This window comes from Enterobacter hormaechei ATCC 49162, assembly GCF_001875655.1.
GTDB lineage: Bacteria > Pseudomonadota > Gammaproteobacteria > Enterobacterales > Enterobacteriaceae > Enterobacter > Enterobacter hormaechei.
Genome location: NZ_MKEQ01000001.1, coordinates 227,588 through 284,495 on the forward strand (window position 1 = coordinate 227,588; position 56,908 = coordinate 284,495).

A 56,908-nucleotide genomic window follows, 5' to 3' on the forward strand; every position below is an offset into this window, starting at 1 on the left:
TGGCCTGCCTGTATCCCAATATGTTTAATTCCCGGGTTGAAGAAGAAGAACGTCTTTTCCAGGACTGGGATGCTTTAGTCAGTAATCCACTCGCGGCTGCGAAGCTGCTTCAGGAACTCCAGCCGCCTGTGCAGCAAAATATTTCTCATTGCAGAGTAAATTATCGCCAACTGGTAGCGGCTGACCAGCCTGGACTGGTGCTGGATATTGCGCCGTTATCGGATTCCGATCTCGCCTTTTATTGCCTTGATGTTACCCGGGCGGGAGATAACGGCGTGTTGGCGGCCTTATTACTCCGTGCGCTCTTTAATGGGTTGCTTCAGGAACAATTATCCCATCAGGGGCAACGGCTTCCTGAGTTAGGCAGTTTACTCAAACAGGTGAACCAACTTTTTCGTCAGGCCAATTTGCCGGGGCAGTTCCCGCTTCTGGTTGGCTATTATCACAGCGGGTTGAATAACCTTATTCTGGTGTCGGCTGGATTAAATGCCACACTGAATACTGGCGAACACCATATTCAGGTGAGTAACGGCGTGCCGTTGGGAACGCTGGGAAACACTTACCTTAATCAAATTAGCCATCGCTGCACCTCCTGGCAGTGCCAAATTTGGGGGGCGGGAGGGCGGTTACGCTTAATGTTGTCCACGGAGTAAGCAGTCAGATTTTATTTTTCAGATTGCTTTACCTGTGTTTTTGCTGGCAGTGCTACTATCGCTGCAAGTTTCATGCGTATTTGTCTTAATTGATCGGCAACGCGTTCTTTTCAGACCCGTATTAGTGGCTGAGACTGTATACTCAACGCGTTATTTAATGCATAAAAGTTCAAAACTTGAACAGTTCAGGAGAATTTCAATGGCTGCCCTAAATTCGAAAGTCAGAAAGGCCGTTATCCCGGTGGCGGGATTGGGTACCAGGATGTTGCCAGCGACGAAGGCAATCCCAAAAGAGATGCTGCCTCTGGTTGATAAGCCATTAATCCAGTATGTCGTGAATGAATGTATTGCAGCAGGTATCACCGAAATTGTGCTGGTGACGCATTCATCTAAAAACTCTATCGAAAACCATTTCGATACCAGTTTCGAACTCGAAGCAATGCTGGAAAAACGCGTTAAGCGCCAGCTGCTGGAGGAAGTACAGTCTATTTGCCCTCCACACGTTACCATTATGCAGGTTCGTCAGGGCCTGGCGAAAGGCCTGGGGCACGCCGTATTGTGCGCGCATCCGGTAGTGGGTGATGAGCCGGTCGCGGTTATTCTGCCTGACGTTATTCTTGATGAATACGAGTCCGATCTTTCTCAGGAAAACCTGGCGGAAATGATTAAGCGCTTCGACGAAACCGGCAGCAGCCAGATTATGGTTGAGCCAGTTGACGACGTGACTGCCTATGGTGTGGTTGACTGCAAAGGCGTTAATCTGCAACCTGGCGAAAGCGTACCGATGGTTGGCGTTGTTGAAAAACCTAAAGCGGACGTCGCGCCGTCTAACCTTGCTGTCGTGGGCCGTTACGTACTGAGTGCCGAAATTTGGGCGCTGCTGGCGAAAACGCCTCCAGGTGCGGGCGATGAAATCCAGCTGACAGATGCTATCGATATGCTGATCGAGAAAGAGACCGTGGAAGCCTACCATATGAAAGGTAAGAGCCATGACTGCGGGAATAAGCTCGGTTATATGCAGGCATTCGTCGAGTATGGTATTCGCCATAACAGCCTGGGTGAAGAATTTAAAGCCTGGCTCAAAGGTAGCATGGGTATTAAGTAATAAGATTCACAGCCCAGTGAACAAGACCGGTGTGGCAATGCCCACCGGTTTTTTTATGTCTGTCGCACCGTAATTGGTGGGGGATTGTCAAGGACGTTAAATAGTGAACCTCACAATATGACAGAATGTAAGGAGATGTTCGGGCGAATAATACAGGCAAAAAAAATCCCGCATTAAGCGGGATTTTTCAGAATCTTTCCAGATTAATCCTTGATCAGGAAGTCATCCAGCTGTTTACCTTGTTCGTCCATTGCTTTCTTGATTACAGCAGGAGTACGACCCTGGCCGGTCCAGGTTTTCTCTTCGCCGTTCTCATCGATGTAGCTATATTTAGCAGGACGTGCCGCGCGTTTTGCTTTGGTACCGGTTTTAGCCGCAGCCATGCTGTTCAGCAATTCGTTTGGATCGATACCATCGGCAATCAGCATTTCACGATATTGTTGCAGTTTACGTGTACGTTCTTCGATTTCAGCCGCAGCTGCGCTTTCTTCTTCACGACGTTCGTTAACTACAACTTCTAATTTTTCGAGCATTTCTTCAAGCGTCTCAAGGGTACATTCTCTTGCCTGCGCACGAAGAGTACGGATGTTGTTCAGAATTTTAAGTGCTTCGCTCATTGTAGTAATCTCAAACTTATAATGGGGGTGGGTTTGTTGTCCTAATAATAGAGCCTTAATTTCACTTGTGCAATAGGTGGGAATGTAAGGAATTCAAAAAATACAAAATTAACGTCGCTATTATTAATTACGCTAACTTAAATTTCATTGTTTGTCGGGACTGTGAGATATCGTTTCAAACGGCAAAAGTGCATCATTTGCATGTTTGTTTTGTGACTTTTACCTCAGGAATTATAGTTGCGGTTGATAAATATCAGCCTTTTGTATTACCCCGGGGAAGCGTAGCGAAGACAAGAATAGTTAATAAATAGTGAATTTTAATGAACGAAGAAGCCACTATAAAAAGAAGTGTTATCTCCGGCCATGGGTTCAGCTTATTGTCAGTGCTAAATGCCTTTACTGCCTGTTTTAACGCATTATTTTGCACTATTCGCGAAGAGTTTACCGGTGTCTCACCGCCTGGCGTGTGCAGCCCACCGCTGATAACAGTACAAAATATGGTACAATGATCCATTGGGAATATTACACATTGATTAGGGTTCTTCGGCCAATGGCACAACTTTATTTCTACTATTCGGCAATGAATGCCGGGAAATCAACGGCGTTACTGCAATCCTCATACAATTATCAGGAGCGGGGGATGCGTAGCGTTGTTTATACCGCCGAAATCGACGATCGCTTTGGGGCAGGGAAGGTGAGTTCAAGAATAGGGCTCTCGTCGCCTGCAAGGCTGTTTAACCCTCAAACGAACCTGCTGGAAGACATTCGTGCCGAGCATGCCGCTAAGCCTGTCCATTGCGTGCTGGTTGATGAAAGCCAGTTCCTGACCCGAGAGCAGGTCCATGCGCTTTCAGAGGTTGTTGATGAGCTGGATATTCCCGTGCTTTGCTATGGCTTACGTACCGATTTTCGTGGGGAGCTATTTGCTGGCAGCCAGTATCTTCTTGCCTGGTCGGATAAGCTGGTTGAGCTGAAAACGATCTGCTTTTGTGGCCGTAAGGCAAGTATGGTTCTGCGCCTGGACCAGTCTGGCAAACCCTACGCTGATGGCGAGCAGGTGGTGATAGGAGGCAATGAACGTTATGTCTCGGTCTGCCGCAAGCATTATAAAGAGGCGCTGGCTGTAGGCTCGCTGACGGCGTTACAGGGCGACAATCGAAAATAATCAGAATGTTTTACTGATTCTCAGATATAAAAAAACCCGCCATCGGCGGGTTTTTTGTCAAACTGTCAATCAAGCATTTTTCTTCGCTTTCTTGTCAGCCTTTACCACTGCGGGGATATCAACTTTCACAGCAGCGGCATCGCTTTCAGTGAAGTTACGACCGTAATAGGTATCCAGCAGGATCTGTTTCAGTTCGGAAATCAGTGGGTAGCGCGGGTTAGCACCAGTACACTGGTCATCGAATGCATCTTCAGACAGCTTATCTACGTGAGCGAGGAAGTCAGCTTCCTGAACGCCCGCTTCGCGGATAGATTTTGGAATACCCAGTTCAGCCTTCAGGCTTTCCAGCCATGCCAGCAGTTTCTCGATCTTCGCGGCAGTACGGTCGCCCGGTGCGCTCAGACCCAGGTGATCGGCGATTTCAGCATAGCGACGGCGAGCCTGTGGACGGTCGTATTGGCTGAATGCAGTCTGCTTGGTTGGGTTGTCATTAGCGTTATAACGGATAACGTTGCTGATCAACAGGGCGTTCGCCAGACCGTGAGGAATGTGGAACTGTGAACCCAGCTTGTGCGCCATGGAGTGACAGACACCCAGGAAGGCGTTAGCAAACGCAATGCCCGCGATGGTTGCTGCACTGTGTACACGTTCACGCGCTACAGGGTTTTTCGAACCTTCGTTGTAAGACGCTGGCAGGTTTTCTTTCAGCAGTTTCAGCGCCTGCAAAGCCTGACCGTCAGAGAACTCAGAAGCCAGTACGGAAACGTAAGCTTCCAGAGCGTGAGTCACCGCATCCAGACCACCGAACGCACACAGTGATTTCGGCATTTCCATGACCAGGTTGGCGTCAACGATAGCCATGTCTGGCGTCAGTGCGTAGTCAGCCAGCGGATATTTCTGACCGGTTGCATCATCAGTCACAACGGCAAATGGCGTCACTTCTGAACCAGTACCGGAAGTGGTGGTGACGGCGATCATTTTCGCTTTCACGCCCATTTTCGGGAACTTGTAGATACGTTTACGGATATCCATAAAGCGCAGCGCCAGTTCTTCGAAGTGCGTTTCCGGATGCTCGTACATGACCCACATAATTTTCGCGGCATCCATTGGGGAACCGCCACCCAGTGCGATGATCACATCTGGTTTGAAGGAGTTCGCCAGTTCAGCACCTTTACGTACAACGCTCAGGGTTGGGTCAGCTTCAACTTCAAAGAAGACTTCAGTTTCGACGCCAGCCGCTTTCAGAACAGAGGTGATCTGGTCTGCATAGCCATTGTTGAACAGGAAACGGTCAGTCACGATGAGCGCACGTTTGTGGCCATCAGTAATCACTTCATCCAGCGCGATTGGCAGAGAGCCGCGGCGGAAGTAGATAGATTTCGGAAGTTTGTGCCACAACATGTTTTCAGCTCGCTTAGCAACGGTTTTCTTGTTGATCAGGTGTTTTGGACCAACGTTTTCAGAGATGGAGTTACCACCCCAGGAACCACAACCCAGAGTCAGGGAAGGTGCGAGTTTGAAGTTGTACAGGTCACCGATACCACCCTGAGAAGCAGGGGTGTTAATCAGGATACGTGCCGTTTTCATCTTCTGACCGAAGTAAGCAACGCGCTCAGGCTGGTTATCCTGGTCAGTGTACAGGCATGAGGTGTGACCGATACCGCCCATGGCAACCAGTTTCTCGGCTTTTTCTACCGCGTCATCGAAATCTTTCGCACGGTACATTGCCAGCGTCGGGGACAGTTTTTCGTGAGCAAATGGCTCACTTTCATCAACGACTTTAACTTCACCAATCAGAATTTTGGTGGTAGCAGGAACGCTAAAGCCCGCGAGTTCAGCAATTTTATACGCTGGCTGACCTACGATAGCCGCGTTCAGCGCACCATTTTTCAGAATCACGTCCTGAACGGCTTTCAGTTCTTTACCCTGCAACAGGTAGCCGCCATGGCTGGCGAAACGTTCACGCACGGCATCGTATACTGAATCAACCACGACAACAGACTGTTCAGATGCGCAGATAACGCCGTTATCGAAGGTTTTTGACATCAGCACAGAAGCAACAGCGCGCTTGATATCAGCCGTTTCGTCAATCACCACAGGGGTATTACCTGCACCTACGCCGATGGCAGGTTTACCGGAACTGTATGCGGCTTTAACCATACCAGGACCACCGGTCGCCAGAATCAGGTTAATGTCCGGGTGATGCATCAGGGCGTTGGACAGTTCAACAGAAGGTTGGTCGATCCAGCCGATCAGATCTTTCGGTGCACCTGCTGCAATAGCAGCCTGAAGCACGATATCTGCTGCTTTGTTGGTGGCTTCCTTCGCACGTGGATGCGGGGAGAAAATGATTGCGTTACGTGTTTTCAGGCTGATAAGAGATTTGAAGATGGCGGTAGAGGTTGGGTTAGTGGTTGGAACGATACCGCAAATGATGCCGATCGGTTCTGCAATGGTGATGGTGCCGAAAGTATCGTCTTCTGACAGCACACCGCAGGTTTTCTCATCTTTATAGGCGTTGTAGATATACTCTGAAGCAAAGTGGTTTTTGATCACTTTATCTTCAACGATACCCATACCGGATTCGGCAACGGCCATTTTAGCGAGAGGGATTCGAGCATCAGCAGCAGCCAGAGCGGCCGCGCGGAAGATTTTATCAACCTGTTCTTGGGTGAAATTGGCATATTCACGCTGGGCTTTTTTCACGCGCTCGACGAGGGCGTTCAGTTCAGCGATATTAGTAACAGCCATAATGCTCTCCTGATAATGTTTAAACTCTTTTAGTAAACCAGCGCTCGATACGTCTGACAGTATAGTCAGAGCCGATCCCACTTGCGTAACACACAGTAAAACAAAGGATTACTCACTGCTTCCGCTCACTAATTTACTAAAAGAGCCTTACCTTAGCATCCTACCTTTTTGATAGGTGATCTCCCTGGTGGCGTAATCAAGATTACTAACTTCTGAGTACGGAAATCATGATCAGGATCAATTTTGTCCTAAGCTGATACCTTTCAGCAGGGTTATTTTGTGCTAATTATTCCACTGTTAAATAATTAAGTAACTATTGGAAGTGAAGCTATCATTGATTACACAAATGTTTAACATCATGAATTGATAATGTTTTAGAACAGATTTCTGGTGAAGTGTGCGGCTAAAAAGCGTATCTTCAGCGCGGATTTATCATGACACGCTGTCATTCCCTGGCCATGCTCAATTGCGGAGCTTAATGTGATTCAAACGCTCTTTGATTTCCCTACATATTTTAAGTTTTTTATCGGCTTGTTTGCCCTGGTCAACCCGGTAGGGATCATCCCTGTCTTCATTAGTATGACCAGCTATCAGACGGCCGCCGCACGAAATAAAACCAACCTGACAGCAAACCTGTCGGTGGCGATCATCTTGCTTACGTCTCTTTTTCTCGGGGACGCCATTCTACAGGTCTTCGGCATCTCGATTGATTCGTTCCGTATAGCGGGTGGGATCCTGGTGGTGACGATAGCGATGTCGATGATCAGCGGCAAGCTGGGGGAAGATAAACAGAACAAGCAGGAAAAATCAGAGACCGCGATCCGCGAGAGTATCGGCGTGGTGCCTCTGGCACTGCCGCTGATGGCAGGCCCGGGGGCAATCAGTTCCACCATTGTCTGGGGAACGCGCTACCACAGCCTGATGCACCTGATTGGCTTTTCAGTCGCCATTGCGCTGTTCGCGCTGTGTTGCTGGGGCGTTTTCCGTATGGCGCCATGGCTGGTTCGCTTGCTGGGACAAACGGGTATCAACGTGATTACCCGTATCATGGGCCTGTTGTTAATGGCGTTGGGCATCGAATTTATCGTTACCGGTATAAAAAGTATATTCCCCGGATTATTACACTGACTTTCATTTGAAAGAACGGAGCCAGCGGCTCCGTTTTTTTACGTGATTATCTGCAAATCATATAAATAAAGTTGAAATGGGCGTCAGCCATAATAAGTTCTACTAATAACTCTCTTTTGTTGTTTTTCAATAGGTTGTTTATTTTCATTTCCCCCTTCCGCGCATAAAACCTTCAAACACTCTGTTATTTTACTCACATGATACTCTGGGGCTTGCTGACAGATAACCGAAATGATATTAGTAATTTCGACGCAGACCCAGACGAATGTGCTAAATAATAATCAGTTGTTAAATTATCGTGAAAATTTATTCGGAAAGGCCATGTCGCTGCGTCTGAAGCAAGGTTTTTCTGTAACCATGTGAAAATTATCTATTTTTTCTGATTTTTGTATGGGTGAGGGTGGGTGTCATAGATGTGCCAACCATCGTAAAAGAGAAATGCTTAACAAATTTGCAAAATGTATTGGCGAGAGTTGGCACCATTTGGTACTTTCCGGCCTTATATTTCGCACCATTAAACAAGTTGATGAGAACTATTTTCATATAGCCCTCACCTGAGATATCCAACGCATCTCTCTGACAGGGGAGAGGTGTGAAGAATCGACGCAAGACCGCCGTACGAGCGGTCAGTAATAATGAAGTCGGTGATAGCAAGAAGTAAAAAAAGAACCTGACAGTAGCAAAAAAAACTCCTGCGCTGTACAGGCCCCAACAGGGGATTACACAACTGGCGAAGGCCAGTCATTATAATGAGTGGAGTATCAACACAATGTCCATCATCACAAAAAAAAGTCTGGTAGCGGCGGGGATTTTAACTGCGCTAATCGCGGGCAACGCTGCAATGGCTGCGGACGTTCCTGCTGGTGTTCAACTGGCTGAGAAGCAAACGCTGGTCCGTAATAACGGTGCGGAAGTGCAGTCACTTGATCCGCACAAAATTGAAGGTGTTCCAGAGTCTAACGTTAACCGCGATCTGTTTGAAGGTCTGCTGGTGACTGACGTCGACGGCCACCCGGCTCCGGGTGTGGCAGAAAAATGGGACAACAAAGATTTTAAAGTCTGGACCTTCCATCTGCGTAAAGATGCCAAATGGTCCGACGGTACACCGGTTACCGCCGAAGATTTCGTGTACAGCTGGCAGCGTCTGGCGGATCCGAATACCGCCTCCCCGTATGCGAGTTATCTCCAGTATGGCCATATTGCCAATATCGATGAGATCATCACGGGTAAAAAGCCCGTTACCGACCTGGGCGTAAAAGCCATTGATGCCAACACCTTTGAAGTGACGTTGAGCGAACCTGTTCCGTACTTCTATAAGTTGCTGGTTCACCCGTCCGTCTCCCCGGTACCAAAATCCGCAGTTGAAAAGTTTGGTGAAAAATGGACCCAGCCTGCGAATATCGTGACCAACGGTGCATATAAGTTGAAGGACTGGGTCGTTAACGAACGCATGGTGCTGGAGCGCAACCCGCAGTATTGGGATAATGCGAAGACCGTTATCAATCAGGTGACTTATCTGCCAATCTCTTCTGAAGTGACGGACGTAAACCGCTACCGCAGCGGTGAAATCGACATGACCTATAACAACATGCCGATTGAACTGTTCCAGAAGCTGAAAAAAGAGATCCCGAAAGAAGTTCACGTCGATCCGTATCTGTGCACCTACTATTACGAAATTAACAACCAGAAAGCACCGTTTACCGACGTACGTGTTCGTACCGCACTGAAGCTGGCTCTGGATCGCGACATTATCGTGAATAAAGTGAAGAATCAGGGCGACCTGCCGGCTTACAGCTATACGCCGCCTTACACCGACGGTATGAAACTGGTTGAACCTGAATGGTTTAAATGGTCCCAGGAAAAACGTAACGAAGAAGCGAAAAAACTGCTGGCTGAAGCTGGCTATACCGCCGACAAGCCGCTGACCTTTAGCCTGCTGTACAACACTTCCGATCTGCATAAAAAACTGGCTATCGCCGTCGCGTCAATCTGGAAGAAAAACCTCGGCGTGAACGTGAAGCTGGAAAACCAGGAATGGAAAACCTTCCTCGATACGCGTCATCAGGGTACCTTTGACGTGGCACGTGCAGGATGGTGCGCGGACTATAACGAACCGACCTCATTCCTGAACACCATGCTGAGCGACAGTTCGAACAATACCGCACACTATAAGAGCCCGGCGTTTGATAAGCTGATTGGCGACACCCTGAAGGTGGCAGATGACGCCCAGCGCGCCGATCTGTACGCCAAATCAGAACAACAGCTCGATAAAGACTCTGCGATCGTTCCGGTCTACTACTACGTTAACGCCCGCCTGGTGAAACCATGGGTAGGGGGTTATACCGGTAAAGACCCGTTGGATAATATTTCCGTTAAGAATCTTTATATTATCAAGCATTAATGGCAATACGTGGGGCGAGCGAGCTTGCCCCACTGTGTCTACTTTGTAACATTCATCAGGCACACGCCAGAAGGTACGGGCAATGTTGAAATTTATCCTGCGTCGCTGTCTTGAAGCGATTCCAACGTTATTTATTCTAATTACAATTTCCTTCTTCATGATGCGTCTTGCGCCGGGCAGTCCATTTACCGGTGAACGTACGCTTCCGCCAGAAGTTATGGCCAACATCGAAGCGAAATACCATTTAAACGATCCCATCACCACGCAGTACTTCAACTATCTGAAGCAGCTTGCACACGGTGATTTTGGGCCATCATTCAAATATAAAGATTATTCCGTTAACGACCTGGTGGCGTCCAGCTTCCCGGTATCGGCTAAATTAGGTGCTGCGGCATTTATCCTGGCCGTTGTTCTCGGCGTCACCGCAGGCGTCATCGCCGCGTTAAAACAAAATACCAAATGGGATTACGCCGTAATGGGGGTCGCAATGACCGGGGTGGTTATCCCCAGCTTCGTTGTCGCGCCGTTGCTGGTGATGATATTTGCCATAACCCTGAAATGGCTGCCCGGGGGCGGCTGGAACGGCGGGGCGCTGAAGTTCATGATATTGCCGATGGTGGCATTATCTCTGGCGTACATCGCCAGCATCGCCCGTATTACCCGTGGTTCAATGATTGAAGTCCTGCACTCGAACTTCATCCGTACTGCCCGTGCGAAAGGGCTGCCGATGCGCCGGATTATTTTCCGTCATGCGCTCAAGCCTGCACTGTTACCGGTGCTCTCCTATATGGGGCCAGCTTTCGTCGGCATTATTACGGGTTCCATGGTAATTGAAACCATTTATGGCCTGCCGGGTATTGGTCAGCTGTTTGTTAACGGGGCGCTTAACCGTGACTACTCTCTGGTCCTGAGCCTGACGATCCTCGTGGGCGCGCTGACCATTCTGTTTAATGCCGTTGTCGATGTGCTGTATGCCGTTATCGATCCGAAAATCCGTTACTAACTGGAGCACGCCATGATGTTGAGTAAGAAAAACAGCGAGGCGCTGGAAAACTTCAGTGAAAAGCTGGAGGTCGAAGGTCGTAGCCTTTGGCAGGACGCCCGCCGTCGTTTTATGCATAACCGTGCTGCCGTTGCCAGTCTGGTCGTGCTGGTGCTTATCGCGCTGTTCGTCACCCTGGCCCCGATGCTGTCTCAGTTCACCTATTTCGATACGGACTGGGGCATGATGTCCAGCGCGCCGGATATGGAATCCGGGCACTATTTCGGCACCGATTCCTCCGGCCGTGATTTGCTGGTGCGTGTGGCGATTGGTGGCCGTATCTCTCTGATGGTCGGCATCGCGGCGGCGCTGGTGGCGGTGATCGTCGGCACGCTTTACGGTTCGCTTTCCGGTTACCTCGGCGGCAAAGTGGACTCCGTGATGATGCGTCTGCTTGAAATCCTGAACTCGTTCCCGTTCATGTTCTTTGTCATTCTGCTGGTGACCTTCTTTGGTCAAAATATCCTGCTGATCTTCGTGGCGATCGGGATGGTGTCCTGGCTGGATATGGCGCGTATTGTGCGCGGCCAGACGCTGAGCCTCAAACGTAAGGAATTCATCGAAGCCGCACAGGTTGGTGGCGTCTCTACCGCCAATATTGTGGTGCGTCATATCGTTCCTAATGTGCTGGGCGTGGTGGTGGTATACGCCTCCCTGCTGGTGCCAAGTATGATCCTGTTCGAGTCTTTCCTGAGCTTCCTGGGATTAGGTACGCAAGAGCCGCTGAGTAGCTGGGGCGCTCTGTTAAGTGATGGCGCAAACTCCATGGAAGTATCACCGTGGTTACTGCTGTATCCGGCGGGCTTCCTGGTCGTCACCCTGTTCTGTTTCAACTTTATCGGCGATGGCCTGCGTGATGCCCTCGACCCGAAAGACCGTTAAGGAGCGCCGTCATGACCATTATTGAAACGGCAACCGCGCCACAGGCGCAACAGCGGACCAGCGCACTGCTGGACGTAAAAGACCTCCGAGTGACGTTTAAGACCCCCGACGGTGATGTGACTGCCGTTAACGATCTCAATTTCGACCTGCGTGCCGGTGAAACGCTGGGCATTGTGGGCGAATCGGGATCCGGAAAATCCCAGACCGCCTTCGCGCTGATGGGCCTGCTGGCCTCAAACGGCGTCATCGGTGGTTCAGCGACGTTTAACGGGAAAGAGATCCTGAATTTGCCGGAACATGAGCTGAACAAGCTGCGCGCCGAGCAGATCTCCATGATTTTCCAGGATCCGATGACGTCCCTGAACCCGTATATGCGGGTGGGCGAACAGCTGATGGAAGTGCTGATGCTCCACAAGGGGCTGGGTAAAGCCGAAGCGTTTGAAGAGTCTGTCAAAATGCTGGATGCGGTGAAAATGCCTGAAGCGCGCAAGCGCATGCGCATGTATCCGCACGAGTTCTCCGGCGGTATGCGCCAGCGCGTCATGATCGCGATGGCATTGCTTTGCCGACCAAAACTGCTCATCGCTGATGAACCGACCACTGCTCTGGACGTGACCGTTCAGGCGCAGATCATGACGCTGCTGAACGAGCTGAAGCGTGAGTTCAATACCGCCATCATTATGATCACCCACGATTTAGGCGTCGTTGCCGGGATCTGCGACAAAGTGTTAGTCATGTATGCAGGCCGCACGATGGAATACGGTAATGCCCGCGATGTGTTCTACCAGCCAGCCCATCCGTACTCTATCGGGCTGCTGAATGCCGTTCCGCGTCTTGATGCGGAAGGGGAGTCGCTGCTGACGATCCCGGGCAACCCGCCAAACCTGCTGCGTCTGCCGCAAGGCTGTCCGTTCCAGCCGCGCTGTCCGCATGCGATGGAGATCTGTAACAGCGCACCGCCGCTGGAAGCGTTTGCCCCAGGCCGCCTGCGCGCCTGCTTTAAGCCGCTGGAGGAACTGGTATGAACGCAATCGACGAAAAAAGAAATGTGCTGCTCGAAATCGCTGACCTGAAGGTCCATTTCGATATCAAAGACGGTAAACAGTGGTTCTGGCAGCCAGCCAAAACCCTGAAAGCGGTGGATGGCGTCACGCTGCGTCTGTACGAAGGGGAGACTCTGGGCGTGGTGGGCGAATCCGGCTGCGGCAAATCGACGTTTGCGCGAGCGATCATCGGCCTGGTGAAAGCCACCGACGGGAAAGTGGCCTGGCTTGGTAAAGATCTGCTGGGGATGAAGCCGGATGAATGGCGCGACGTGCGCAGTGATATCCAGATGATTTTCCAGGATCCGCTGGCGTCCCTGAACCCGCGTATGACCATTGGCGAAATCATTGCCGAGCCGCTGCGCACTTATCATCCGAAGATGCCGCGCCAGGAAGTTCGCGATCGGGTGAAAGCGATGATGCTGAAGGTGGGTCTGTTGCCTAACCTCATCAACCGCTACCCACATGAGTTTTCCGGCGGTCAGTGCCAGCGTATCGGTATCGCACGGGCGCTGATCCTTGAACCGAAACTGATTATCTGTGATGAGCCGGTTTCGGCGCTGGACGTTTCCATCCAGGCCCAGGTGGTTAACCTGCTACAGAAACTGCAACGGGAAATGGGGCTGTCGCTGATCTTCATCGCCCACGATCTGGCGGTGGTAAAACACATTTCAGACCGTGTGCTGGTCATGTACCTGGGCCACGCCGTGGAGCTGGGCACGTATGATGAGGTGTACCACAATCCGCTGCACCCTTATACCAAAGCCCTGATGTCTGCGGTGCCCGTTCCGGATCCCGATCTGGAAAAAAATAAAACCATCCAGCTTCTGGAAGGTGAACTGCCATCCCCAATCAACCCGCCTTCAGGCTGCGTATTCCGTACGCGATGCCCAATAGCCGGGCCGGAATGTGCTAAAACACGGCCGGTTCTGGAGGGCAGTTTCCGACATGCGGTTTCCTGCCTGAAAGTAGACCCGTTATAATCTTAAGGGCTGACATGATGTCAGCCCTTATTTTTCGAGGTTAATGTGTCGCGATTATTCACGTCGGCCCGTCAGCGGCTGTATCACCTTTTATTTGATCCTGAAACGGTTTCCGGTCGCCGCTTCGAAGGTCTGTGTGGTTTATTTGCACTGATTAGCGTCATTATTATCTTTATCGAATCCGGCGCCGGAACGCAGTACCACATGACGTATGAGGAGTGGCACGTTTTCGTCTGGCTGGAATTGGTTGTCACGCTGGTGTTTACCGCAGAATATGTACTGAGAGTCATTAGCTGGCCTAATCCGGCGAAATACGTTTTTAGCTTCTGGGGATTTATTGATTTAGCCACCATCCTGCCGCTGTATGTCATGTGGCTGTGGCCCGAGATTAGCCTGAATTATGTGTTTGCCTGGCGCGCAATGCGGGCGATTCGCGTGCTAAGAATTCTGAAACTGCTGCGCTTTATGCCGTCGCTACGGGTTTTTTGGGTCGCCATTGTCAGCGCCCGCCACCAGCTTATTCTCTTCTATTCGTTTATTGCTATCGTGATGATCGTTTTTGGCACGCTGATGTATTTAATCGAAGGGCCGAAATACGGTTTTGCCACGCTTAATGCGTCTGTCTACTGGGCTATCGTTACGGTGACGACCGTGGGCTATGGCGACATTACCCCGCATACGCCGCTGGGACGGATTGTGGCATCGGTACTGATCCTGATTGGCTATTCGGTGATAGCGATACCGACCGGGCTAATTACCACCCATATGAGCAGCGCTTTTCAGAACAGCAAACAGCAACGTAAATGCCCGAAGTGTCAGCAGGGGAATCATGAACCCGGCGCGCGGTTTTGTCACCGCTGTGGAAATGCTTTATCGGATTAAATAAAAAAGGCTGCAATCGCAGCCTTTTTTATTATTCGCGCCAGAGTATGTGGCACAACTTATGGTCTTTCTCGCGGCACAGCAGGACGCGGGCAAAGATATCGTTAATTTCTCCGCCGTCTTCATCTGCCAGACCAATGACCACCTCGGCGAAGAAGTCCGGGTTAAGGTCAAAATCGACGTGTTCGGCCCAGTCTTCAGACGGATCGAACAGCTCAGCACCGCCACGCTCTTCAAATTGCAGGTTGAAAAGAATGACGTCAGCAGGGTCGAGATTATCGACCGCCAGCTCGAGAAAAATATCGTAGGCCTGTTCGAGCGTTTCGTCTTCGGTCAGGCGATTGTTCAGATCCATTTCCATGATGACTACCTGTTAAACATCGTTGGGCACGTTTTACAGCAACGGACTAAAGAAGTAAAACAGTCGTTCGGCAATTCGCTGCCACAGCGGACGTTTCGCCCACAGTCTGGCGTCCAGCAGGCGTGAGCGGGAGATATAATCGTCCTGCACCGCCGCCAGATCGCCGCCGAACCCGGCGTCATCAATGACCAGCGTAATTTCAAAATTCAGCCATAAACTGCGCATATCAAGGTTGACGGTACCCACCAGGCTCAGCTCGCCGTCCACCAGCACGCTCTTGGTGTGTAACAACCCGCCTTCGAACTGATAGATTTTAACCCCTGCGGCCAGCAGTTCACTAAAGAACGCGCGGCTTGCCCAGCCGACCAGCAGCGAATCGTTCTTGCGCGGCATAATAATGCTCACATCAACCCCGCGCTGCGCCGCAGTACAGATGGCATGCAGAAGGTCGTCGCTGGGAACGAAATAGGGCGTGGTCATGATCAGATATTCCCGCGCGGAGTACGCGGCGGTCAGCAGTGCCTGATGGATCAGATCTTCCGGGAAGCCAGGACCAGAGGCGATGGTGTGGATGGTGTGCCCACTGGCTTCTTCAAACGGCATGATATTGCCGTCCGGCGGCGGGGGCAGAATACGTTTACCGGTTTCAATTTCCCAGTCGCAGGAATAGACGATGCCCATTGAGGTTGCGATCGGTCCTTCCATACGTGCCATCAGATCGATCCATTGCCCCACGCCGGAATCCTGCTTGAAGAAGCGAGGATCAACCATATTCATGCTGCCGGTGTAGGCGATATAGTTATCGATCAGGACCATTTTACGGTGCTGGCGGAGTTCCATGCGGCGCAGAAAGACGCGGAAAAGATTCACTTTCAGCGCCTCGACCACCTCAATACCGGCGTTGCGCATCATGCCTGCCCACGGGCTACGGAAAAAGGCCACGCTGCCCGCGGAATCCAGCATCAGGCGACAGTGGATACCGCGACGTGCAGCGGCCATCAGCGATTCGGCGACCTGGTCCGCCATGCCGCCCGGCTGCCAGATATAAAACACCATCTCAATATTATGCCGGGCGAGCTGAATGTCACGGATCAGCGCCTGCATCACATCATCGGAAGAGGTCATCAGTTGCAGCTGATTGCCTTTTACCCCAGCAATACCCTGGCGGCGTTCGCACAGCTTGAACAGGGAGGCGGCCACGCTGCTGTTCTCTTCGGCGAAGATATGCTTGCAGGCTTTGAGATCGGCAAGCCATTTCGCCGTAGAAGGCCACATGGCGCGGGCACGTTCGGCCCGGCGTTTACCCAGATGAAGTTCACCGAAAGAGAGATAGGCGATGATGCCCACCAGCGGCAGAATGTAGATAATCAGAAGCCAGGCCATGGCGGAAGGGACCGCTCTGCGTTTCATCAGAATGCGTAACGTCACCCCGGCAATTAACAGCCAGTACCCTAAAATGACCAGCCAACTCACCACGGTGTAGAAGGTTGTCATAAATAAAAAATCCTTTTGAAAGCGTATTGTTATGAGTTTACGCATCAGGATTCATCTGGCAAATAAAAACGGCAGATAAAAGCGCTGGTTTGCCGCCTGCTTAGGCATATAATGGCATCTCTGTTAGAGAAAGAGTTGTAGACATGAAGCGCAGTAGAACTGAAGTTGGGCGCTGGCGCATGTTGCGACAGGTGAGTCGTCGTAAGGCTCGTTGGCTGGAGGCACAATCCCGCCGCAATATGCGTATCCACGCCATCAGAAAATGTGGCCTGAACAGACACCGTAACGCGCTGTTGTTCGCGGTCCAGGACATCTGAAAAGCATGAGGGGCACCGTAAAGGTGCCCATTAAACATCCAGACTATCAATTTTTGCAGTCTCCTCCCATCTGCTTCCACGGTATACTAAGTCCCCCTAACGTCATGATATTAAAAGACGAATCCTTATCTCTGCATTTTTATCGTACCTATGGCGCTCGATGCGCTCAGGGAAGACTCAGGACTTTCGTCAGTTTCCTCATTGGCAAATTATGTTTTCGCATGGGGAAGACAATGGCTTTATTAAAGGAAAAAAGGATGAACGTAAAATTGATAGCAGCACTCTTCGGGATTGCGATATTAAGCGGTTGTGCCAGCAGCAAAACCTCACCTGAACGGCACGCATTTTATTTCGTGTCGCATCAGTCCAGCTTTACTGGCGGCAATTACACCTCCAGCGTGCAGAAAAATTATCAGCTGAACGTGGCGCAGTTCCGCGAGCTTTATGCCCGGGGGAAAGCTGACCGCGCGGAAGGGCGGACTCAGGCTGAAGCCAGTGAATATGCGCAAAGCATTCGCGATCAGCTGAAAGAAAATGCGAAGTCGCAGGAATTGTTTGCAGGCAATGCGAAGGATAAATGGTCTTCGGATATGGACAGTAAAGATGCCATATTATTTGGTAACGAACTGGCCGCGACTTATCTTGATGGCTATAACGGCGTACAATAGCGCAACTGATTTAGGGGATACCGTAATTACCGGTATCCCCGCTGTTTTTAAGCTAAAGGAGTAAGACGTGTTTGCGGAGTTTGGTGTACTGAATTTCTGGACCTATGTTGTCGGCGCATTCTTTATTGTGCTGGTTCCAGGACCGAACACCTTGTTTGTGCTGAAAACAGGGATTGGCCACGGCGTTAAAAAAGGCTATCTGGCAGCCACCGGTGTGTTTATTGGTGACGCCGTGCTGATGTTTCTGGCCTGGGCGGGCGTCGCTGCGTTGATTCAGACCACGCCGGTTTTATTTAATATTGTCCGCTACCTGGGCGCGTTTTATCTGCTGTGGCTCGGCGGAAAAATGCTCTGGTCCGTTATGACGCGTCAAAAAAATGCGCACGAAAGTAGCGCCGAACCGGCAAGCGCGATCCTTAAACGTTCGCTGGTGCTGAGCCTGACGAACCCGAAAGCGATTCTCTTTTACGTGTCGTTTTTCGTACAGTTCATTGATGTTAATGCGAAGAATACCGGCACATCGTTCCTGATCCTCGCCACAACGCTTGAGCTGATCAGCTTCATGTACATGAGCTTCCTGATTTTCTCTGGCGCGTTTGTTACGCGTTACCTGAAAACCAAAAAGAAACTGGCGAAGCTGGGGAACGGGCTGATAGGTCTGCTGTTTGTCGGATTTGCGGCGAGGCTGGCGTCGCTACACTGAATGAAGAAAAGGCTCCTGAGGGAGCCTTTTCGTTTCAGAACACTTTTTTATACGGGCGAACCGTGACTTTCTCGTACACGCCAGCTGCGACGTACGGGTCTGCTTCTGCCCAGGCCTGCGCGGCTTCCAGAGATTCAAACTCGGCAATTACCGTGGAGCCGGTAAAACCCGCCGCGCCCGGATCGTTGCTGTCAACGGCAGGCATCGGACCTGCGGTCAGCAACCGGCCTTCATCCTGTAGCAACTGTAGGCGCGCCAGATGGGCAGGGCGAACGGAAAGACGTTTTTCAAGAGAATCAGGTACATCTTCAGCGTAAATCACGTAAAGCACGGCAAAGCTCCTTAAGCGGTAAAAGTGACAATTACGTTATGTGAAAGCACAAATGACTGCAATGTAAAGATAATCACAATGTTAAAACCCTGATCTGGATGCCCCTTTTTTGCCCTCTTGTACGCTTAAATTGCGCCAGAACAAAGTGTCTTATTGAATATGATTGCTATTTGCATTTAAAATCGAGGTTCGGTTTTTTAACGTTGATGATTATGACTTCGATGACCCTTGATTTACCTCGCCGCTTTCCATGGCCGACGCTGCTTTCCGTCGTTATTCACGGTGCTGTCGTGGCGGGTCTACTCTATACCTCGGTTCATCAGGTTATTGAAATGCCAGCGCCAGCGCAGCCAATTTCTGTGACCATGGTATCGCCTGCGGATCTTGAGCCGCCACAGGTTGCGCCGCCACCGCCACAGCCCGTTGTTGAACCCGAGCCGGAACCCGAGCCGATTCCTGAACCGCCAAAAGAAGCGCCGGTGGTGATCCACAAGCCAGAGCCGAAACCGAAGCCGAAGCCGAAGCCAAAACCCAAGCCGGTCAAAAAGGTGGAAGAGCGCCCGAAACGTGAAGTGCGGCCGGTTGAGCCACGCGCCACGCAGCCGGTTGAAAACACCGCCCCGTCGCGTCCGCTGATGAATAACACCACGACCGCGACAAAACCGACGGTAACGGCGCCAGCAGGCCCGCGTGCACTGAGCCGAAACCAGCCGCAGTACCCGGCGCGTGCTCAGGCGTTACGTATTGAAGGGCGTGTACGGGTGAAATTTGACGTTACCGCTGATGGACGTGTGGATAATGTGGAAATTCTGTCCGCACAGCCCGCGAATATGTTTGAGCGTGAAGTCAAATCGGCCATGCGCAGGTGGCGCTATGAAGCCGGTAAACCCGGCAATGGGTTGATTGTGAACATTGTCTTCCGCCTGAACGGCGGGGCACAGATGGAATAAAAGAAGCCTCCGCAAGGAGGCTTCTTTTTATTACCTGAGGATCAGTCCCGTGGGAGCTGACGAGGCTTACCGTCGCTATCCACCGCGACATAGATGAATAATGCCTCCGTCGCCTTATAGCGCTGACCAATCGGTTCAGAAGAGACTTTTTTCACCCACACCTCAATGTTGATGGAGACAGACGTATTGCCGCGTTTTACGCAGCGTGCGTAACAGCACACCACGTCCCCCACCGCGACAGGGCGCAGGAAGGTCATGCCATCAACCCGGACGGTTACCACGCGCCCATGCGCAATCTCTTTGGCCAGGATTGCACCGCCCATATCCATTTGCGACATCAACCAGCCGCCAAAAATATCGCCATTGGCATTCGTATCCGCAGGCATTGCCAGTGTGCGTAAAACCAGTTCGCCCTGAGGGGCGTCATTTGTTGTCATTGTTTTTAAACTCGTAACTGAAGACTTCAGGCGGGATGCTACTATGATTTCTGGCTGGAGAGAATAGGGTTAGCGCCCGCAGAGCAGGCGCCAGCGGGTCAGAAGGACAGGGTCACGCCTGCGTAATACGCACGGCCTGGTTCGTTATAGGTCGATGCACCGTCATTTTCTCGGTAAATCTGCTTATCAAAGAGGTTGCTGATCCCGGCATTCAGGCGGAGATCTTTTGTCAGCTGATAATTGCTGCCGATCCCAACGATGGAATAGGAGCCAATCTCTTTATCTGACATCGCATTCTGCTCTTTGTGGATTTCAGCATTTTCTCTTGGCTTCTGGCGGCCATACATCGTCCAGCTAAGGTTCGCTGAAAGTTTGCTGTTAACCTGCCAGTCGAGCATCGTGTTGACGGTATATTTTGGAATAATCGACAGAGGGTTGCCGGTGTCTTTACTTTCAGACTGAATCATATACGTCGCATTGGTACGCCAGGTTAGCGTGTCGCGGATAACCGGGACGGTGAGGTTGCCTTCCAGCCCCTCAACAACAGCCTTTCCTCCGTTCTGCCACTGAAGGATATTTGCGCCGCTGCTTGTCTGGCCCAGCACATCCGTTCCTGAAACAATCTTGTTTTTGTAATCGTTGCGGAACCAGGTTATGCCAGCCTCGTAGCCTTCCAGCGCAAAGGCCAGGCCAATCTCTTTGTTCACGCTGATTTCAGGATCCAGATCCGGGTTACCTAACAGGTAACAGCTTCCTTCGGAAACGTTGTTCGGGCAGCCATTACCGCGGGTGGAAAGCAGATAGCCTTCGCTGGATTGATACAGGTTTGGCGCTTTAAATACCCGAGCGATACCTGCTTTAACCTTGAACATGTCGCCCAAATCCTGAGAGAGGTTCAGGCTCGGGCTCCAGTTGCTGCCAAACTGATTGTGATAATCAAAGCGGATCCCTGGGATCAGGTTGGTGCCCTGGCGCGCTTCAATATTATCCTCAAGATAGATGCCAGTGAGGTCAGCGCTGTTTTTGCTGTTGCGCTCAGAAGCCGTACCGGGAACGCCGTTAATCACTTCTCCCGACACATTTGTCGCCTGCATTGAGGCCGGATCGTTCAGTTCATCACGGTTCCATTCTGCACCGACGGTTAGCGTCTGTTCGACCAGCCAGAAGAAAGGAATGTTCAGTTCACCCGTTGAACGGTATGACTCCAGCCGGCTGGTATCGTATTTATCGCTATTGATCATCCCCTCAACTTTGCCCGTAGAGCCTTCTTCGAGGCGGGTGTTGTTGGTCTTTTCATAATAAACACCGAACTTTGACTGACCCCAGTCCCAGATGCCGTTGTGCGTAATGCCATAAGACTGGCGGTACATTCGGTTTGTTTCGTGTCCATACAGGGACGACACCAGACCGTCAGGGCTGACGTTGCTGTTGCTGTATTGAGTATCACCCGCGTAGATATTGCCCTGGCGGCTGTAGCTGTAGTCGAAATCGATAATCTGCTGTGGCGTGAGTTTCCAGGAGAGCAGGGCATTAATGTCCTTGTTGCGCACGCCTTCACGTCCGGCGGCGTAAGAGCCATTTTGCGCGGTGTTGATGTCCTGCGCATCTGCGTCAGTTTTGTTGATATTCCCGTACAGGCGCATCGTTAACGCATCGCCCGCAAGGGGGCCGCTCAGATCAAAATTAGCGCGTTTCGTCGCTCCCTCTTTATCATTTTCAGGCTGGTTAGTGTACAGGGAAAGCGAGCCGTGCCAGTCGTTGGTCGGGCGTTTGGTAATGATGTTGACGACGCCGCCAGCCGCCCCCGAACCATAGCGGGCGGCAGCAGGTCCCCGGAGCACTTCAATGCGCTCAACCATCTCTGGCGGAACCCAGTTGGTATCCCCGCGGGTGTCGCGCTCCCCGCGCCAGCTGTAGCGCACCGAGTTACGTGACGTCACCGGCACACCGTCAATCAGAATCAGCGTGTTCTCCGGCCCCATACCGCGGATGTCGACCTGGCGATTGTTACCGCGGCTGCCTGTCGCGCTGTTTCCGGTGAGGTTAACCCCGGGCATTTTGCGAATAATTTCAGAAAGATCGTTAACCGGTGGATCCTTTTCTATGTCCTTTGCCGTGATGATGGAAACCCCCGGCTGTTGCTTCAGCGCCTCTTCAGCGGTGGCCTGAACAACCATTGTTTCACCATCGGCGAGAGGATCTTCCGCTGCGTGTGCGCTCTGGTATAACGTTGAAAGAATGGCGAGCGTAAGTGTAGCCGGGGCAAATCTTATTATGTTATTCATCAACTCATTTCCATTTGTTAAAAATGCGATGACGAATATTAATGATAGTCATTCTCATTACAATAAAGTGATAGCAATCTCCATAAAATCTTCATGATTCAGACATTTTCGCAGGAAGGTTGTAAAGAAAAGAGGAGGCGGGAAAAGCGGCCAGATCGCGCGGCGATCTGGCCCGAAGGATCAGTGCTTGTCATCCTGCGGCATGTGGCGATAAATATAAACGCCGCTGAGCAGGGTGAAGATAAGGGTCAGTGCCGTCAGGCCAAACACCTTGAAGTTGACCCAGATATTCTGCGGCAGCCAGAAAGCGATGTAGATATTCGCCAGACCACACAGAATAAAAAATAGCGCCCAGGCGATATTCAGACGTCCCCACACTGCCTGCGGCAGCGTCAGTTCTTTCCCCAGCATGCGCTGGATCAGCGGCTTCTTCATCACCCACTGGCTGATGAGCAGCGCGCCCGCAAACAGGCCGTAAATCACCGTGACCTTCCATTTGATAAATTCATCATTGTGGAAGAACAACGTCAGACCACCAAACACCGCCACCATCAGGAAGGTGATAAGCGCCATCTTTTCAACTTTGCGATAGCGAACCCAGCTGTAAATCAGCACCACAGCCGTTGCCACAATCAGCGCCAGCGTGCCGGCATAAATGTCGTACAGCTTATAAAAAGCGAAAAATACGATCAGCGGTAAAAAATCAAGAAACTGCTTCATTCTGCGATCCCAGTTACTGACGAATTAACATGTACAGGCGGAACAAATAGACCAGCAGCACGGCTGAAATCAGATTGCTCAGCGTATTGGCGACAACCGCTCCGACGTTTGGCGTTAACACCGCAAAATTTGGCGCAAACAGCAACAGCAGAGTTTTGGCCAGCAGCCAGCTGATAACGGCCGGGGCGACCAGACGCATATTCGCCCATGCGAGCCTGATGCTGCTGCGCATGGCGGTGAAAATGCCCATTTTGTCCTGCACAACCATTACTGGCGCGAATGAAAGTACGATAGCCAGCAGCACGCCCGGAACAACCACCAGCATTATCCCCATCTGGACCAGCAGCGTGGTCAGGAAAATGAGGATAAACAGTTTCGGCAGTACCGGCGCACTGGCCCCGATTGCACGTAACGCGCTGACGCGTTGCCCGGCAGACACCAGCTGGATCATCAGCAGCACGCCACCCGCCAGAATGGTGTTGCCAATCAGGCCCGAGAAGGTAGAGGCCGCAGATGCGCGCAGCAAGATTTGCTGTTGCTCTGGCGTCATATTCTGCACAAGGTCAAACAACCCTGCGCTGCCTGCAAGATGATCCCCCTGGCTCAGCGTGGCAATCTGTTCATCACTGGGTGAGAACGCATGACCCAGCACCACCGTAATAAAGGCGCACAACAACGCGATCAGTAAAAAGGTAATGAACTGATTGCGGAAAAAATTTCCCGTGTCACGGTAGACAGACTTCGCCGTGATAGACATGCACTCTCCTTGAGTATTGCAGGTGTTAATTAGCCGGCAATTGTACACCGGATAACACGCTGGTGGCAGCATCAAGGCTTGTATGGAAAAGCATATCTTTGTAAAGCGGCGGTAATCCATAGCGGGCGCGGGCGCGATTGCATGCCTCATTGACCTCTCCATCCTCTCCCGACATCGCGAAAGCGCGACACGGGCTGGGGCGATCCGCGTAAATAGAACAGCGGGTGGATACCCCAGGCTCACCTTGCAGCGCCACACAGCGGCTCTGTTTTTGGTTCGTGCCGCGCATACAGCGCAGAAAAGGGGTCAAGGGTTCTGTGAGATCAACCGGAACGGTGCCGCCGCCATCGCTGGCTTCAGCCCAGTAGAAAGAGACTCGAAAATACGCACAACAGGCTCCGCACGTCATGCACGGGTTATGATCACTCATGGCACACCTGCAAAAGAAGAACGCATCAAATCACATTGTGAGAGCGATAAATTATCCAGCCGCTACAGGAAGCGCAAGAGAGGGGAAACAGAAAATTTTGTAACCATGAAATGCCAAAAATTGACGTGGTAACAACTTATTGCTTTATGAGGCGTCACTAAAAATTAACCTAGATCAATGAATGTTAACTTACTGGTTTTAATGTGATCTGTGTTAGATCACTTATTACTCATTTGTGAGTATATTCTCCTCCGCAATTAAAACCACAACGATGGAGCGGATATGAAAAAATTAGCGGTGGCAGCCCTTATCTTAAGCAGTCTCTCTGGCGGCGCGTACGCGCATGAAGCAGGCGAATTCTTTATTCGTGCCGGTTCGGCAACGGTACGTCCAACGGAAGGGTCCGACAATGTACTGGGTATGGGCGGGTTCAACGTCAGCAATAACACCCAGTTAGGCCTGACGTTTACGTATATGGCAACGGATAACATTGGCGTCGAGCTTTTAGCCGCCACGCCATTCCGTCACCGCGTCGGTTTAGGTCCGACCGGGGACATTGCCACGGTTCACCATTTACCCCCAACGCTGATGGCGCAGTGGTACTTTGGCGATTCCAGCAGCAAGGTGCGCCCTTATATTGGGGCAGGTGTTAACTACACCACCTTCTTTGATGAGAAATTTAACGATACCGGAAAAGAGGCCGGGCTTTCCGACCTCAGTCTGAAAGACTCCTGGGGCGTGGCGGGGCAGGTTGGTCTGGATTACCTGATTAACCGTGACTGGTTGATCAACGCCTCGGTCTGGTACATGGATATTGATACCGACGTTCGCTTCAAGGCGGGCGGTGAGCAGCAGAGTATCAGTACCCGTCTGGATCCGTGGGTATTTATGTTCTCTGCGGGTTACCGTTTCTGATGCGTAAAAAACTGGCCGCATAGCGGCCAGTGTCGAACGTCAAAAGAATGGATAAACGGGGCGTTCGTCCAGCTTCATGCAGTGCCTGAGCGTCGATTCGCCATCATACAGGTAGCTGAACGCATCGCGTGAAATGGAATGGAAAAGAACATCCCCGTTTGCAAAAGGAATAATTTCGGTATCACCGACACGCTTATGACCCGCGCCGGTTTCAAAATGCCCGGGCCACTTTTCCTGGGTGTGGTCGTAGACGTGCAGAATAACTTCGACCAGGCCGCGTTCCGGGCAGTTCAGCCGCAAAAACGTCGATGAGAAATTCAAAGACGAAACGTGAAATGAGATAAAAAAAAGCAAAAATCCAAAACATCTAAACAACATCAACTCATTAAAGCCATACTCAAACCAGACGTAAGATTTTACTTAAGTATAAAATTTTCCTGTTGCTGTGGATCAATAAGAGTTACTTTTCAATAACGTATATATTAAGCCTTCCTTGCCCGGTATTTCTCTGGAAACGATATATCCCTGAAAGGACGTTAATTGCTGTAAGGTGGTTCTTCCATTCATCTGGCTGGAGGGAATATCCCCAACATCAAATTTGAGTGTCCGGTATGTGCAGGCAAACAGTTTCATTTCACCACGTTTAGCCCGACGTACAGCCAACCTCATGGTGCGGTCTGTTCAGTTTGCGGTACCCGCCTCACCCCCCATTCATGCCTCCCCAAACTTAAAAGGCGACGGTGGCTAAAGCCAGCAAGCTGAAACAAGGCCTCCCGTAGAGGCCTTTTTTGTACCGGGAGTTACTTCTGAATCAAATACCGTATGGTCGGCCCGTCCTGCTGGATACCCAGCACGGTATAGCCGTGGTTTTTGGCATCAAGCGGAATGTTATTGATGGATTGCGGACAATCGCTCACCACCTCCAGAATTTCCCCTTTTTTGAGCTGCGGTAGCGCTTCAAGCGTGGCGACGGCCGGGTAAGGGCAAGGTTCACCCACCATATCGAGACGATAGTCAGGCACGATCTCTTTCATGCGGCATTCTCCTGGGTTTCAGTTTTGATAGTGGCACGCCGGAAGAAGCGCTTCTCTTGCGCAACAACCAGCAAGAAGGCGATCAGCAGCAGGGCATAGGTCACCATCAGTCCTCCGAGCGGACCAAAGGTATTCAGCAGATTAACCTTGTCCCAGTTTGTTGCCAGTACCGGTGAGACGTCATCCCAGTAGTACGCCAGGACGGTAGAGCCAATCACATTACCCAGACCGACCCACCAGTAATGCACCTGACCTTCCACGGCGCGATACATCCAGCCAGTTTCACACCCGCCCGCCAGCACGATGCCGAAACCAAACAGCAGCCCGCCAATGACCGCATTAGGACCGGCCCACATGATTTTCGGTTCCACGCCGAGCTGAACGTAGCTGAAGATGCCGATCGCGCTCACGGCCATCCCGGCAATAATGGCTTTCGCCATCATGGTGCGTCCGGTGATCCACATATCGCGAAACGCGGAGGTGAAGCAGATCTGCGCGCGTTCAATCAGCAGACCAAAACCGACGCCGAACAGCATGGCCAGGCCGAGTTTTGGCTGATTCATTGCCGTGCAAATCGCCCAGGCAACCATGGCAAAAAAGACCAGCATACCGAGGCGAAAGCGACGACGCGCCTGATCGGGCTTTTGCGTTAACGGAGAGGCAGCGCTGACTTTCGTCATTTTCACCGGAATACGGAACAGCGGCAGCAGGGTAAATTTCGCACCGAAGTATGAGCCGATGGCGGTGGCGACGGCAAAGAACCAGGCATGCAGCGAGAACTGCGGAATACCGGTGAAGAACGCGGCAAGATTACAGCCCATCGCCAGACGAGCGCCAAATCCGGCAATGATGCCGCCAGCCACGGCCTGCAAAATGCGGATGCGGCTTTTCGGCAGGCGCAGCTTAACGTTATTGGCCCACAGCGCGGCCGCAAAACAGCCGCCGAACATGCCAATGATCATCATCCCGTCGATGCGGGTCAGGGGTGTGCCCTCAAGATGGATCAGTTTGAAATAGCCCCACTCTTCGGCATGTACGCCTGCCAGCTGCAATAGCTGCCCACCCCAGCGGGTAAACTCGCCCGTCACAGCCCAGAAGGTGCCGGTGATACCGAAATAATAAGTAGAGAGAATGCCTGCCGCGATAACGGCCGGAACGGGTGACCAGAACTTAACCAGGTAAGTCTGTTTGAAGGAATGCCATGACATGAATAACCTCTGAACTCAGAAGGGTAACGCTAAAAAGAGTCCAGATCATACGCTTACGCGAAAGATTGAAAAGTCATTCACGCTAAAAATATCGACAGGATCAATTCTGACCTGTTCTTTCGGGGAGAGTGAGAGGGGAAAACCGTCTGACGCCGGGGCCAGACGGTGTTAACGGTTACGCTTTGCGCGTGGCCGCTTTCATTGACGTGACGAATGCGTGTAACTCAGCCAGCATCTGCTCTGGCTTATCTACGTTCTTCTCAATAATTTTCACGATAGCCGAACCGGAAATGGCCCCGGCGGCTTTCGCATCAATTGCCGCAGTAACCTGCTCCGGAGAGGAAATCCCGAAGCCCTGAAGCGGCGGTGCGGCATGGTATTCTGCCAGCTTCTCCACCAGATGATGCAGCGGCAGCGCGGCTTTGTTTTCCGCACCGGTGACGCCCGCACGTGAGAGCAGGTAGGTATAACCCCGTCCGTAAGAGGCAATCTGGCGCATCAGAACGTCATCGGCATTCGGTGGACAGATGAAAATCGGCGCAACGTTGTGGCGCATCGCCGCCTGACGGAACGGCGCAGACTCTTCAACCGGCACGTCTGCCACCAGCACCGAGTCGACACCCACTCGGGCACATTCGGCATAAAATTCATCAATACCGCGGCTGAACACCAGGTTGGCGTACATCAGCAGGCCGATCGGAATGGTCGGGTGCTTCTGACGAATTGCCGCCAGCATTTCGAAGCACTGGCTCGGCGTCACGCCCGCGGCAAACGCGCGAAGCGTCGCGTTCTGGATGGTCGGGCCATCCGCCAGCGGATCGGAGAAAGGAATACCCAACTCCAGCGCGTCGGCACCGGCATCAATCAGGGTGTCGATAATCTTCAGCGACTGCTCCGGGCCGGGGTCGCCCAGCGTCACGAAGGGAACGAACGCGCCTTCCTGGCGGGCTTTCAGTTGTGCAAATGCGTTGTCGTAGCGTTCCATCAAATTTCCCCTCGTGCTTTCAGAATATCGTGAACGGTAAAGATGTCTTTGTCCCCGCGACCGGAAAGGTTCACCACCAAAAGTTGCTCTTTCTCCGGGTTCGCTTTCATCATTTTCAGCGCGTGCGCCAGAGCATGGGAAGACTCCAGCGCCGGGATGATCCCTTCACTGCGGCACAGCGTTTTGAAGGCCTCCAGCGCTTCGTCATCGGTGATGGAGACGTAATCCGCGCGGCCGGTGCTGTTGAGGAACGCGTGCTGCGGTCCCACGGACGGGAAATCCAGCCCGGCAGAGATCGAGTAAGACTCCTCAATCTGACCTTCCTCGGTCTGCATCATCGGGGCCTTCATACCGAAGTAGATCCCCACGCGGCCATGCTTCAGCGGCGCACCGTGCTCGCCCGTTTCAATCCCGTGACCGGCAGGCTCAACGCCAATCAGCCCAACGCGGGTTTCATCGATAAAGTCGGCAAACATGCCAATGGCGTTAGAGCCGCCGCCAACGCAGGCGATCACCGCATCCGGCAGGCGACCCTCTTTTTCGAGGATCTGCGCTTTGGTCTCTTCACCAATCATGCGCTGGAATTCGCGCACGATGGTCGGGAACGGGTGCGGGCCCGCCGCGGTGCCGAGCATATAGTGCGCGGTTTCGTAGCTGCCGGACCAGTCGCGCAGCGCTTCGTTACAGGCATCTTTCAGCGTGGCAGAACCGCTGTGCACCGGGATCACTTCCGCCCCCATCAGACGCATGCGGAACACGTTCGGCGACTGGCGCTCAACGTCCTTCGCCCCCATATAGATGCGGCACTTCAGGCCGAGCAGGGCGCTGGCGAGGGCGGAGGCCACACCGTGCTGTCCCGCGCCGGTTTCGGCGATGATTTCGGTTTTACCCATCCGCTTCGCGAGAAGCGCCTGGCCAAGCACCTGGTTAGTTTTATGCGCGCCGCCGTGCAGCAGATCTTCACGCTTTAGATAGAGCGTGGTTTTGGTGCCTTCGGTCAGGTTACGGCATTTGGTCAGGGCAGTTGGACGGCCTGCATAGTTTTTCAGCAGGTCAGTAAACTCCGCCTGAAACGCCGGATCTTTCTGGGCGTTCACGAACGCTTCTTCCAGCTGGCGCAGCGCGGGCATCAGGATTTGTGGGACGTACATCCCACCGAACTCACCAAAATACGGGTTAAGTAATGTCGTCATCTTCTCTTCCTTAATATGCACGCAGAGTTTTAAATACCGAGGCCAGCTTACTGGCGTCTTTTATGCCCGGTTGGGACTCTACGCCTGAATTGAAATCGAGGCCGGCGCAGCCGGTTTTGGCCGCTTCCACACAGTTATCGGGGCTTAATCCCCCCGCCAGCAGGACATTGTCCAGCACTTCGCCACGCAGCAGTGACCAGTCGAAACGCTGCCCCGTGCCGCCCTGGCCGTTGTCGAGCACGTATTTAGCCACATAGTTCAGGTTACGCGCGGGCAGGGTGGCGCCAACGCTTTGCGCTTTCCAGATCTGAATCTGAGGCGCCAGAACATGTCGCAGAGCATCGATGTATGCCTGATCTTCATCGCCGTGCAGCTGAACCGCGCTCAGGGATAACGCGTCCGCTTTTGCTGCAACATCGTTGATATCCGCATTGCGGAACACGCCCACGTAGCTGAGTGGAGCAGCCGCCATCACCTTGCGCGCCTGCTCCTCATTAACGGCACGAGGCGAGGACTCAACAAAGATCAGACCGCCATAGATTGCGCCTGCTTCATACGCGGCCTGCGCGTCCTGTTCACGGGTCAGGCCGCACACTTTGTTCTCACCCAACAGCACGCGGCGCACCGCTGCATTAAGATCGTCATGTTCCATCATGGCGGAACCGATCAGGAAACCGTTGGCAAAGTGGCTGAGTTCACGCACCTGGGCGTAGCTGTTAATCCCGGATTCGCTGATCACCGTGACGCCCGCGCCCAGACGCGGCGCAAGCTGGCGCGTACGGTTGAGGTCAATCGACAGGTCGCGCAGGTCGCGGTTGTTAATGCCGACCACTTTGGCTTCCAGTGCAATCGCGCGCTCAAGCTCTTCTTCATTACTCACTTCGGTCAGCACGCCCATATTCAGGCTGTGCGCGACGGCGGAGAGCTGGCGATACTGTTCGTCGTCCAGCACGGAGAGCATCAGCAGGCAGGCATCGGCCTGGTAAAAGCGCGCCAGCCAGATCTGATACGGGTCGATAATAAAGTCTTTGCACAGAATCGGCTGCGGCGCGATGCCGCTGACAACGGGCAGAAAATCGAAGCTGCCCTGGAAATATTTCTCATCCGTCAGCACAGAGATGGCAGACGCATGATGCTTGTAAATACCGGCAATACGCGCCGGGTCGAAATCGTCACGGATCACGCCTTTGGACGGAGACGCTTTTTTACACTCCAGAATAAACGCGGTACGCGCGCCCTGGAGCGCATCATAAAAACGACGGCTGCTCGGAAGGACGTCATTCTGAAAACTGGCGAGCGGCTGCTGTTGCTTACGGGCTTCCACCCAGATGGCCTTATCGGCGACGATTTTCGCTAAAACGGTCTGCATTATTTACCCTCTTGCCGCAAGTGCGGTAACGCGATCGTAAGCTGCACCGGAGCGCAGTACATCCAGAACTTTTTGGGCGTTGGCTTTCAGATCTTCCTCGCCATGTAAACGCATCAGCATGGCAACGTTGGCCGCCACGGCGGCCTCATGGGCGGCCTCACCTTTACCTTGTAATAAGCGCGTGAGAATGTCACGGTTTTCTTCCGGCGTACCGCCCGCCAGGGCGTCCTGATGGTACGGGGTCAAGCCGAAGTCAGCGGCCTCAAGCTGATAGTTCAGCACTTCGCCGTTATTCAGTTCGGCCACCAGCGTTGGTGCATGCAGAGAAACTTCATCCATACCGCCGCTGTGTACCACGGCGGCACGTTTGTAACCCAGGACGCGCAGCGTCTCCGCAATCGGCAGCACCAGTTCCGGGCTGTAAACGCCGATCAGCGCCAGCGGCGGGTGTGCCGGGTTAATGAGTGGACCGAGCACATTAAACAGCGTGCGGGTTTTAAGCTGCTGGCGAACCGGCATCGCGTGGCGGAAACCGGTGTGATACTTCGGCGCAAACAGGAAACAGACGCCCAGGTCATCCAGCGCTTCACGGGAACGCTCGGCGTTCATCTCCAGGTTGATGCCGAAAGCCGCCAGCAAGTCGGACGATCCGGAGCGGCTGGAGACACTGCGGTTGCCGTGTTTCGCCACCTTCAGACCGCACGCCGCAGCCACAAAGGCGCTGGCGGTAGAAATATTGATACTGTTACTGCCGTCGCCACCGGTCCCGACAATGTCGGCAAACGGATAGTCCGGGCGCGGGAATGGGGCGGCATTTTCCAGCAGAGCCGTGGCCGCACCGGCGATCTCCTGCGGGCTTTCGCCGCGCACCTTCATGCTTACCAGCGCAGCGGCCAGCTGCTCAGGCTTCAGCTCGCCACGCACGACGGCGGAGAAAAGCTGGTGGCTCTCCTGCTGGCCCAGGGTCTGGGCCTGATACAGTTTTTCCAGAATCGGTTGCAGGGTGTTGGTCTGTTCCAGCTTTTGCAGCGCCCAGTCGAGCGTCTGCTCCAGCAGGCGCGCGCCGTTGGACGTCAAAATAGACTCCGGATGGAACTGCATCCCACAGACGCGATCCGCATCGTGACGCACCGCCATCACCATCCCTTCAAACGAGGCGTTAATGGTCAGCCCGGCCGGAATATTGCTGCCGACAAGCGAGTGGTAACGCGCCACCGGAAGCGGGTTTGGCAGCCCGGCAAACATCGCCTGACCGTCATGTTCAATGCTCGAGGCTTTACCATGCAGGATCTCACCCGCCTGACCCACGTAACCGCCGTAGGCTTCCACAATCGCCTGGTGACCAAGGCAGATACCGATAATCGGCAGCTTGCCGCGCATACGGGTCAACAGCTCAGGCATACAGCCCGCTTCGCTCGGCGCGCCTGGCCCCGGGGAGAGCATCAGCACCGGGTTTTGCATGGTCGCCAGACGGTCTATCAGCGTCTGGGCGGGAACGTGGTTGCGATAGATAACGACGTTGTGACCATTCGCACGCAGCTGATCTGCCAGGTTATAGGTAAAGGAGTCGATATTATCGAGCAGCAGAATGTCAGCCATCAGAAAATCTCCTGTGCATGGTGAGCGGTAGCAATGGCACGCAGTACCGCGCGCGCCTTACTGCGGGTTTCGTCAGCTTCCGACTGCGGAACAGAATCCAGGACAATCCCGGCCCCGGCCTGGACGGTAGCAATGCCGTCTTCAACGTAGGCGGAGCGGATCACAATGCAGGTATCAAGATCGCCGTGAGCGGTGAAATAGCCCACGGCGCCACCGTAGCTGCCGCGACGGCGTCCTTCCGCTTCGGCGATAAGCTGCATCGCACGGACTTTCGGCGCGCCGCTCAGTGTGCCCATGTTCATGCAGGCGCGGTAGGCGTGCAGAACGTCGAGGTCGTGGCGCAGCTCACCCACCACGCGGGAGACCAGGTGCATGACGAAGGAGTAGCGGTCGACTTTGGTCAGGTCTGCCACATAGCGGCTGCCCGGCGTGCAAATACGCGCCAGATCGTTACGCGCCAGATCGACCAGCATCAGGTGTTCGGAGAGTTCTTTGTGGTCGGTACGCATCTCCAGTTCGATGCGGCTGTCGAGATCGCGGTCCAGGGAGCCATCGGCACGACGACCGCGCGGACGGGTGCCCGCAATCGGGTAGATCTCAATCTGGCGGCTGGTGGCGTCATATTTCAGCGAGCTTTCCGGCGAGGCGCCGAACAGGGTGAAATCGTTGTCCTGCATGAAGAACATATACGGGCTTGGGTTGCTTTTCTTCAGCACGTCGTAGGCCGCCAGCGGTGACGGGCAGGGCAGTGCGAAGCGGCGGGACGGCACCACCTGGAAAATTTCCCCGGCACGAATCGCTTTTTGCATCTGGCGAACCACTGCGCCGTACTGATCGTCGGTCTGGTTAACATCGCATGTCATCTTTTCCACGCGCTGTACGGGCAGCGCGGGTGGCGCTTCGGTCATTTGCTGTTGCAGTTGAGCGATGCGCTGCTCAAGGCGGTTTTTCTCAGAGGCCGACGGCGTGAACAGACTGGCCTGGATGCGGGTATATTTTTTCTGATGGTCGATCACCAGCAGGGTTTCGGCCAGGTAGAAGCAGTAGTCCGGGCAACGGTTACCCTGCTCGGTTTCCGGTAAATCCTCAAAACCGGCAACCAGGTCGTAAGCAAACAGCCCGCCAAAAAACATCGCTTCGCGCTCATCTTCCGGCACGGTGACCAGATTTTGCAGCAGGCGGAAAGCGTCGAAAACGGACAGCGAGCAGAGGCGGGCATCTTCATCCAGCAGCTGGCTTACCGGTGGGAAATGCAGAATTCGCAGATCCGGGTGGCGCTCATTTTCAATGCCTGAAGGCAGAGCCGCATCCAGCAGCGGCAGCAGGGATGCACCATTGTCAGACAACGCCTTAATGGTGACGGTGTCACCCAATGCGGTAATGCGCAGCGCGCTGTCAACCAGCAGCAGGCTTTTGAGATCGTCCTTGCTGTCGATGTCAGCCGATTCCAGCAGCAGCGTCGCGGGACGTGCGCCGCACACCTGATGAAACAGCGCGGTAGGGTTATGGCGATAGGCCGCCTCGCAGGTCAGCAGTTCGAGATGTGGTTTGGCTGTTTGCATGTTGTTGTTCTCATATTCTGTTCAAAAAAAAGCCCGCTTGAAGCGGGCCGGGTATCTGTTTGCTGTTCGCAGACGCGTGACACTGCCCGAAGATCAGGAAGTACGCCACCAACCGTGCAGAGCAAAATGTGTTGTCATTTTCAGATACCTTTCTCGTGTGAACTTGCGTACTAGTTAACTAGTTCGATGGCGTGTTGTCAACCCCTGATTTCAGTATTTAACGGTTAGTCGGTATCATAGGGGCTTCGGATGTCTCCAACCTGTTATGGGAAGTGCTTTGAGCGATACCACCTACGCCGTAATTTATGATTTACACAGCCATACGCAGGCTTCAGATGGCCTGCTGACACCCGAAGCCCTGGTCCATCGTGCCGTTGAAATGCGTGTCGGCACGCTGGCGATAACCGATCACGATACCACTGACGGCATTCCCGCCGCGCGCGCCGAGATTGCCCGCAGCGGGCTGGCGCTGAATCTGGTGCCCGGGGTCGAGATCTCGACGGTCTGGGAAAACCACGAAATTCATATCGTTGGCCTGAACATCGATACAGAACATCCGGCAATGCGGGCTTTTTTGCAAGAACAAAAAACACGCCGCAATCAACGCGCGGAGATGATTGGCGAACGTCTGGAAAAAGCGCATATTCCCGGTGCGCTGGAAGGCGCGCAAAAGCTGGCGAACGGCGGGGCGGTAACACGCGGCCATTTCGCCCGTTTTCTGGTTGAAACCGGTAAGGCAACGACCATGGCAAATGTCTTTAAAAAGTATCTGGCGCGCGGGAAAACCGGATACGTTCCCCCACAGTGGTGTACAATAAAACAAGCTATTGATGTGATTCATCATTCTGGCGGTAAGGCCGTACTGGCCCATCCGGGGCGGTATAATCTTTCTGCTAAATGGCTGAAAAGACTGCTGGCGCACTTTGCCGAATGCGGCGGTGAGGCGATGGAAGTTGCCCAGTGCCAGCAGGCACCCAATGAGCGTTCGCAGCTCGCGACCTACGCCCGTCAGTTTGGCCTGCTTGGGTCACAGGGTTCAGATTTCCATCAGCCCTGCGCGTGGATTGAACTGGGGCGCAAGCTCTGGTTACCCGCTGGCGTTGAGCCTGTCTGGCAGCTCTGGGAACAGCCACAGCAAATTGAAGAGAGGGAAGTATGAGTCAGTTTTTCTATATCCATCCGGATAACCCCCAGCCACGTCTGATTAATCAGGCCGTGGAAATCGTCCGCAAAGGCGGCGTTATTGTCTACCCAACCGATTCTGGCTACGCACTGGGCTGTAAAATCGAGGACAAAGGGGCGATGGAGCGCATCTGTCGCATCCGCCAGTTGCCTGACGGCCACAACTTCACCCTGATGTGCCGCGATCTCTCTGAGCTGTCGACCTATGCGTATGTGGATAATGTGGCGTTTCGTCTGATCAAAAACAACACGCCGGGTAACTACACCTTCATCCTGAAGGGAACGAAAGAGGTGCCGCGCCGACTGTTGCAGGAAAAACGCAAAACCATCGGGATGCGTGTGCCATCTAACCCGATTGCCCAGGCGCTGCTGGAAACTCTGGGGGAGCCGATGCTCTCCACTTCGCTGATGCTGCCCGGCAGTGAGTTTACCGAGTCCGACCCGGAAGAGATCAAAGATCGTCTGGAGAAGGTGGTGGAGCTGATTATTCATGGCGGCTATCTCGGCCAGCAGCCAACCACCGTGGTGGATCTCACCGAAGACGCACCAGAAGTGATTCGTGAAGGCGTGGGCGATGTTAAGCCTTTCTTGTAAGGGTGTAAGCAGATATACTACGCGGCCATCAAAGCAGGGCGCCGCCCTGTTTTTGACCTGATTCGACGCCTGTGAAGGCGAAAAATCACCGAATCAAATCAAAGTGTTAGCGTTAACTCCATGAAATGTATAACAAAATGGGTAACGCAATGAGGAACAGAGTGTACAACAAGACTCCTCGATTCACGACGAAGCGCGGTAACGTCTACTACATCAACTTTCGACTTCCCGACGGAACATTTTTCCGTCGTAGCCTCGGCACAGATTCATTGCAAGCGGTCGGGGTTACAATGTCACGTCTTAGTGCATACATCCCCCTTGTTCAAAATGGTTCGCTGTCCATCGAACAGTTCAAAATGCACATTGACGGTTTCAGGGAAGCCACTCAGCGCGATTTCGACACTTATCTGTTGGACTGGCTTAGGATGGGTGTTGATGAAGCTAAACGAATGCCGGAACTTGGACGGATGCAACGCAAGATCGATCCAGATGCAGCAATCTCCCCGACTGCCAACGTTACAGAGGCTAAAGGCCGTGCTGAGATACATCTGAACCGAGTGTATAACGGTGATGATTCAACGGCGCGGATGCTTCTTGCCACTTTGCTGATGAAGAAGGTTTCCTTTGATCAACGTGATGTTGAACAGGCTTACGATGTGGCGGGGCAGATTGATTTACATCAGGCTATGCTCCACCAAGCCTACGACGCTTTCTATTCTGGTGATCTTGTTCGATATCGCTCTTTGGTCGAAGAGATGCAATTCAAGCTGACAGAAGCCGAGCGATTGAAGAAGCCAGCAGCTAAACATGCTGTAGCGCCAACGGTTGAGTCTGAAAGTAACGATACGCCTCTGCTTTCTGTTTCATGGAAAATGTTTACCACTGAAAAAGGAAAGGACTGGGTGGCGGCTGTCGCCAACGAAAACCAGCGCTTCTATAATGTGTTGTTGCATGTTATCGGTGATCTTCCTGTCGGAGTGATCACGAAGCAGCACATACGGCAAACTATAACCATTATTGAAAATCTTCCCCGTCGAAATAAAAAACCTTATTCCGAAATGACGCTTACGGAGTGTATTGATTTTGATGTACCGGAAGAGGATTTGATGAGCAGCGCTAACGTCCAAAAGCATCTCAAGATTTATTCCTCGTTCTTCAAAGTCTTCCTGAAAGATGAAAAGGACATTTTAGAGAAAGCCCCCACAGAAGGGATCAAATACGAGGTAACGGAGAACAAGGGCGGCTCTTACTCAAAACCTGAGATGCAACGCCTTGTAACGTATTTGAATACTTGCAAAGATTGGCGACGTGATTATTTCCTGACTCTGATTTATACCGGAGCACGCCGGGGCGAAATTGCTGCTATCCGTAAAGAGCACATTCGCGAAGATGAAGAAACACGGCGTTGGTATGTCTTCATTGACGGCGGGAAAACTGAACAGGCTGTGCGGCAGATACCGTTAAACAAGACCTCAGAAAAGTTACTTTTGGCGCGTGTTAAATCGCTCAAACCCACTGATCCTGTTTTCGGTGATTTACCGACGTATGAGCAGATCGGGCTTGAGTGGAACAGCATCATGGCCGATTGCAACATACAAAAATTTAATGAATTTGGACAAAAGAGGGTGATCCATGCCCTTCGTCATACTTTTATTTCAGAGGCAATGACAAAAGCGATGCCCGTGATGGTGCAGTTTTGCGTCGGACACTCCCGAACTCAATCGTTAGGTATCACAGCACGGTATACACATAGGCCACCGCTGAGGGACTTACTTCCAGTGGTTGATGGCATAAACTGGTAAAGCTGTCCCACCAACGGGTTTTATGGTTTCAATTACCAGCTATCTTTACCAATTTTTTAAATTTTCCGCTGATTCACCCGGATAGAGAGTTGTTCGTGATTTTCTTTTCTTTCGCTGTAGCGGTCAGCAAGGTATTCAGTATGGTTTTTCAAAATCAGTGTGATTTTGAATAGTTCCTCCATCACATCAACAATGCGGTCGTAATAAGAAGATGGTTTCATTCGTCCATCATCATCAAACTCTTGCCATGCTTTTGCTACCGATGATTGGTTAGGGATAGTAAACATCCTCATCCAGCGTCCAAGGACACGCATTTGGTTAACTGCGTTAAACGATTGGGAACCACCGCAAACTTGCATCACTGCCAAAGTTTTTCCCTGGGAAGGGCGAATCGCTCCTTCTGTTAAAGGAATCCAGTCTATTTGGGCTTTCAGAATGCTACTCATCGCGCCATGTCGCTCTGGCGAACTCCACACCATGCCATCACACCACCGAACCAAACTCCGTAGCTCTTGCACCTTTGGATGTGTTTCAGGAGCATCGTCAGGAAGTGGTAAACCAGAAGGATTAAAAATTTTCACTTCAGCACCCATTTCCGTAAGCAATCGCCCGGCTTCTTCGGCACTAAATCGACTAAAAGATCGCTGACGTACTGAGCCGTAAAGGAGAAGAAAGCGAGGAGGGATGGCTGTACCTCCGACCTTTTCAGCTATGGTTGCATCAAAGCAATCAGTATTAAGAGCGGGGAATGTCTTCATGGCTTTACTCCAGAGTTTGTACACTATGCTTTACTTTTAACACATGCGGATTAACATATGTATTCGTTTTTATCTGAGGCTGCTTACAGATGTTACCTGTTCAACTTTTCAAGCTACTTGCAGACGAGACACGCACGACGATTATTCTATTACTGCGTGAGGCTGGGGAGTTGTGTGTTTGCGAGCTATGTTCGGTCACTAACCAATCTCAGCCAAAGGTTTCACGCCACATTGCTTTGCTAAGGGATGCCGGATTGGTGCTGGATCGCCGAGAAGGTAAATGGATCTATTATCGTCTTTCACCACACATGGCTGCATGGGCAGCTTCAATCATCGATACTGCCTGGAGTAGCCAGCGCGATGAAGTACGACAATCTTTGAATAACGTAAATACCGCTGTTTGCGGATGATAACAAAAATACATTCACTAAATCGAATGTGTTTAAGGGGTTCGGAATGTTATTGGCAGGAGCAATCTTCGCACTAACCATCTTCTTTGTGATTTGGCAACCTCGCGGGCTTAGTATTGGCTGGACTGCCTCAATTGGTGCGGTGCTGGCTTTGGTTACGGGGGTTATACAAATAAGTGACATCCCGGTTGTATGGCACATTGTATGGAATGCTACCGCAGCCTTTATCGCGGTTATCATCATCAGCTTACTGCTTGATGAGTCTGGCTTCTTTGAATGGTGCGCTTTACATGTTGCCCGATGGGGTAATGGACGTGGGCGGCTGCTATTTACCTACATAGTGTTGCTGGGGGCCGCTGTTGCTGCTCTGTTTGCTAACGATGGAGCCGCGCTGATTCTTACACCGATTGTTATTGCTATGCTACTGGCGTTGGGATTCAGTAAAGAAACAACGCTGGCTTTCGTTATGGCAGCCGGGTTTATAGCTGATACTGCAAGTTTACCGCTGATCGTATCTAATCTTGTGAACATTGTTTCCGCTGACTTCTTCAAACTTGGGTTCAGTGATTACGCTTCCGTGATGGTTCCGGTAGACCTTGCGGCGATTGCTGCCACGCTTGCGGTACTTCATCTCTTCTTCCGTAAAGACATTCCAGCCGTTTATGAATTGTCCCGGTTAAAAGCGCCAGCAGAAGCTATCAAAGATCTGGCAACGTTCAGAACTGGTTGGATAGTGCTATTGCTTCTCTTAATAGGTTTTTTTGTACTCGAACCTCTCGGAATACCTGTAAGTGCGATTGCAGCAGCAGGGGCTTTAATACTTTTTCTTGTTGCCAAACGAGGGCATTCGATTAATACGGGCAAGGTGTTGCGTGGTGCGCCCTGGCAGATTGTAGTGTTCTCGCTCGGTATGTACCTGGTTGTTTATGGTCTGCGTAATGCAGGACTAACCGAACATCTTTCGGGTGTTCTAAACCAGCTTGCTGATAGAGGTATCTGGGCCGCTACGCTGGGAACTGGCTTCTTAGCTGCGTTCTTGTCATCCATCATGAACAACATGCCCACTGTTTTGATTGGTGCTTTGTCGATAGATGGAAGTATGGCATCAGGGATTATCAAGGAAGCGATGATCTATGCCAACGTGATTGGCTGCGATCTGGGACCAAAAATCACACCCATAGGAAGTCTTGCAACGCTGCTTTGGTTGCATGTCCTTGAACAGAAAAGCATAAAAATAAGTTGGGGGTACTACTTCCGCGTAGGCGTGATTATGACGCTGCCTGTGCTGTTCGTTACCCTTAGTGCGCTGGCATTGCGCCTGTCGTTTTCCCTGTAAGATAAGAGAATAATCATGACTGACATAACCATTTACCACAATCCAGCATGTGGAACATCCCGTAATACGCTGGCTTTAATTCAAAATAGCGGTGTTGAGCCAACTGTGATTCTCTATCTGGAAACACCTCCAGACAGGGATAAACTCAAGGAATTGATTAGCGCGATGGGGATCAGTGTTCGTGCGTTGCTACGAAAAAATGTTGAACCATACGAGCAACTTGGTTTAACAGAAGACCGTTTCACCGATGAAGAATTGATAGAGGCAATGCTAAGTCATCCCATTTTGATCAACCGTCCGATTGTCGTTACGCCACTTGGAACACGCCTTTGCCGTCCATCAGAAGTGGTATTGGACATTCTTCCAAACCCTCAGAAAGGCGAGTTCATTAAGGAAGATGGAGAAAAGGTCGTAGGGAAGGATGGCAAGCGACTAATTTAACAATAATCTACTTCGCATCATCCGTATCAGTGTATAAACAAGACGTTTACCAGGTGATGTGTGTTGCGCCATTACTTGAGATGTTTAACACGATTTCCGCGACGCACCCAATTCCAGCGGTAGAATTCCTTAAATATCAGTGGCTTGTGGCCTCAAAAGGAATCTTGTTAGGCGGCGGCTTGTTCGGTCTTGATACGCTGCACGGTGCTGGTGGACACGTTGAAATCTTTCGCTATGGTTCGGATAGACTGACCAGCGGCAAGTGCTGACACAATCCCTACACGGTCAACCGCTGCGCCATTACCACGAGCGCCTTTGCGTCCCGCTGCTTTGGCTGCTGCGTAGCCTTCTGCCTGGCGTTCGAGCATCATTTCACGTTCCATCTGTGACATAGCCGCGAAGATGTTTAGCATAAGGTTGCTGGCGGCGTTGGCTTCTGCTCCTGCTGTTATCCCTTCCTTGTGGAATTGGACGCTTGCGCCTTTGGCTTTAACGTGCTCGATAATGTCGAGAACATCACGGAGGTTACGCCCTAAGCGGTCAAGGCTGTGAACGTGGATCACGTCGCCTTTACGAACGTAAGCAATCATCTCCTGGAGTTTGGGACGGTTGGTATTCTTGCCGCTTACCTTCTCTTCAAACTTTTCATCAAGTGTCACGCCGTCGAGCTGGCGCTCTGTGTATTGTTTATCTGTACTTACTCGAATGTAACCGATGTTAGCCATTGTAGTTTCCCTGTTCTGTTGAGCGTAGCGATTTAGTGTGTATCGATTATAGGTGTGTCGATTAAATTGATCAATACTATTTCGATACAATCTTGAAGGTAAAAGACCCGGATTTTGGTGTGTCGAAATACTGTGCTATTTCGCTACATGTTCCGGGAGGCTAAACGGGTAGTATCTGATTCGGTAGTCCTCAAGTGCCCAGGGGCTGCGGTGCGTGATTACAAAGTGGTTCCACTGATAGGAAACAAGTTCGGGATCTCTGGTGGTTCGTTCGTCTGTGACCGTGACCACGCTCAAGCCGTCGCGGTGAGCTTCCCACTCAAGGCGGTGAATGTAGTAGCCGGGGTGCATTTCGATTAAAGGCGTATCCGGGATCACTCTTGGGAAATGGTCTGCGATGTTCTCAGCGCTCCGTGCTTCCGCTTCGAGCTGGCGCTTCTCTTGCTGGTGGCTTGTCTCTGCGGCAAGCTGGCGCTCAACCTCGGCTAAACGGTGGGCCTTGCGACCGTTCTGGAAATAATTTACGTATGCTGCGTGGGTACGTCCTGACATGTAATGTCCTCCTGTAAAATTTGGATCTTTTTTGATGTGCTGGCTGTACGCTGGAGCGCGTCAGGCGGCGTGAATGTGGAAGGAACGAAGCCCGAAAATCCGGGCGGCGATACCGATCCACGGTATGAGTGATTTCAGATTTTGCTTTAAGGAAGTTGTTAGGCATTTGCCTATCAAACTTTTAAAAATTGATAGTCGGGAAACGCTGGTGCTCCTGTTATTCCCATTTGGAAAATGGTGAAGCTGTAGAACAGATCTAAGAATACTTAATAAGTAGCCCTGTTAGCCCTGTAGCCCTGATCAGGCCTGTAGCGGCGCGGGTTTCAAAATACAGGGCTAAAATCGTAGCCCTGTAGCCCTGATCATTTCGTCGGGGTTGGATAGTATTTATCGACAAACCAGGAAAGGGCGCTCTCCGGGATTTTCCCGCTGCCGTCCTGCGGCGCTCGATACCAAACTGATTTTAACCCTGCTCTGGTGTTCACTCTGGCACTGACATAGCCGTTGTCACGTAACCATTGACTCGCATCCTGTGGTCGCGGGAACGATGGACAAGCATCATGGAATGCCTTGAATGCAAACGCCGGATTCTCTCCAGTGAAGATCTCCGCTTCGTTCTGCTCTTCGGTGATGCTGGCTTGTTTCATGCGTTCCAGCGCCACGCTGTAAGGTGGGCGATAAGGGGTGAACTCGGACAAGGGGTAAGCCATTAGCCAGGCGTGTACGGCTTCCAGACCGCCAACGGCGAGCCACTCCGCAAGGCAGGTGATAAACTCGGCGGTTTCCTCCCTGCTCACCTTGTGGCGTATGTAGTGAGTGCAATAATGGCGGCGGTCATTCGCCTCCACTTCAATCGGACTTTCACTGTTTGAAAAGGTGAAGAATCTTGTAAATGTTGGCACTTTACGGGGCTGTTCGTACTTCCGGTTAATTTCGATAACCGGTTCTGTCTGAATGCTCTTTAGACGGTCTGCCATGTTGCGCGTGGCTGGCGGCGGGTCATCAAACAGGATCAGGATTGTACGGGCCATAGCATCGTTATGGACGCTGGTTAGGGTGCTGTAATTGCTGTACAGCGTTGTCTGGTGCATCAGGAGCGGTGACAAGATTTGATTGAACAAAAAACCCTTGCCCGTTCCGGTGTCGCTTGGGATCACGATGTGCCAGCTTGGGCGCTGTTCCGGGTGCTGGAACATGTGCGCCATGTACGCGCTCACTGTGGCGCGGTCTGTCTGGTCGGGGAAGAGTCGGGCCAGGTAGGAGTGCCATAGTGTCAGATCTGCCGCTGGTGTCTTATCACTGCGCCAGCGCCTGAATGTGTTCAGTGTGCCGTTCTGGTCGATACCGTAGGGCTGCGTCGGGTTGAATTCATTCACCTTGATAAAAGGAATGTGATCCCAGAGTAGGTTTAAATAACTTCGTCGCCACTGCTCACCAGTCGATAAATAGTATTCCCGTTCGAGAATGTCCAGACCGTGATTTGTGTTAGTGGGGATGTGGTGGAGAAGTATTTTACCTTGAGCGGAGATAAAAGCGTATTTCTGTTTCTGTAGATGGTCAATCAGCTTTTCTATTTGTAGCTTTGGATTCATTCGTTTCCTCGTTCGTCATTACCTTACGTAATGTCTTGATAATAAAAGTTGGGCGACTGTCATCACCCTTGCTTGCATCAATCCACGTCAGCAGATCTCGAGCTATTTTAAGTTGCAGCATTATTTAGTATCCTTATTTTTAAAGATGTAACCTTCGGATAATAGCCACTGGTAGAACTCCCCAATCGTTAGTTTATTCACTTCCTTACTGAATAGCTGAATCTCAGATTTGGCTATCTCTGCTGGTGGTTGGTTGTTCCAGTAGCTTCTAAGCCATGATAATGATTTCTCTGCTTTTGTAGTCATCTGTAATACTCCAAATGGTTGAGGTGGTCGAATCGCACGGCGTAATACACCGCAAACTGTTTTAAGATAAATCTGAAGTGGTGTTCTTTTAAATAACCATTCCGGCGCTCAAGCGCGGCATTGTATAATTCATCGTACAAGGTATCGTGAAAGCCAAAATAAACTTCCCACAAAAGCGGAGTAAAATCTTCACGATAAGCAACACGAGACAGGATGAGATTAAAGTCGCCTTCTATGGCATTCGTCACACGGTTCAGGATCAGGCGGCAATGTCCCGTCCTGTGGTCATGGTCAATAACCGGATCTGTCAGTGGTGAGCCTGTTATGAAGTCCCTCCCGTCCTGCTCGGCGATCATCATTTTCCGGTAGTCGCTGGCGCTCCTCTGGGCGAGTTTTGCCGGGTTGCGCTTCTGCGCATAAGGTTCAAACATGGGAGCCTTTCACAAAGGATGCACGTAGGCGACCAGAGAAGGTGAGAGCCTCGGTTTCTGCTGCTGCTTGCGCGGCTGCTTCTGCACGTTTACGGCGTTCTTCCTCTGCAACCATCTGTTGGTATAGCTCTTCCGCTTGAGCCTCAAGGGAGGCCATTAAAGCTGCTTCTGCTGCCTCTGTGAGGGAACGGCGCTCTGTGTCGATTTCCTGCTGCTTTTTGTTCATCACGATACGCATTGCAGGATCACCAATGTTGTAGAATGGCTGGCGCTCAAACTCCGCGATTTCGTACCCATCTTGAATAGCGGTCTGTAGCTTAATGAGCACTACCGGATAAAAATCAGAGATACTGAAAACATCCGTGAGATGGGATTCGATGTAATCAGCTACGTTTTGATCACGCTGTATTTTAAACTCGGCTTTTATTTCTTTGGTGAATGCTGCTGGTAGCTTAGTCATGAGGACATTGCTCCTTTATAGATAGAAGTTTCTTAATGTTGATTCGGTTGCAGGTGTGACAATAAAATGGGCTTACACCTCCAACAATGTACGAGGTGACGTAATAGAATTTTCCTTCAAAGTATTCCATGCTGAGAACTCCACTATCCACCCATCGATTTATTTCTCGGTGCTCATTGCCATTGCTCCATTCATCTACGAAGTCCTCGAACGTGAAGCAATGTTTCATGATTTCTTCGGCCCAGTACATAAATGCAACTCGGTGTGGAGTGGTTGGCATACCATACTGGCGTAACCTGTCACGATAGATGTGGTATTCGAAACGAGGGAGCCACTTTTTAATTTCTTTCAGATTTTGACTTTTCAACTGTATGAGTTTTCCTTTTCTTTGAGCATAGGAAAGCCTCCTCGGAAGGATTGCCCAAACGTCCAACACAACCGAAATAATCAGACCGGGTGATCTGGGAATCATCGACTTTAAAACGTTTAGCTTCCGGGAGGCTTTATTCTGCGGAGAGTGCGCAAGCTGCGCTATACGATACTAACTATGGGAATAGTAAGAAGTAGATTCTAAGAACAAAAACTATCGCTCAGAGGCGTTTGTTCACAACATTGCTTTCCTAATGTTTATAATACACTAAAAAGCATTTTTTGTCAATTGATTTTTGTTGACTTCTGTATTTAAATGTGCATTACGAGTTGTATTGTCTGGATCTGCATGAGGGGGATTGGATAGTGGGAATACAGCGAAGCTGTCAGAGAGAATGGCCAGTAGCACTCGTTAGAGCGTAGGCATTTGATCGGGGCTTCCGCTGTCCACTACGTCAGATAGCGGCACTGGTGGCTCGGGGAATCATCTTCTGGATGTTGCAGGGCGATTCCTTGGTATCGTCATTGCACCAGTGAGAAGGGCGACGGCTTACCGTGGTCCAGCTTTGGCATTGTTCCGAATAGCTGTTCACGCTTCGTCTACTGCGTCCTGTGCTGCTTGCGCTCAAAGGGTGGGTAAACATCAGGGAGATAGGCTGTAATGCGCACCGGGGCTGGTGGAAGTGGTTAAATGAAGATGTTGAAGACTGCCATCATCGAGACGATTCTCCAGCTTAATCTGGAATCTCATCATGATGAATCTCTGGTGGTGGTCATCGGTGAGCAACGGGAAGAGATAATGCAGGATAAAGTTTAAGGTTAAGTTAAAGGTTAGTTGGGTCAGAGTATGACTTCGGATTACTCCTGCCTACATCAGAGAGTAACAAGAAGGATTATTATCAAGGTTAGGTTAATTCAGATCAGAGATAGAGTGTACACTTGAGTAGTGATTGACACACAGGAACAGACATACACTCTCTTTCATGACTAACATGAAAGATCACTATTGTGCAAAGGTAATTCTCTCTCTTCGAGAGACAAACCTCACTCGCTTCGCTCGCGGACTTCGTGTGTAGGGTAGCACATCATCCCATGTCTTGTCAAGGGCGCGGCTACCATAAAAACTTAAAAATTACTACTTATTTCAAATCTTTCATACTCGCGCTTGTGAACAGATGCGCAACACTTACTTTTTTTTGCTTAAAACTTAATCAGAGGGTAAGTTTTAGGTGGTGAACAGGCTGTACAACAAAGTAGGTTACAATGTGGTGAACATCGCGTATAATGACCTTCAACTAAACATGCTAACGCATTGATTTATATAGATTTGTTAGTGTCTATTCGACGCCTGTGAAGGCGACACCTGAGGAAGCTCAATGAGCGAGAAGTTACAGAAAGTGCTGGCGCGCGCTGGCCACGGTTCGCGCCGTGAAATCGAAGCCATTATTGAAGCAGGCCGCGTGAGTGTGGACGGTAAAATCGCCACGCTCGGTGACCGCGTAGAAATCGTACCGGGGCTTAAGATCCGCATTGACGGCCATCTTATCTCCGTGAAAGAGTCTGCTGAACAGATCTGCCGCGTGCTGGCTTACTACAAGCCGGAAGGCGAACTGTGTACCCGCAACGATCCGGAAGGCCGCCCGACGGTGTTTGACCGTCTGCCAAAACTGCGTGGCGCCCGCTGGATTGCCGTGGGGCGTCTGGACGTGAACACCTGCGGCCTGCTGCTGTTCACCACTGATGGTGAACTGGCAAACCGTCTTATGCACCCGAGCCGTGAAGTGGAACGTGAATACGCCGTTCGTGTTTTCGGCCAGGTTGATGAGAACAAACTGCGCGATCTGTCGCGTGGCGTTCAGCTTGAAGACGGTCCTGCGGCGTTCAAAACCATCAAATTTACCGGTGGTGAAGGCATTAACCAGTGGTACAACGTTACCCTGACAGAGGGACGTAACCGCGAGGTGCGTCGTCTGTGGGAGGCGGTCGGTGTGCAGGTAAGCCGTTTGATTCGCGTTCGCTATGGCGACATTCTGCTACCAAAAGGTCTGCCACGCGGTGGGTATACCGAGCTGGATCTGACGCAAACCAACTATCTGCGCGATCTGGTTGGCCTGACGCCAGAAACCACATCGAAAGTGGCGGTGGAAAAAGATCGTCGTCGCATGAAGGCGAATCAGATCCGCCGGGCGGTGAAGCGTCACAGCCAGGTCAGCAGCAATCGCCGCTCTGGCAGCCGGAATAATAACGGTTAATTGAAAAGCCCGGTGAATATACCGGGCTTTTTTCTTTAGTAATCAATGCCAATTTGCGCCTTGATACCCGCATCGAACGCATGCTTAACCGGACGCAGTTCGCTGACGGTATCTGCCAGCTCCAGAATATCCCGATGACACCCACGCCCGGTGACGATCGCCGTCTGGTGCGCAGGACGATTCCTTAGCGCTTCAAGCACCTCTTCCAGCGGCAGGTAGTCATAGGCCACCATATAGGTGATTTCATCCAGCAATACCATGTTTAGCGACGGGTCGGAGAGCATTCTTTTGGCATGCTCCCAGACGGCGAGGCAGGCTGCGGTATCGGTTTCCCGGTTCTGGGTATCCCAGGTAAAACCGGTCGCCATCACCTGGAACTCAACGCCATGCGGTTCGAGCAGATTGCGCTCGCCGTTGGGCCATTCACCCTTGATAAACTGGATCACACCCACTTTCTGCCCATGCCCGACTGCGCGGGTGGCGGTACCAAAGGCGGCGGTGGTTTTGCCTTTGCCGTTGCCGGTAAAGACGATGACGATCCCGCGCTCGTCCTGAGCGGCCACCACACGTGCATCAACCTGTTCTTTCAGACGCTGCTGGCGCTGCTGATGACGATCTTCACTCATTGCGATATCCCCGGTTTACGGCCTGGCTGGGCATCAAAAGTCATTCCGGTTTTGCGACGGCTGTCGTCACCCATCAGCCACAGGTAAAGGGGCATGATATCGGCCGGGGTTTTGAGCTTCTGCGGATCTTCTGTCGGGAACGCGCTGGCGCGCATTTTGGTGCGCGTACCGCCCGGGTTAATACAGTTAACCCGCAGGTGGCGGCTCTGGTACTCTTCGGCCAGTACCTGCATCATTCCTTCAGTGGCAAATTTTGAGGCTGCGTAAGCCCCCCAGTTCGCACGACCCTGACGCCCCACGCTGGAGGAGGTAAACACCAGCGAACCGGAATCGGAGTTAAGTAATAAAGGAAGCAAGGCCTGGGTCAGGAAAAATGTCCCGTTGACGTTAACCTGCATCACCTGCTGCCAAATCTCCGGATCCTGTTCATCCATCGGGCGCACTTCGCCCAGTAAACCCGCGTTATGCAGCACGCCGTCCAGACGTGGATAATGCGTGCTAATGCGCTGGGCAAGGGCCTGACATGACGCTGGCGTGCAGGTCAACAGATCGAGCGTATACCAGGGCGTGGGCGTACCGCTGGCGTTTTCGATTTCACGGGCGACGGCTTTGAGCTTTTCTTCATTACGTCCCAGCAGAATCAGGCTCGCACCGTATTCAGAATAGGTCAGGGCCGCTTCGCGACCAATCCCGTCGCTGGCTCCGGTAACCAGAATGATGCGGTTCTGTAGAAGGTTTTTTTGTGGCTGATAATGCACGGTGGCTCCTCAGGCGCATTGGGCGTGACTTGCACCTTTATTTATGACTTTTCGGCTTTATGCCCGAAACAGCGTCAGAATTCAATCAGTCTACAGGACAGAACGCTGGGAAATTAACAATTTGCAAAGATTTAAACCAGATGCGAGGGATTCCTGAAGCCGCCTCGCACAGGTAATGTCCTGAGCGAGACGCCTGCGCAGGGCTGTTGTACACTGGCGTGAAAGAGTCGTGGTTTAATCAAGGTGGAACGCGTGGAATTACTTTCTCAATATGGGTTGTTTTTGGCCAAAATCGCGACGGTGGTTATTGCTATCGCGGTGATCGCCGTTCTGATTGTCAACCTGACGCAGCGTAAGCGTCAGCGTGGTGAGTTACGCATTACCCGCCTGAGTGAGCAGTATAAAGAGATGCAGGAGGAGATGTCTCTGGCGCTGCTGGACGATCATCAACAGAAGCTGTGGCTAAAGGCCCAGAAGAAAAAACATAAGCAGGACGCCAAAGCCGCGAAGGCGAAAGCAAAGCTCGCTACGCCACAGGCTGACGCAAAGCCGCGCGTTTATGTGCTCGATTTTAAAGGTAGCATGGATGCGCATGAAGTCTCCTCTCTGCGCGAAGAAGTGACGGCGGTGCTGGCTGTAGCGACAGCGCAGGATCAGGTGGTGGTACGCCTTGAAAGCCCGGGCGGGGTCGTGCATGGGTATGGACTGGCGGCTTCGCAGTTACAACGTCTGCGGGAGAAACAGATCCCGCTCACCGTGGCGGTCGATAAGGTTGCGGCGAGCGGCGGCTATATGATGGCGTGCGTGGCGGATAAAATCGTCGCGGCACCGTTCTCGATTATCGGCTCGATTGGGGTGGTCGCGCAGATCCCTAACTTTAATCGTTTCCTGAAAAACAAAGAGATCGACATCGAACTGCACACGGCAGGTCAGTACAAACGCACGCTGACGCTGCTCGGTGAAAATACCGAAGAGGGACGGCAGAAGTTCCGGGAAGACCTGAATGAAACCCACCATCTGTTCAAAGATTTCGTGCACCGCATGCGCCCAATGCTGGATATTGAGCAGGTGGCGACAGGCGAACACTGGTACGGCACACAGGCGCAGGAGAAAGGGCTGGTGGATGAAGTGGGTACCAGCGACGACCTGCTGATCAACCTGATGGAAGGCCGCGAGCTGGTGGGGGTGCGCTTCACCCGACGCAAGCGCCTCATGGACCGTTTTACTAACAGTGCGGCAGAAAGTGCGGACCGTCTGCTGCTACGCTGGTTGCAGCGCGGACAAAAGCCGCTGCTGTAAAGAAAAACGCGAGGCTGATGCCTCGCGTTTTCGTTTTAATCGACCAGGTGGTACTTCTCTGAGAGGGTATGCGCCAGGTATTTAAACATGTTAAACACGGCGGTGCTTTTCGGGGTGGGTAACCCTTGTTCATCAAGGAAGTATTCACCGCTGAATACCAGCACGCCATTACGTTGTTCCACGCCAGTCGCTTCAATCCCCGCCAGGGTGTCTTCATGGTCGCGAATGAGTTTGTTTGCTTCGATAAGCAGAGAAGCTCGGTCAATGGGTTGGGTTGTATTCTGCATATTCCACTCCTTAAACAGTGACAATAGTCTACGCCTGGGTCGCTTCAGGGGCAAATTTTCCCTGTTATCCGAGGGGATAAGGAAAGGGGGCTGGCTGGCGGGATTTGCTTTTGCATGCTAATAAAGTTGCGTAACGAATTTTATCAGGTACAGTGTGCGCTTTCGTCATTCTGGCAACAGAATTGCTTGACATTCGACCGGGAATTCGTCACGAATGAACTTTGATGTGAGAAAAATACCCGAAAACTCAATGACCTGGATGTCGCCATTCTGACGTTCGGTAAGACATAGGGGTTGATATCCCCTGATGACGTCGCAATATCAATGGCTCGTCGTCAGCGGAAGGGAAATCAACGTGCGGCGTATTCCTGGAAGAATTAAATTAGGTAAAGGTGAATATGGGTAAAGCTCTCGTCATCGTTGAGTCCCCGGCAAAAGCCAAAACGATCAATAAATATCTGGGCAATGACTACGTGGTTAAGTCCAGCGTTGGTCACATTCGCGATTTGCCGACCAGTGGCTCAGCCAGCAAAAAGAGCGCAGACTCTACCTCCACCAAAGGGGCTAAAAAGCCTAAAAAGGATGAACGTAGCGCGCTTGTCAACCGCATGGGTGTTAACCCATGGCACAACTGGGATGCACAATACGAAGTGCTGCCAGGCAAAGAAAAAGTCGTTAATGAGCTGAAACAGCTCGCTGAAAAAGCAGACCACATTTATCTCGCAACCGACCTTGACCGCGAAGGGGAGGCCATCGCATGGCACCTGCGGGAAGTGATCGGGGGTGATGACAAACGCTACAGCCGCGTAGTGTTTAACGAAATTACGAAGAATGCGATTCGTCAGGCGTTTGAGAAGCCGGGTGAACTGAATATTGACCGTGTTAACGCTCAGCAGGCGCGTCGCTTTATGGACCGCGTTGTAGGCTACATGGTCTCGCCGTTGCTGTGGAAAAAGGTTGCTCGCGGCCTGTCTGCGGGGCGTGTGCAGTCCGTGGCGGTTCGTCTTGTTGTAGAACGTGAACGTGAAATCAAAGCGTTCGTCCCGGAAGAGTTCTGGGAAGTGGATGCGAATGTCACCACGCCGGGCGGCGATGCGCTGCCGTTGCAGGTGAGTCACCACCACGACAAACCGTTCCGTCCTGAGAATCGCGATCAGACCATGGCCGCCGTGGCGCTGCTGGAAAAAGCGCGTTATCAGGTTCTGGATCGTGAAGACAAACCGACCAGCAGCAAGCCTGGCGCTCCGTTTATCACGTCAACTCTCCAGCAGGCGGCAAGCACGCGTCTGGGTTACGGCGTGAAGAAAACCATGATGATGGCCCAGCGTTTGTATGAAGCGGGTTACATTACCTACATGCGTACTGACTCCACCAACCTGAGCCAGGACGCTGTCAACATGGTGCGCGGCTATATTGAGGACAACTTCGGTAAGAAATACCTGCCGGATAGTCCTAATCAGTACGCCAGCAAAGAGAATTCTCAGGAAGCGCACGAAGCGATTCGTCCTTCTGACGTTTCCGTCCTGGCAGAATCGCTGAAAGATATGGAAGCGGACGCCCAGAAGCTGTATCAGCTGATCTGGCGCCAGTTCGTGGCCTGCCAGATGACGCCAGCAAAATACGACTCCACCACGCTGACCGTTGGTGCGGGCGACTTCCGCCTGAAAGCGCGTGGCCGTATTCTGCGCTTCGACGGCTGGACCAAAGTGATGCCTGCGCTGCGTAAAGGTGATGAAGACAGAACGCTGCCTTCAGTCAACAAAGGTGACGAGCTGTCGCTGGTTGATCTGGTCCCGGCTCAGCACTTCACCAAGCCACCTGCGCGTTTCAGCGAAGCCTCGCTGGTGAAAGAGCTGGAAAAACGCGGCATTGGTCGCCCGTCTACATATGCGTCAATCATTTCGACCATTCAGGATCGTGGCTACGTTCGCGTTGAGAACCGTCGTTTCTATGCTGAAAAAATGGGTGAGATTGTCACCGACCGCCTGGAAGCGAACTTCCGCGAGTTGATGAACTATGACTTCACCGCGCAGATGGAAGACAGCCTCGATGAGGTTGCCAGCCATAAGGCGGAGTGGAAAAAAGTTCTCGACAGCTTCTTCAGCGATTTTACCAACCAGCTTGAGAAAGCTGAGAAAGATCCTGAAGAGGGCGGCATGCTGCCTAACCAGATGGTACTGACCAGCATCGACTGCCCAACCTGTGGCCGTAAAATGGGGATCCGTACCGCAACCACGGGCGTGTTCCTCGGCTGTTCCGGATATGCACTGTCGCCGAAAGAGCGTTGCAAAACCACCATCAACCTCGTGCCGGAGAACGAAGTTCTCAACGTGCTGGAAGGTGACGATGCGGAAACCAACGCACTGCGCGCAAAACGCCGCTGTAAGAAATGCGGCACGGCGATGGACAGCTACCTGATCGATCCAAAACGTAAACTGCACGTTTGTGGTAATAACCCGACCTGCGATGGTTATGCGATCGAAGAAGGTGAGTTCCGCATCAAGGGCTATGACGGTCCGATCGTTGAGTGTGAGAAGTGTGGTTCCGAAATGCACCTGAAAATGGGACGCTTCGGTAAGTACATGGCATGCACCAACGACGACTGTAAAAATACGCGTAAGATCCTGCGTAACGGTGAAGTTGCCCCGCCGAAGGAAGATCCGGTTCCGCTTCCTGAGCTGCCGTGCGAGAAGTCTGACGCTTATTTCGTGCTGCGTGACGGCGCTGCCGGGGTATTCCTGGCGGCCAACACCTTCCCGAAATCGCGCGAAACCCGCGCGCCGCTGGTAGAAGAGCTGTACCGCTTCCGCGATCGTCTGCCGGAGAAACTGCGTTACCTGGCCGATGCGCCACAGCAGGATCCGGAAGGCAACAAAACTGTGGTGCGCTTCAGCCGCAAAACGAAGCAGCAGTACGTTGCGGCTGAAAAAGAGGGTAAAGCGACCGGCTGGTCAGCCTTCTTTGTCGACGGTAAATGGGTTGAAGGCAAAAAATAATCTTCTCTTACCGTAACTTACCTGTGAAAGGGCCGGACTTCCGGCCCTTTTTTATTACGTTATTATTATTTTTTGTTCCGTACTATACAGCCTGGCTATAAATGATATAGTGGTTATAGTTAACCCGTTTCTTATTATCAAATCGTCTTAAGCGATTGACGCATGCGCTAAATCGGATGGTCTGGCATGAAATTACAGCAGCTTCGCTATATCGTTGAGGTCGTCAATCATAACCTCAATGTCTCTTCCACCGCAGAAGGTCTTTATACCTCACAGCCCGGCATCAGTAAGCAGGTGCGTATGCTGGAGGATGAGTTAGGTATTCAGATATTTGCCCGCAGTGGTAAGCACCTGACTCAGGTCACGCCAGCAGGACAGGAAATTATTCGCATCGCACGGGAAGTGCTCTCCAAAGTCGACGCCATTAAATCCGTCGCCGGGGAACATACCTGGCCGGATAAAGGCTCTCTGTATATTGCCACCACGCACACCCAGGCGCGTTATGCGCTTCCCGGGGTCATCAAAGGTTTCATCGAACGCTATCCCCGCGTTTCCCTGCATATGCACCAGGGTTCGCCGACGCAAATCGCAGAGGCCGTGTCAAAAGGTAATGCAGACTTTGCTATCGCGACCGAAGCCCTTCATCTGTACGATGATCTGGTCATGCTGCCGTGCTACCACTGGAACCGCTCCATTGTCGTGACTCCTGACCACCCGCTGGCAGGGAAGGGAGAAGTGACAATTGAAGAGCTGGCGCAATATCCGCTGGTGACCTATACCTTTGGCTTTACGGGCCGTTCCGAGCTGGACACCGCGTTTAACCGCGCCGGATTAACACCACGGATTGTCTTTACGGCGACAGACGCGGACGTCATAAAAACGTACGTGCGTCTGGGCCTGGGCGTGGGGGTTATTGCCAGTATGGCGGTGGATCCAGTATCAGACCCGGATCTGGTGCGTCTGGATGCGCATGATATTTTCAGCCACAGCACCACCAAGATAGGTTTTCGCCGCAGCACGTTCCTGCGCAGCTATATGTATGATTTTATTCAACGCTTCGCGCCCCATTTAACGCGGGACGTGGTGGATACCGCTGTGGCGTTACGCTCTAATGAAGACATAGAAGAGATGTTTAAAGACATCAAACTTCCCGCCAAATAATCACACCCGGTATCTTTCTTCTGTGGAAAGATACCGTCATTCCCCTTCAAACCTGAATTAGAATTATCATCATCTACGCCCACTGTCATATATCGTCATAACCCATTTAATGACTATGGTTTTACTGTCGCAAATTTGCGACAAAAGTAGAAACTAATTTACAGGTGTGCAAATTATTCTTTTCAATTATTTATTTCTGGTCAAAAGATTGAATTTTCCCAGGCCCAGATACGTAAATTCACTGGCTTTTCGGCTAAAGTTTCTTTAGGATTTATCTCATCGGATGATTACTTGTGCCAATTGTTTGGTCTCTAAATGATAAGCGATGTCGATTGTATGAGGTTAGCAATGCCGTCAGGAAGTGAAGAACCGCAAAGGGATCCCGCGCTTAAGCGTAAAGCCTGGCTGGCGGTATTTCTTGGCTCTGCCCTGTTCTGGGTGGTGGTTGCTCTTCTTGTCTGGAATTACTGGGGTTGATTATGGTCATGACGGTGCGTACAGAAGCGAGAAAAGAGATGTGTCAGCTTCGTGACAATGCTCACAAAGCCCGTAAAGCGCCAGCAACCAGCGTGCCAGCCTCCTGGAAACTGACGCCTCAGCAGCAGGCCTTTATTGATGTGTTCGCGGAAGACGAACCCAAAAAACAATAATTTCGGTTTTTGCGTAACGATGCAAATAGTCTGAATAAAGACTGTGCACTTTTGTACTCTTTAATAAATACACATCAGCAATATAGAACGAGGGCAGACCTCGCAACCTTAAATAATTAAAGTCTGGTGTCCCTATGATGAATAACATGACAACCGTAAAATACTGGTCATGGCTCGGCGTATTCTCGGCGTCGATCCTCTTCTGGTGTCAGCTTCTCTGGCTGGCCTTACACTAAATCGTAAAACCTCGCCACGGCGGGGTTTTTTGTTTTATCCCCCGCGTTGGACCATTCCTAAATTTATCAATTTGGGTTGTTATCAAAACGTTACGACATCTTTGTGTTATCTTTAATTACAGCCCTGATGATTGTCAGGACATCCCTGTTTTAAGGAGGAGCTTATGTCGTTAACCCTACGCGAAGCCAGTAAGGATACATTACAGGCGGAAAATAAAACCTGGCGCTACTACAGCTTACCGCTGGCGGCCAGAACGCTTGGGGACATTTCGCGGTTACCCAAGTCGTTGAAAGTCTTACTGGAAAACCTCTTGCGCTGGCAGGATGGCGACTCGGTTACCGAGGAGGATATCCAGGCTCTGGCAGGGTGGCTGAAAAATGCTCATGCAGACAGAGAAATTGCCTATCGCCCGGCCAGGGTGTTGATGCAGGATTTCACCGGCGTACCAGCGGTTGTGGATTTGGCCGCCATGCGTGAAGCCGTTAAGCGTCTTGGGGGCGATACCGCTAAGGTTAATCCCCTGTCCCCGGTAGACCTCGTCATCGACCACTCCGTCACCGTCGACCACTTCGGTGATGACGACGCTTTCGGCGAAAACGTCCGTCTGGAGATGGAACGCAACCACGAACGCTACGTATTCCTGAAATGGGGTCAGCAGGCGTTCAGCCGCTTCAGTGTTGTTCCCCCGGGAACCGGAATTTGCCACCAGGTCAACCTGGAATATCTTGGCAAAGCCGTCTGGAGTGAATTGCAGGATAAAGAGTGGGTGGCTTACCCGGATACGCTGGTGGGCACCGACTCACACACCACCATGATTAACGGCCTTGGCGTACTCGGCTGGGGCGTTGGCGGTATCGAAGCGGAAGCGGCCATGCTCGGCCAGCCGGTATCAATGCTCATTCCGGATGTGGTGGGCTTTAAGCTGACCGGTAAGCTGCCCGAAGGCATTACCGCCACGGATCTGGTCCTGACGGTCACCCAGATGCTGCGCAAGCATGGCGTGGTAGGTAAATTCGTTGAATTTTATGGCGATGGCCTGGATTCACTGCCGCTGGCGGACCGCGCCACCATCGCTAATATGGCGCCGGAATACGGCGCGACCTGCGGCTTTTTCCCGATTGATAGCGTAACGCTTGAGTATATGCGCCTCAGCGGTCGCAGCGAGGAGCAGGTGGCACTCGTTGAGGCTTACACCAAAGCGCAGGGCATGTGGCGTAACCCGGGTGATGAGCCGGTATTTACCAGTACGCTGGAACTGGATATGGGCACCGTTGAGGCAAGCCTCGCAGGGCCTAAGCGTCCCCAGGACCGCGTCGCCCTGAGCAACGTTCCGAAAGCGTTTGCCGCCAGCAATGAGCTGGAGGTCAATGCCGCGCAAAAAGATCACCGTCCGGTGGACTACGTTCTGAACGGGCATCAGTATCAACTCCCTGACGGCGCCGTAGTGATCGCCGCTATTACCTCCTGTACCAACACGTCCAACCCGAGCGTGTTAATGGCAGCCGGGCTGCTGGCGAAAAAAGCGGTAGAGTTGGGACTTAAGCCACAGCCGTGGGTGAAAGCCTCCCTGGCGCCTGGTTCAAAAGTGGTTTCCGATTATCTGGCGCAGGCCAGACTCACGCCTTACCTCGACGAGCTGGGCTTTAACCTGGTGGGTTACGGCTGTACGACCTGCATCGGGAACTCTGGTCCATTGCCTGAACCTATTGAAGTG

At 52.0% G+C, this 56,908-nt stretch carries 59 protein-coding genes, 1 pseudogene and 1 other annotated feature (2 of these 61 cut by a window edge); of the genes and pseudogenes, 32 read left to right on the plus strand and 28 right to left on the minus strand.

Going from position 1 to position 56,908, the window contains the following annotated elements; translation table 11 throughout:
- Together rssB and galU are read left to right on the plus strand one after the other, a co-directional pair.
- Positions 1–653: the 3' portion of a two-component system response regulator RssB gene (gene rssB, locus BH712_RS01210; RefSeq protein WP_003856721.1), read on the plus strand. The gene continues 361 nt to the left of window position 1, outside the view; the window shows 653 of its 1,014 coding nt (coding positions 362–1,014); its start codon lies off the left edge, out of view; its stop codon occupies positions 651–653.
- 199 nt (positions 654–852) lie between these two features.
- The gene (gene galU / locus BH712_RS01215; protein WP_032673871.1) at positions 853–1,758 is read left to right on the plus strand and encodes a UTP--glucose-1-phosphate uridylyltransferase GalU; all 906 of its coding nucleotides are present in this window, start codon (positions 853–855) and stop codon (positions 1,756–1,758) included.
- 203 nt (positions 1,759–1,961) lie between these two features.
- On the opposite strand, the gene hns is transcribed toward galU, so the two are convergent.
- Positions 1,962–2,375, minus strand: coding sequence for a histone-like nucleoid-structuring protein H-NS (hns, locus tag BH712_RS01220; protein ID WP_003856724.1), 414 nt, complete (start codon positions 2,373–2,375; stop codon positions 1,962–1,964).
- 550 nt (positions 2,376–2,925) lie between these two features.
- Here hns and tdk point away from each other — a divergent pair.
- Complete coding sequence (gene tdk / locus BH712_RS01225; protein ID WP_032674110.1) at positions 2,926–3,540, plus strand: thymidine kinase; 615 nt, start codon at positions 2,926–2,928, stop codon at positions 3,538–3,540.
- 69 nt (positions 3,541–3,609) lie between these two features.
- Here tdk and adhE read toward each other — a convergent pair whose 3' ends face one another.
- Positions 3,610–6,291 carry a bifunctional acetaldehyde-CoA/alcohol dehydrogenase gene (adhE, locus tag BH712_RS01230; RefSeq protein WP_032673870.1) on the minus strand — a complete coding sequence of 894 codons (2,682 nt, stop codon included), beginning with the start codon at positions 6,289–6,291 and terminating at the stop codon, positions 3,610–3,612.
- A 480-nt stretch (positions 6,292–6,771) separates the two neighbouring features.
- Between adhE and BH712_RS01235 the strand changes: the two genes are divergently transcribed.
- From BH712_RS01235 to BH712_RS01265, 7 genes are all read left to right on the plus strand, one after another.
- Positions 6,772–7,419 (plus strand): YchE family NAAT transporter, encoded by a 648-nt coding sequence (locus tag BH712_RS01235; protein WP_006810888.1) that lies wholly within the window; start codon positions 6,772–6,774, stop codon positions 7,417–7,419.
- Between the two features lie 769 nt (positions 7,420–8,188).
- A complete protein-coding gene (gene oppA, locus BH712_RS01240) occupies positions 8,189–9,820 on the plus strand; it encodes an oligopeptide ABC transporter substrate-binding protein OppA (protein ID WP_006810885.1) in 1,632 nt (543 codons plus the stop codon).
- 82 nt (positions 9,821–9,902) lie between these two features.
- A complete protein-coding gene (gene oppB, locus BH712_RS01245) occupies positions 9,903–10,823 on the plus strand; it encodes an oligopeptide ABC transporter permease OppB (protein ID WP_006810884.1) in 921 nt (306 codons plus the stop codon).
- 12 nt (positions 10,824–10,835) lie between these two features.
- A complete protein-coding gene (gene oppC / locus BH712_RS01250) occupies positions 10,836–11,744 on the plus strand; it encodes an oligopeptide ABC transporter permease OppC (protein ID WP_003856740.1) in 909 nt (302 codons plus the stop codon).
- A gap of 11 nt (positions 11,745–11,755) precedes the next feature.
- Positions 11,756–12,769, plus strand: coding sequence for an ABC transporter ATP-binding protein (gene oppD / locus BH712_RS01255; RefSeq protein ID WP_006810883.1), 1,014 nt, complete (start codon positions 11,756–11,758; stop codon positions 12,767–12,769).
- Positions 12,766–13,770 (plus strand): murein tripeptide/oligopeptide ABC transporter ATP-binding protein OppF, encoded by a 1,005-nt coding sequence (gene oppF, locus BH712_RS01260; protein WP_003856743.1) that lies wholly within the window; start codon positions 12,766–12,768, stop codon positions 13,768–13,770. Before oppD ends, oppF begins: the two co-directional genes overlap by 4 nt.
- A 45-nt stretch (positions 13,771–13,815) precedes the next feature.
- Positions 13,816–14,652 (plus strand): ion transporter, encoded by an 837-nt coding sequence (locus BH712_RS01265; protein WP_006810882.1) that lies wholly within the window; start codon positions 13,816–13,818, stop codon positions 14,650–14,652.
- Positions 14,653–14,683: 31 nt separating this feature from the next.
- Here BH712_RS01265 and BH712_RS01270 read toward each other — a convergent pair whose 3' ends face one another.
- Both BH712_RS01270 and cls read right to left on the minus strand, forming a co-directional pair.
- A complete protein-coding gene (locus BH712_RS01270) occupies positions 14,684–15,013 on the minus strand; it encodes an HI1450 family dsDNA-mimic protein (protein ID WP_006810881.1) in 330 nt (109 codons plus the stop codon).
- A gap of 33 nt (positions 15,014–15,046) precedes the next feature.
- A complete protein-coding gene (gene cls / locus BH712_RS01275) occupies positions 15,047–16,507 on the minus strand; it encodes a cardiolipin synthase (protein ID WP_032673868.1) in 1,461 nt (486 codons plus the stop codon).
- Positions 16,508–16,650: 143 nt separating this feature from the next.
- Here cls and BH712_RS24455 point away from each other — a divergent pair, with 143 nt between their 5' ends.
- The 4 genes and pseudogenes from BH712_RS24455 (at position 16,651) to leuE (ending at position 18,195) form a co-directional block, all read left to right on the plus strand.
- Positions 16,651–16,824 carry a YciY family protein gene (locus BH712_RS24455; protein WP_017384232.1) on the plus strand — a complete coding sequence of 58 codons (174 nt, stop codon included), beginning with the start codon at positions 16,651–16,653 and terminating at the stop codon, positions 16,822–16,824.
- Positions 16,825–16,956: 132 nt separating this feature from the next.
- A pseudogene (locus tag BH712_RS25335) lies at positions 16,957–17,070 on the plus strand (hypothetical protein); the annotation flags it as partial.
- Between the two features lie 11 nt (positions 17,071–17,081).
- A complete protein-coding gene (locus BH712_RS01280) occupies positions 17,082–17,492 on the plus strand; it encodes an Exc2 family lipoprotein (protein WP_032673867.1) in 411 nt (136 codons plus the stop codon).
- A gap of 67 nt (positions 17,493–17,559) precedes the next feature.
- Positions 17,560–18,195, plus strand: coding sequence for a leucine efflux protein LeuE (leuE, locus tag BH712_RS01285; RefSeq protein ID WP_006810877.1), 636 nt, complete (start codon positions 17,560–17,562; stop codon positions 18,193–18,195).
- A gap of 34 nt (positions 18,196–18,229) precedes the next feature.
- On the opposite strand, the gene BH712_RS01290 is transcribed toward leuE, so the two are convergent.
- Positions 18,230–18,526, minus strand: a complete 297-nt coding sequence (locus BH712_RS01290; RefSeq protein ID WP_003856755.1) for a YciI family protein — start codon at positions 18,524–18,526, stop codon at positions 18,230–18,232.
- A 221-nt stretch (positions 18,527–18,747) separates the two neighbouring features.
- Here BH712_RS01290 and tonB point away from each other — a divergent pair, with 221 nt between their 5' ends.
- The gene (tonB, locus tag BH712_RS01295) at positions 18,748–19,476 is read left to right on the plus strand and encodes a TonB system transport protein TonB (RefSeq protein ID WP_032673866.1); all 729 of its coding nucleotides are present in this window, start codon (positions 18,748–18,750) and stop codon (positions 19,474–19,476) included.
- 41 nt (positions 19,477–19,517) lie between these two features.
- Here tonB and yciA read toward each other — a convergent pair whose 3' ends face one another.
- From yciA to BH712_RS01320, 5 genes are all read right to left on the minus strand, one after another.
- Entirely contained in the window at positions 19,518–19,913 is a 396-nt protein-coding gene (gene yciA / locus BH712_RS01300; protein ID WP_006810875.1) for an acyl-CoA thioester hydrolase YciA, read from the minus strand.
- Between the two features lie 98 nt (positions 19,914–20,011).
- A complete protein-coding gene (locus BH712_RS01305) occupies positions 20,012–22,198 on the minus strand; it encodes a TonB-dependent siderophore receptor (protein WP_006810874.1) in 2,187 nt (728 codons plus the stop codon).
- 180 nt (positions 22,199–22,378) lie between these two features.
- On the minus strand, positions 22,379–22,918 hold the full coding sequence (locus tag BH712_RS01310; protein WP_003856762.1) for a septation protein A: 540 nt from the start codon (positions 22,916–22,918) through the stop codon (positions 22,379–22,381).
- Between the two features lie 13 nt (positions 22,919–22,931).
- Complete coding sequence (locus BH712_RS01315; protein ID WP_006810873.1) at positions 22,932–23,675, minus strand: YciC family protein; 744 nt, start codon at positions 23,673–23,675, stop codon at positions 22,932–22,934.
- Between the two features lie 25 nt (positions 23,676–23,700).
- Positions 23,701–24,105 carry a YkgJ family cysteine cluster protein gene (locus BH712_RS01320; RefSeq protein WP_006810872.1) on the minus strand — a complete coding sequence of 135 codons (405 nt, stop codon included), beginning with the start codon at positions 24,103–24,105 and terminating at the stop codon, positions 23,701–23,703.
- 282 nt (positions 24,106–24,387) lie between these two features.
- Between BH712_RS01320 and ompW the strand changes: the two genes are divergently transcribed.
- The gene (gene ompW / locus BH712_RS01325; RefSeq protein WP_006810871.1) at positions 24,388–25,020 is read left to right on the plus strand and encodes an outer membrane protein OmpW; all 633 of its coding nucleotides are present in this window, start codon (positions 24,388–24,390) and stop codon (positions 25,018–25,020) included.
- A 39-nt stretch (positions 25,021–25,059) separates the two neighbouring features.
- Here the strand turns inward: ompW and BH712_RS01330 are convergent, their stop codons facing one another.
- Complete coding sequence (locus BH712_RS01330) at positions 25,060–25,341, minus strand: hypothetical protein (protein WP_226865019.1); 282 nt, start codon at positions 25,339–25,341, stop codon at positions 25,060–25,062.
- A gap of 270 nt (positions 25,342–25,611) precedes the next feature.
- Between BH712_RS01330 and ymcF the strand changes: the two genes are divergently transcribed.
- Complete coding sequence (gene ymcF / locus BH712_RS25405) at positions 25,612–25,782, plus strand: cold shock small protein YmcF (RefSeq protein WP_478219553.1); 171 nt, start codon at positions 25,612–25,614, stop codon at positions 25,780–25,782.
- A gap of 38 nt (positions 25,783–25,820) precedes the next feature.
- On the opposite strand, the gene yedF is transcribed toward ymcF, so the two are convergent.
- The 8 genes from yedF to trpL all read right to left on the minus strand — a co-directional run bounded on the left by yedF (position 25,821) and on the right by trpL (position 34,108).
- The gene (gene yedF, locus BH712_RS01335; RefSeq protein ID WP_006810869.1) at positions 25,821–26,054 is read right to left on the minus strand and encodes a sulfurtransferase-like selenium metabolism protein YedF; all 234 of its coding nucleotides are present in this window, start codon (positions 26,052–26,054) and stop codon (positions 25,821–25,823) included.
- Entirely contained in the window at positions 26,051–27,262 is a 1,212-nt protein-coding gene (gene yedE / locus BH712_RS01340) for a selenium metabolism membrane protein YedE/FdhT (RefSeq protein WP_006810868.1), read from the minus strand. The genes yedF and yedE overlap by 4 nt, the downstream gene beginning before the upstream one ends.
- Before the next feature lie 175 nt (positions 27,263–27,437).
- Entirely contained in the window at positions 27,438–28,247 is an 810-nt protein-coding gene (gene trpA / locus BH712_RS01345) for a tryptophan synthase subunit alpha (RefSeq protein ID WP_006810867.1), read from the minus strand.
- Positions 28,247–29,440: a tryptophan synthase subunit beta gene (gene trpB, locus BH712_RS01350; protein WP_032673865.1), complete on the minus strand. Its 1,194-nt coding sequence runs from the start codon at positions 29,438–29,440 to the stop codon at positions 28,247–28,249. The genes trpA and trpB overlap by 1 nt, the downstream gene beginning before the upstream one ends.
- A gap of 10 nt (positions 29,441–29,450) precedes the next feature.
- Positions 29,451–30,809, minus strand: coding sequence for a bifunctional indole-3-glycerol-phosphate synthase TrpC/phosphoribosylanthranilate isomerase TrpF (gene trpCF, locus BH712_RS01355; protein WP_006810865.1), 1,359 nt, complete (start codon positions 30,807–30,809; stop codon positions 29,451–29,453).
- Positions 30,810–30,812: 3 nt separating this feature from the next.
- Positions 30,813–32,408 (minus strand): bifunctional anthranilate synthase glutamate amidotransferase component TrpG/anthranilate phosphoribosyltransferase TrpD, encoded by a 1,596-nt coding sequence (trpD, locus tag BH712_RS01360; protein ID WP_006810864.1) that lies wholly within the window; start codon positions 32,406–32,408, stop codon positions 30,813–30,815.
- The gene (locus BH712_RS01365; RefSeq protein ID WP_006810863.1) at positions 32,408–33,970 is read right to left on the minus strand and encodes an anthranilate synthase component 1; all 1,563 of its coding nucleotides are present in this window, start codon (positions 33,968–33,970) and stop codon (positions 32,408–32,410) included. Before BH712_RS01365 ends, trpD begins: the two co-directional genes overlap by 1 nt.
- A 23-nt stretch (positions 33,971–33,993) precedes the next feature.
- Positions 33,994–34,087: a sequence feature (Trp leader region), on the minus strand.
- Complete coding sequence (gene trpL / locus BH712_RS25340) at positions 34,064–34,108, minus strand: trp operon leader peptide (protein WP_125357719.1); 45 nt, start codon at positions 34,106–34,108, stop codon at positions 34,064–34,066. Its footprint overlaps the feature before it by 24 nt.
- A gap of 127 nt (positions 34,109–34,235) precedes the next feature.
- Here trpL and rnm point away from each other — a divergent pair, with 127 nt between their 5' ends.
- From rnm to BH712_RS01380, 3 genes are all read left to right on the plus strand, one after another.
- A complete protein-coding gene (rnm, locus tag BH712_RS01370; protein ID WP_006810862.1) occupies positions 34,236–35,129 on the plus strand; it encodes an RNase RNM in 894 nt (297 codons plus the stop codon).
- Entirely contained in the window at positions 35,126–35,746 is a 621-nt protein-coding gene (locus BH712_RS01375) for an L-threonylcarbamoyladenylate synthase (RefSeq protein ID WP_003856793.1), read from the plus strand. Before rnm ends, BH712_RS01375 begins: the two co-directional genes overlap by 4 nt.
- A 161-nt stretch (positions 35,747–35,907) precedes the next feature.
- Entirely contained in the window at positions 35,908–37,548 is a 1,641-nt protein-coding gene (locus BH712_RS01380; protein ID WP_223832631.1) for a tyrosine-type recombinase/integrase, read from the plus strand.
- Positions 37,549–37,604: 56 nt separating this feature from the next.
- Here BH712_RS01380 and arsH read toward each other — a convergent pair whose 3' ends face one another.
- The gene (gene arsH, locus BH712_RS01385) at positions 37,605–38,306 is read right to left on the minus strand and encodes an arsenical resistance protein ArsH (protein ID WP_000847113.1); all 702 of its coding nucleotides are present in this window, start codon (positions 38,304–38,306) and stop codon (positions 37,605–37,607) included.
- A gap of 89 nt (positions 38,307–38,395) precedes the next feature.
- Between arsH and BH712_RS01390 the strand changes: the two genes are divergently transcribed.
- Genes BH712_RS01390 through arsC form a run of 3 tightly spaced genes read left to right on the plus strand, consistent with a single transcriptional unit; the run spans position 38,396 to position 40,493 of the window.
- A complete protein-coding gene (locus BH712_RS01390; RefSeq protein WP_006810860.1) occupies positions 38,396–38,716 on the plus strand; it encodes a metalloregulator ArsR/SmtB family transcription factor in 321 nt (106 codons plus the stop codon).
- Between the two features lie 46 nt (positions 38,717–38,762).
- The gene (locus tag BH712_RS01395) at positions 38,763–40,052 is read left to right on the plus strand and encodes an arsenic transporter (protein ID WP_006810859.1); all 1,290 of its coding nucleotides are present in this window, start codon (positions 38,763–38,765) and stop codon (positions 40,050–40,052) included.
- 15 nt (positions 40,053–40,067) lie between these two features.
- Entirely contained in the window at positions 40,068–40,493 is a 426-nt protein-coding gene (gene arsC / locus BH712_RS01400; RefSeq protein WP_006810858.1) for a glutaredoxin-dependent arsenate reductase, read from the plus strand.
- Positions 40,494–40,660: 167 nt separating this feature from the next.
- On the opposite strand, the gene BH712_RS01405 is transcribed toward arsC, so the two are convergent.
- The 5 genes from BH712_RS01405 to BH712_RS01430 all read right to left on the minus strand — a co-directional run bounded on the left by BH712_RS01405 (position 40,661) and on the right by BH712_RS01430 (position 44,559).
- On the minus strand, positions 40,661–41,218 hold the full coding sequence (locus tag BH712_RS01405) for a recombinase family protein (RefSeq protein ID WP_001273865.1): 558 nt from the start codon (positions 41,216–41,218) through the stop codon (positions 40,661–40,663).
- 135 nt (positions 41,219–41,353) lie between these two features.
- The gene (locus BH712_RS01410; protein ID WP_006810857.1) at positions 41,354–41,770 is read right to left on the minus strand and encodes a hypothetical protein; all 417 of its coding nucleotides are present in this window, start codon (positions 41,768–41,770) and stop codon (positions 41,354–41,356) included.
- A 362-nt stretch (positions 41,771–42,132) separates the two neighbouring features.
- Complete coding sequence (locus tag BH712_RS01415; protein ID WP_006810855.1) at positions 42,133–43,362, minus strand: primase-helicase family protein; 1,230 nt, start codon at positions 43,360–43,362, stop codon at positions 42,133–42,135.
- Between the two features lie 302 nt (positions 43,363–43,664).
- A complete protein-coding gene (locus tag BH712_RS01425; RefSeq protein WP_006810853.1) occupies positions 43,665–44,099 on the minus strand; it encodes a hypothetical protein in 435 nt (144 codons plus the stop codon).
- Positions 44,092–44,559 (minus strand): hypothetical protein, encoded by a 468-nt coding sequence (locus BH712_RS01430; protein ID WP_006810852.1) that lies wholly within the window; start codon positions 44,557–44,559, stop codon positions 44,092–44,094. The genes BH712_RS01425 and BH712_RS01430 overlap by 8 nt, the downstream gene beginning before the upstream one ends.
- Before the next feature lie 1,060 nt (positions 44,560–45,619).
- On the opposite strand from BH712_RS01430, the gene BH712_RS25250 reads away from it, so the two are divergent.
- Entirely contained in the window at positions 45,620–45,745 is a 126-nt protein-coding gene (locus BH712_RS25250; protein ID WP_006810850.1) for a hypothetical protein, read from the plus strand.
- A 559-nt stretch (positions 45,746–46,304) separates the two neighbouring features.
- On the plus strand, positions 46,305–47,180 hold the full coding sequence (gene rluB / locus BH712_RS01440; protein ID WP_003856794.1) for a 23S rRNA pseudouridine(2605) synthase RluB: 876 nt from the start codon (positions 46,305–46,307) through the stop codon (positions 47,178–47,180).
- A 35-nt stretch (positions 47,181–47,215) separates the two neighbouring features.
- On the opposite strand, the gene cobO is transcribed toward rluB, so the two are convergent.
- Together cobO and BH712_RS01450 are read right to left on the minus strand one after the other, a co-directional pair.
- Positions 47,216–47,806, minus strand: coding sequence for a cob(I)yrinic acid a,c-diamide adenosyltransferase (gene cobO, locus BH712_RS01445; RefSeq protein ID WP_006810848.1), 591 nt, complete (start codon positions 47,804–47,806; stop codon positions 47,216–47,218).
- Positions 47,803–48,564 (minus strand): YciK family oxidoreductase, encoded by a 762-nt coding sequence (locus BH712_RS01450; RefSeq protein WP_006810847.1) that lies wholly within the window; start codon positions 48,562–48,564, stop codon positions 47,803–47,805. Before BH712_RS01450 ends, cobO begins: the two co-directional genes overlap by 4 nt.
- Before the next feature lie 252 nt (positions 48,565–48,816).
- On the opposite strand from BH712_RS01450, the gene sohB reads away from it, so the two are divergent.
- The gene (gene sohB, locus BH712_RS01455; RefSeq protein WP_032673863.1) at positions 48,817–49,863 is read left to right on the plus strand and encodes a protease SohB; all 1,047 of its coding nucleotides are present in this window, start codon (positions 48,817–48,819) and stop codon (positions 49,861–49,863) included.
- 35 nt (positions 49,864–49,898) lie between these two features.
- Here sohB and BH712_RS01460 read toward each other — a convergent pair whose 3' ends face one another.
- Positions 49,899–50,150: a YciN family protein gene (locus BH712_RS01460; RefSeq protein ID WP_003856804.1), complete on the minus strand. Its 252-nt coding sequence runs from the start codon at positions 50,148–50,150 to the stop codon at positions 49,899–49,901.
- A 398-nt stretch (positions 50,151–50,548) separates the two neighbouring features.
- Here BH712_RS01460 and topA point away from each other — a divergent pair, with 398 nt between their 5' ends.
- From topA to acnA, 6 genes are all read left to right on the plus strand, one after another.
- A complete protein-coding gene (topA, locus tag BH712_RS01465; protein WP_006810845.1) occupies positions 50,549–53,146 on the plus strand; it encodes a type I DNA topoisomerase in 2,598 nt (865 codons plus the stop codon).
- 186 nt (positions 53,147–53,332) lie between these two features.
- A complete protein-coding gene (gene cysB / locus BH712_RS01470) occupies positions 53,333–54,307 on the plus strand; it encodes an HTH-type transcriptional regulator CysB (RefSeq protein ID WP_006810844.1) in 975 nt (324 codons plus the stop codon).
- A 336-nt stretch (positions 54,308–54,643) separates the two neighbouring features.
- Positions 54,644–54,784, plus strand: coding sequence for a YmiA family putative membrane protein (locus BH712_RS01475; protein WP_213083754.1), 141 nt, complete (start codon positions 54,644–54,646; stop codon positions 54,782–54,784).
- Positions 54,785–54,792: 8 nt separating this feature from the next.
- On the plus strand, positions 54,793–54,957 hold the full coding sequence (locus BH712_RS24860; RefSeq protein ID WP_162183706.1) for a hypothetical protein: 165 nt from the start codon (positions 54,793–54,795) through the stop codon (positions 54,955–54,957).
- Positions 54,958–55,094: 137 nt separating this feature from the next.
- Entirely contained in the window at positions 55,095–55,193 is a 99-nt protein-coding gene (gene ymiC / locus BH712_RS25045; protein ID WP_032103392.1) for a small membrane protein YmiC, read from the plus strand.
- Between the two features lie 164 nt (positions 55,194–55,357).
- On the plus strand, positions 55,358–56,908 hold the 5' portion of the coding sequence (acnA, locus tag BH712_RS01490; RefSeq protein WP_006810842.1) for an aconitate hydratase AcnA. It continues 1,125 nt past the right edge of the window; 1,551 of the gene's 2,676 nt are visible here — the first part of the coding sequence; it begins with the start codon at positions 55,358–55,360; its stop codon lies beyond the right edge, outside the window.

Bases quoted from the DNA above. Each gene is read 5' to 3' on its own strand.
- BH712_RS01375 (WP_003856793.1), top strand. From the start codon at position 35,126: ATGAGTCAGTTTTTCTATATCCATCCGGATAACCCCCAGCCACGTCTG.
- BH712_RS01395 (WP_006810859.1), top strand. From the start codon at position 38,763: ATGTTATTGGCAGGAGCAATCTTCGCACTAACCATCTTCTTTGTGATT.
- oppC (WP_003856740.1), top strand. From the start codon at position 10,836: ATGATGTTGAGTAAGAAAAACAGCGAGGCGCTGGAAAACTTCAGTGAA.
- BH712_RS01390 (WP_006810860.1), top strand. From the start codon at position 38,396: ATGTTACCTGTTCAACTTTTCAAGCTACTTGCAGACGAGACACGCACG.
- oppB (WP_006810884.1), top strand. From the start codon at position 9,903: ATGTTGAAATTTATCCTGCGTCGCTGTCTTGAAGCGATTCCAACGTTA.
- BH712_RS01475 (WP_213083754.1), top strand. From the start codon at position 54,644: ATGAGGTTAGCAATGCCGTCAGGAAGTGAAGAACCGCAAAGGGATCCC.
- tdk (WP_032674110.1), top strand. From the start codon at position 2,926: ATGGCACAACTTTATTTCTACTATTCGGCAATGAATGCCGGGAAATCA.
- arsH (WP_000847113.1), bottom strand. From the start codon at position 38,306: ATGAAGACATTCCCCGCTCTTAATACTGATTGCTTTGATGCAACCATA.
- yciA (WP_006810875.1), bottom strand. From the start codon at position 19,913: ATGACAACAAATGACGCCCCTCAGGGCGAACTGGTTTTACGCACACTG.
- adhE (WP_032673870.1), bottom strand. From the start codon at position 6,291: ATGGCTGTTACTAATATCGCTGAACTGAACGCCCTCGTCGAGCGCGTG.
- rnm (WP_006810862.1), top strand. From the start codon at position 34,236: ATGGGAAGTGCTTTGAGCGATACCACCTACGCCGTAATTTATGATTTA.
- BH712_RS24455 (WP_017384232.1), top strand. From the start codon at position 16,651: ATGAAGCGCAGTAGAACTGAAGTTGGGCGCTGGCGCATGTTGCGACAG.
- BH712_RS01430 (WP_006810852.1), bottom strand. From the start codon at position 44,559: ATGACTAAGCTACCAGCAGCATTCACCAAAGAAATAAAAGCCGAGTTT.
- yedF (WP_006810869.1), bottom strand. From the start codon at position 26,054: ATGAAAGAGATCGTGCCTGACTATCGTCTCGATATGGTGGGTGAACCT.
- tonB (WP_032673866.1), top strand. From the start codon at position 18,748: ATGACCCTTGATTTACCTCGCCGCTTTCCATGGCCGACGCTGCTTTCC.
- BH712_RS25250 (WP_006810850.1), top strand. From the start codon at position 45,620: ATGAAGATGTTGAAGACTGCCATCATCGAGACGATTCTCCAGCTTAAT.
- yedE (WP_006810868.1), bottom strand. From the start codon at position 27,262: ATGTCATGGCATTCCTTCAAACAGACTTACCTGGTTAAGTTCTGGTCA.
- hns (WP_003856724.1), bottom strand. From the start codon at position 2,375: ATGAGCGAAGCACTTAAAATTCTGAACAACATCCGTACTCTTCGTGCG.
- oppD (WP_006810883.1), top strand. From the start codon at position 11,756: ATGACCATTATTGAAACGGCAACCGCGCCACAGGCGCAACAGCGGACC.
- galU (WP_032673871.1), top strand. From the start codon at position 853: ATGGCTGCCCTAAATTCGAAAGTCAGAAAGGCCGTTATCCCGGTGGCG.
- BH712_RS01310 (WP_003856762.1), bottom strand. From the start codon at position 22,918: ATGAAGCAGTTTCTTGATTTTTTACCGCTGATCGTATTTTTCGCTTTT.
- BH712_RS01320 (WP_006810872.1), bottom strand. From the start codon at position 24,105: ATGAGTGATCATAACCCGTGCATGACGTGCGGAGCCTGTTGTGCGTAT.
- ymiC (WP_032103392.1), top strand. From the start codon at position 55,095: ATGAATAACATGACAACCGTAAAATACTGGTCATGGCTCGGCGTATTC.
- oppF (WP_003856743.1), top strand. From the start codon at position 12,766: ATGAACGCAATCGACGAAAAAAGAAATGTGCTGCTCGAAATCGCTGAC.
- BH712_RS01410 (WP_006810857.1), bottom strand. From the start codon at position 41,770: ATGTCAGGACGTACCCACGCAGCATACGTAAATTATTTCCAGAACGGT.
- BH712_RS01365 (WP_006810863.1), bottom strand. From the start codon at position 33,970: ATGCAAACAGCCAAACCACATCTCGAACTGCTGACCTGCGAGGCGGCC.
- BH712_RS01460 (WP_003856804.1), bottom strand. From the start codon at position 50,150: ATGCAGAATACAACCCAACCCATTGACCGAGCTTCTCTGCTTATCGAA.
- ompW (WP_006810871.1), top strand. From the start codon at position 24,388: ATGAAAAAATTAGCGGTGGCAGCCCTTATCTTAAGCAGTCTCTCTGGC.
- trpA (WP_006810867.1), bottom strand. From the start codon at position 28,247: ATGGAACGCTACGACAACGCATTTGCACAACTGAAAGCCCGCCAGGAA.
- cls (WP_032673868.1), bottom strand. From the start codon at position 16,507: ATGACAACCTTCTACACCGTGGTGAGTTGGCTGGTCATTTTAGGGTAC.
- cobO (WP_006810848.1), bottom strand. From the start codon at position 47,806: ATGAGTGAAGATCGTCATCAGCAGCGCCAGCAGCGTCTGAAAGAACAG.
- topA (WP_006810845.1), top strand. From the start codon at position 50,549: ATGGGTAAAGCTCTCGTCATCGTTGAGTCCCCGGCAAAAGCCAAAACG.
- trpCF (WP_006810865.1), bottom strand. From the start codon at position 30,809: ATGCAGACCGTTTTAGCGAAAATCGTCGCCGATAAGGCCATCTGGGTG.
- BH712_RS01270 (WP_006810881.1), bottom strand. From the start codon at position 15,013: ATGGAAATGGATCTGAACAATCGCCTGACCGAAGACGAAACGCTCGAA.
- BH712_RS24860 (WP_162183706.1), top strand. From the start codon at position 54,793: ATGACGGTGCGTACAGAAGCGAGAAAAGAGATGTGTCAGCTTCGTGAC.
- rluB (WP_003856794.1), top strand. From the start codon at position 46,305: ATGAGCGAGAAGTTACAGAAAGTGCTGGCGCGCGCTGGCCACGGTTCG.
- BH712_RS01425 (WP_006810853.1), bottom strand. From the start codon at position 44,099: ATGTTTGAACCTTATGCGCAGAAGCGCAACCCGGCAAAACTCGCCCAG.
- cysB (WP_006810844.1), top strand. From the start codon at position 53,333: ATGAAATTACAGCAGCTTCGCTATATCGTTGAGGTCGTCAATCATAAC.
- trpB (WP_032673865.1), bottom strand. From the start codon at position 29,440: ATGACGACATTACTTAACCCGTATTTTGGTGAGTTCGGTGGGATGTAC.
- BH712_RS01315 (WP_006810873.1), bottom strand. From the start codon at position 23,675: ATGTCTATCACGGCGAAGTCTGTCTACCGTGACACGGGAAATTTTTTC.
- BH712_RS01405 (WP_001273865.1), bottom strand. From the start codon at position 41,218: ATGGCTAACATCGGTTACATTCGAGTAAGTACAGATAAACAATACACA.
- oppA (WP_006810885.1), top strand. From the start codon at position 8,189: ATGTCCATCATCACAAAAAAAAGTCTGGTAGCGGCGGGGATTTTAACT.
- trpD (WP_006810864.1), bottom strand. From the start codon at position 32,408: ATGGCTGACATTCTGCTGCTCGATAATATCGACTCCTTTACCTATAAC.
- BH712_RS01280 (WP_032673867.1), top strand. From the start codon at position 17,082: ATGAACGTAAAATTGATAGCAGCACTCTTCGGGATTGCGATATTAAGC.
- BH712_RS01305 (WP_006810874.1), bottom strand. From the start codon at position 22,198: ATGAATAACATAATAAGATTTGCCCCGGCTACACTTACGCTCGCCATT.
- BH712_RS01415 (WP_006810855.1), bottom strand. From the start codon at position 43,362: ATGAATCCAAAGCTACAAATAGAAAAGCTGATTGACCATCTACAGAAA.
- arsC (WP_006810858.1), top strand. From the start codon at position 40,068: ATGACTGACATAACCATTTACCACAATCCAGCATGTGGAACATCCCGT.